General features: G+C 69.2%; 64 protein-coding genes and 1 pseudogene (2 of these 65 cut by a window edge). 10 read left to right on the top strand and 55 right to left on the bottom strand.

Features of this window, described 5'->3' with window-relative positions:
- Positions 1–498, bottom strand: the 5' portion of a protein-coding gene (gene sucC, locus Q5716_RS11930; protein ID WP_305003365.1) for an ADP-forming succinate--CoA ligase subunit beta. 666 nt of this gene lie to the left of the window's left edge; the window shows 498 of its 1164 coding nt (coding positions 1–498); the start codon lies at positions 496–498; its stop codon lies beyond the left edge, outside the window.
- A 171-nt stretch (positions 499–669) separates the two neighbouring features.
- Between sucC and Q5716_RS11925 the strand changes: the two genes are divergently transcribed.
- Positions 670–1401, top strand: a complete 732-nt coding sequence (locus Q5716_RS11925) for an oxygenase MpaB family protein (RefSeq protein WP_305003364.1) — start codon at positions 670–672, stop codon at positions 1399–1401.
- 158 nt (positions 1402–1559) lie between these two features.
- Here the strand turns inward: Q5716_RS11925 and Q5716_RS11920 are convergent, their stop codons facing one another.
- From Q5716_RS11920 to Q5716_RS11910, 3 genes are read right to left on the bottom strand one after another with little or no spacing between them, the layout of a single operon-like run.
- On the bottom strand, positions 1560–2936 hold the full coding sequence (locus Q5716_RS11920; protein WP_305003363.1) for an RNB domain-containing ribonuclease: 1377 nt from the start codon (positions 2934–2936) through the stop codon (positions 1560–1562).
- 52 nt (positions 2937–2988) lie between these two features.
- Positions 2989–5298: an ATP-dependent helicase gene (locus tag Q5716_RS11915; RefSeq protein WP_305003362.1), complete on the bottom strand. Its 2310-nt coding sequence runs from the start codon at positions 5296–5298 to the stop codon at positions 2989–2991.
- A gap of 37 nt (positions 5299–5335) precedes the next feature.
- Entirely contained in the window at positions 5336–6319 is a 984-nt protein-coding gene (locus tag Q5716_RS11910) for a glycerophosphodiester phosphodiesterase family protein (protein WP_305003361.1), read from the bottom strand.
- Positions 6320–6337: 18 nt separating this feature from the next.
- Between Q5716_RS11910 and Q5716_RS11905 the strand changes: the two genes are divergently transcribed.
- The 3 genes from Q5716_RS11905 to Q5716_RS11895 are packed head-to-tail and all read left to right on the top strand — an operon-like array spanning position 6338 to position 8119.
- Positions 6338–6742 carry a DUF4190 domain-containing protein gene (locus Q5716_RS11905; protein WP_305003360.1) on the top strand — a complete coding sequence of 135 codons (405 nt, stop codon included), beginning with the start codon at positions 6338–6340 and terminating at the stop codon, positions 6740–6742.
- On the top strand, positions 6735–7280 hold the full coding sequence (locus Q5716_RS11900; protein ID WP_305003359.1) for a hypothetical protein: 546 nt from the start codon (positions 6735–6737) through the stop codon (positions 7278–7280). Before Q5716_RS11905 ends, Q5716_RS11900 begins: the two co-directional genes overlap by 8 nt.
- A gap of 35 nt (positions 7281–7315) precedes the next feature.
- Positions 7316–8119 (top strand): Bax inhibitor-1/YccA family protein, encoded by an 804-nt coding sequence (locus Q5716_RS11895; protein ID WP_305003358.1) that lies wholly within the window; start codon positions 7316–7318, stop codon positions 8117–8119.
- A 369-nt stretch (positions 8120–8488) separates the two neighbouring features.
- On the opposite strand, the gene guaA is transcribed toward Q5716_RS11895, so the two are convergent.
- From guaA to guaB, 9 genes are all read right to left on the bottom strand, one after another.
- Positions 8489–10063, bottom strand: coding sequence for a glutamine-hydrolyzing GMP synthase (guaA, locus tag Q5716_RS11890; RefSeq protein WP_305003357.1), 1575 nt, complete (start codon positions 10061–10063; stop codon positions 8489–8491).
- Positions 10060–10503, bottom strand: coding sequence for a DUF3817 domain-containing protein (locus tag Q5716_RS11885; protein ID WP_305003356.1), 444 nt, complete (start codon positions 10501–10503; stop codon positions 10060–10062). The genes guaA and Q5716_RS11885 overlap by 4 nt, the downstream gene beginning before the upstream one ends.
- Before the next feature lie 4 nt (positions 10504–10507).
- Complete coding sequence (locus Q5716_RS11880; protein ID WP_305003355.1) at positions 10508–11299, bottom strand: SURF1 family protein; 792 nt, start codon at positions 11297–11299, stop codon at positions 10508–10510.
- On the bottom strand, positions 11296–12717 hold the full coding sequence (locus tag Q5716_RS11875) for a cation:proton antiporter (protein WP_305003354.1): 1422 nt from the start codon (positions 12715–12717) through the stop codon (positions 11296–11298). The genes Q5716_RS11880 and Q5716_RS11875 overlap by 4 nt, the downstream gene beginning before the upstream one ends.
- Positions 12718–13248 (bottom strand): cation:proton antiporter regulatory subunit, encoded by a 531-nt coding sequence (locus tag Q5716_RS11870; protein ID WP_305003353.1) that lies wholly within the window; start codon positions 13246–13248, stop codon positions 12718–12720. It lies immediately after the preceding gene.
- Positions 13249–13358: 110 nt separating this feature from the next.
- Entirely contained in the window at positions 13359–15077 is a 1719-nt protein-coding gene (locus tag Q5716_RS11865; protein ID WP_305003352.1) for a glycerol-3-phosphate dehydrogenase/oxidase, read from the bottom strand.
- 3 nt (positions 15078–15080) lie between these two features.
- Positions 15081–16202, bottom strand: coding sequence for a GuaB3 family IMP dehydrogenase-related protein (locus Q5716_RS11860; protein ID WP_305003351.1), 1122 nt, complete (start codon positions 16200–16202; stop codon positions 15081–15083).
- Positions 16203–16312: 110 nt separating this feature from the next.
- Positions 16313–18001, bottom strand: a complete 1689-nt coding sequence (locus tag Q5716_RS11855) for an ABC-F family ATP-binding cassette domain-containing protein (protein ID WP_305003350.1) — start codon at positions 17999–18001, stop codon at positions 16313–16315.
- A 64-nt stretch (positions 18002–18065) separates the two neighbouring features.
- Positions 18066–19568: an IMP dehydrogenase gene (gene guaB / locus Q5716_RS11850; protein ID WP_305003349.1), complete on the bottom strand. Its 1503-nt coding sequence runs from the start codon at positions 19566–19568 to the stop codon at positions 18066–18068.
- 297 nt (positions 19569–19865) lie between these two features.
- On the opposite strand from guaB, the gene Q5716_RS11845 reads away from it, so the two are divergent.
- From Q5716_RS11845 to Q5716_RS11830, 4 genes are read left to right on the top strand one after another with little or no spacing between them, the layout of a single operon-like run.
- Positions 19866–21104 carry a branched-chain amino acid ABC transporter permease gene (locus tag Q5716_RS11845; protein ID WP_305003375.1) on the top strand — a complete coding sequence of 413 codons (1239 nt, stop codon included), beginning with the start codon at positions 19866–19868 and terminating at the stop codon, positions 21102–21104.
- Positions 21105–21106: 2 nt separating this feature from the next.
- Positions 21107–22129 (top strand): branched-chain amino acid ABC transporter permease, encoded by a 1023-nt coding sequence (locus Q5716_RS11840; protein WP_305003348.1) that lies wholly within the window; start codon positions 21107–21109, stop codon positions 22127–22129.
- Positions 22119–23036: an ABC transporter ATP-binding protein gene (locus Q5716_RS11835; protein ID WP_305003347.1), complete on the top strand. Its 918-nt coding sequence runs from the start codon at positions 22119–22121 to the stop codon at positions 23034–23036. Before Q5716_RS11840 ends, Q5716_RS11835 begins: the two co-directional genes overlap by 11 nt.
- Positions 23023–23790, top strand: a complete 768-nt coding sequence (locus Q5716_RS11830; RefSeq protein WP_305003346.1) for an ABC transporter ATP-binding protein — start codon at positions 23023–23025, stop codon at positions 23788–23790. The genes Q5716_RS11835 and Q5716_RS11830 overlap by 14 nt, the downstream gene beginning before the upstream one ends.
- A 198-nt stretch (positions 23791–23988) precedes the next feature.
- On the opposite strand, the gene Q5716_RS11825 is transcribed toward Q5716_RS11830, so the two are convergent.
- From Q5716_RS11825 to groES, 3 genes are all read right to left on the bottom strand, one after another.
- Positions 23989–25251 (bottom strand): ABC transporter substrate-binding protein, encoded by a 1263-nt coding sequence (locus Q5716_RS11825; protein WP_305003345.1) that lies wholly within the window; start codon positions 25249–25251, stop codon positions 23989–23991.
- 120 nt (positions 25252–25371) lie between these two features.
- Positions 25372–26304 carry an EamA family transporter RarD gene (gene rarD / locus Q5716_RS11820; protein ID WP_305003344.1) on the bottom strand — a complete coding sequence of 311 codons (933 nt, stop codon included), beginning with the start codon at positions 26302–26304 and terminating at the stop codon, positions 25372–25374.
- 83 nt (positions 26305–26387) lie between these two features.
- A complete protein-coding gene (gene groES / locus Q5716_RS11815; protein ID WP_305003343.1) occupies positions 26388–26684 on the bottom strand; it encodes a co-chaperone GroES in 297 nt (98 codons plus the stop codon).
- Positions 26685–26821: 137 nt separating this feature from the next.
- Between groES and Q5716_RS11810 the strand changes: the two genes are divergently transcribed.
- Positions 26822–28006: a class I SAM-dependent methyltransferase gene (locus tag Q5716_RS11810; protein WP_305003342.1), complete on the top strand. Its 1185-nt coding sequence runs from the start codon at positions 26822–26824 to the stop codon at positions 28004–28006.
- Here Q5716_RS11810 and Q5716_RS11805 read toward each other — a convergent pair.
- The 9 genes from Q5716_RS11805 to glmS form a co-directional block, all read right to left on the bottom strand.
- Entirely contained in the window at positions 28003–28512 is a 510-nt protein-coding gene (locus Q5716_RS11805) for a DUF4190 domain-containing protein (protein ID WP_305003341.1), read from the bottom strand. The genes Q5716_RS11810 and Q5716_RS11805 overlap by 4 nt on opposite strands.
- A 65-nt stretch (positions 28513–28577) precedes the next feature.
- A complete protein-coding gene (locus Q5716_RS11800) occupies positions 28578–28859 on the bottom strand; it encodes a DUF4190 domain-containing protein (protein ID WP_305003340.1) in 282 nt (93 codons plus the stop codon).
- A gap of 100 nt (positions 28860–28959) precedes the next feature.
- Positions 28960–30027, bottom strand: coding sequence for a tRNA (adenosine(37)-N6)-threonylcarbamoyltransferase complex transferase subunit TsaD (gene tsaD / locus Q5716_RS11795; protein ID WP_305003339.1), 1068 nt, complete (start codon positions 30025–30027; stop codon positions 28960–28962).
- Positions 30024–30506 (bottom strand): ribosomal protein S18-alanine N-acetyltransferase, encoded by a 483-nt coding sequence (gene rimI, locus Q5716_RS11790; RefSeq protein ID WP_305003338.1) that lies wholly within the window; start codon positions 30504–30506, stop codon positions 30024–30026. Before rimI ends, tsaD begins: the two co-directional genes overlap by 4 nt.
- A complete protein-coding gene (tsaB, locus tag Q5716_RS11785; protein WP_305003337.1) occupies positions 30503–31123 on the bottom strand; it encodes a tRNA (adenosine(37)-N6)-threonylcarbamoyltransferase complex dimerization subunit type 1 TsaB in 621 nt (206 codons plus the stop codon). Before tsaB ends, rimI begins: the two co-directional genes overlap by 4 nt.
- Positions 31107–31574, bottom strand: a complete 468-nt coding sequence (gene tsaE / locus Q5716_RS11780) for a tRNA (adenosine(37)-N6)-threonylcarbamoyltransferase complex ATPase subunit type 1 TsaE (RefSeq protein WP_305003336.1) — start codon at positions 31572–31574, stop codon at positions 31107–31109. The genes tsaB and tsaE overlap by 17 nt, the downstream gene beginning before the upstream one ends.
- A complete protein-coding gene (gene alr, locus Q5716_RS11775; RefSeq protein WP_305003335.1) occupies positions 31571–32665 on the bottom strand; it encodes an alanine racemase in 1095 nt (364 codons plus the stop codon). Before alr ends, tsaE begins: the two co-directional genes overlap by 4 nt.
- Positions 32662–33036: a holo-ACP synthase gene (locus tag Q5716_RS11770; RefSeq protein ID WP_305003334.1), complete on the bottom strand. Its 375-nt coding sequence runs from the start codon at positions 33034–33036 to the stop codon at positions 32662–32664. Before Q5716_RS11770 ends, alr begins: the two co-directional genes overlap by 4 nt.
- 41 nt (positions 33037–33077) lie before the next feature.
- Positions 33078–34931 (bottom strand): glutamine--fructose-6-phosphate transaminase (isomerizing), encoded by a 1854-nt coding sequence (gene glmS, locus Q5716_RS11765; RefSeq protein ID WP_305003333.1) that lies wholly within the window; start codon positions 34929–34931, stop codon positions 33078–33080.
- A 55-nt stretch (positions 34932–34986) separates the two neighbouring features.
- On the opposite strand from glmS, the gene coaA reads away from it, so the two are divergent.
- Positions 34987–35934 (top strand): type I pantothenate kinase, encoded by a 948-nt coding sequence (coaA, locus tag Q5716_RS11760; RefSeq protein ID WP_305003332.1) that lies wholly within the window; start codon positions 34987–34989, stop codon positions 35932–35934.
- An 11-nt stretch (positions 35935–35945) separates the two neighbouring features.
- On the opposite strand, the gene Q5716_RS11755 is transcribed toward coaA, so the two are convergent.
- The 30 genes and pseudogenes from Q5716_RS11755 to rplB form a co-directional block, all read right to left on the bottom strand.
- Positions 35946–37046 carry a hypothetical protein gene (locus Q5716_RS11755; RefSeq protein WP_305003331.1) on the bottom strand — a complete coding sequence of 367 codons (1101 nt, stop codon included), beginning with the start codon at positions 37044–37046 and terminating at the stop codon, positions 35946–35948.
- Positions 37047–37187: 141 nt separating this feature from the next.
- Positions 37188–38549 (bottom strand): phosphoglucosamine mutase, encoded by a 1362-nt coding sequence (gene glmM, locus Q5716_RS11750; protein ID WP_305003330.1) that lies wholly within the window; start codon positions 38547–38549, stop codon positions 37188–37190.
- 19 nt (positions 38550–38568) lie between these two features.
- Complete coding sequence (gene rpsI, locus Q5716_RS11745; protein ID WP_305003329.1) at positions 38569–39057, bottom strand: 30S ribosomal protein S9; 489 nt, start codon at positions 39055–39057, stop codon at positions 38569–38571.
- A 30-nt stretch (positions 39058–39087) separates the two neighbouring features.
- Positions 39088–39534 (bottom strand): 50S ribosomal protein L13, encoded by a 447-nt coding sequence (gene rplM, locus Q5716_RS11740; protein ID WP_305003328.1) that lies wholly within the window; start codon positions 39532–39534, stop codon positions 39088–39090.
- Positions 39535–39704: 170 nt separating this feature from the next.
- Positions 39705–40574, bottom strand: coding sequence for a tRNA pseudouridine synthase A (locus tag Q5716_RS11735; RefSeq protein WP_305003327.1), 870 nt, complete (start codon positions 40572–40574; stop codon positions 39705–39707).
- A 24-nt stretch (positions 40575–40598) separates the two neighbouring features.
- Entirely contained in the window at positions 40599–41615 is a 1017-nt protein-coding gene (locus tag Q5716_RS11730) for a GNAT family N-acetyltransferase (RefSeq protein WP_305003326.1), read from the bottom strand.
- Positions 41616–41674: 59 nt separating this feature from the next.
- A complete protein-coding gene (gene rplQ / locus Q5716_RS11725; protein ID WP_305003325.1) occupies positions 41675–42289 on the bottom strand; it encodes a 50S ribosomal protein L17 in 615 nt (204 codons plus the stop codon).
- Positions 42290–42328: 39 nt separating this feature from the next.
- Positions 42329–43324: a DNA-directed RNA polymerase subunit alpha gene (locus tag Q5716_RS11720; RefSeq protein ID WP_305003324.1), complete on the bottom strand. Its 996-nt coding sequence runs from the start codon at positions 43322–43324 to the stop codon at positions 42329–42331.
- A 176-nt stretch (positions 43325–43500) separates the two neighbouring features.
- A complete protein-coding gene (gene rpsK / locus Q5716_RS11715) occupies positions 43501–43899 on the bottom strand; it encodes a 30S ribosomal protein S11 (RefSeq protein ID WP_305003323.1) in 399 nt (132 codons plus the stop codon).
- 31 nt (positions 43900–43930) lie between these two features.
- Positions 43931–44311, bottom strand: a complete 381-nt coding sequence (rpsM, locus tag Q5716_RS11710; RefSeq protein ID WP_305003322.1) for a 30S ribosomal protein S13 — start codon at positions 44309–44311, stop codon at positions 43931–43933.
- Positions 44312–44501: 190 nt separating this feature from the next.
- Complete coding sequence (rpmJ, locus tag Q5716_RS11705; protein WP_129072182.1) at positions 44502–44618, bottom strand: 50S ribosomal protein L36; 117 nt, start codon at positions 44616–44618, stop codon at positions 44502–44504.
- A gap of 61 nt (positions 44619–44679) precedes the next feature.
- Entirely contained in the window at positions 44680–44901 is a 222-nt protein-coding gene (gene infA, locus Q5716_RS11700) for a translation initiation factor IF-1 (RefSeq protein WP_305003321.1), read from the bottom strand.
- Positions 44902–45070: 169 nt separating this feature from the next.
- Positions 45071–45670, bottom strand: coding sequence for an adenylate kinase (locus tag Q5716_RS11695; RefSeq protein WP_305003320.1), 600 nt, complete (start codon positions 45668–45670; stop codon positions 45071–45073).
- Complete coding sequence (gene secY, locus Q5716_RS11690; RefSeq protein WP_305003319.1) at positions 45671–46996, bottom strand: preprotein translocase subunit SecY; 1326 nt, start codon at positions 46994–46996, stop codon at positions 45671–45673. It lies immediately after the preceding gene.
- Positions 46997–47073: 77 nt separating this feature from the next.
- Complete coding sequence (gene rplO, locus Q5716_RS11685) at positions 47074–47802, bottom strand: 50S ribosomal protein L15 (RefSeq protein ID WP_305003318.1); 729 nt, start codon at positions 47800–47802, stop codon at positions 47074–47076.
- Complete coding sequence (gene rpmD, locus Q5716_RS11680; protein ID WP_305003317.1) at positions 47802–47987, bottom strand: 50S ribosomal protein L30; 186 nt, start codon at positions 47985–47987, stop codon at positions 47802–47804. The genes rplO and rpmD overlap by 1 nt, the downstream gene beginning before the upstream one ends.
- A complete protein-coding gene (gene rpsE / locus Q5716_RS11675) occupies positions 47987–48688 on the bottom strand; it encodes a 30S ribosomal protein S5 (RefSeq protein ID WP_305003316.1) in 702 nt (233 codons plus the stop codon). Before rpsE ends, rpmD begins: the two co-directional genes overlap by 1 nt.
- The gene (rplR, locus tag Q5716_RS11670) at positions 48685–49056 is read right to left on the bottom strand and encodes a 50S ribosomal protein L18 (RefSeq protein ID WP_305003315.1); all 372 of its coding nucleotides are present in this window, start codon (positions 49054–49056) and stop codon (positions 48685–48687) included. The genes rpsE and rplR overlap by 4 nt, the downstream gene beginning before the upstream one ends.
- A 2-nt stretch (positions 49057–49058) precedes the next feature.
- Entirely contained in the window at positions 49059–49595 is a 537-nt protein-coding gene (rplF, locus tag Q5716_RS11665) for a 50S ribosomal protein L6 (RefSeq protein ID WP_305003314.1), read from the bottom strand.
- 6 nt (positions 49596–49601) lie between these two features.
- Entirely contained in the window at positions 49602–50000 is a 399-nt protein-coding gene (gene rpsH / locus Q5716_RS11660; RefSeq protein WP_305003313.1) for a 30S ribosomal protein S8, read from the bottom strand.
- Positions 50001–50069: 69 nt separating this feature from the next.
- Complete coding sequence (rplE, locus tag Q5716_RS11655; RefSeq protein ID WP_305003312.1) at positions 50070–50666, bottom strand: 50S ribosomal protein L5; 597 nt, start codon at positions 50664–50666, stop codon at positions 50070–50072.
- Between the two features lie 80 nt (positions 50667–50746).
- Positions 50747–51082: pseudogene (gene rplX / locus Q5716_RS11650) on the bottom strand (50S ribosomal protein L24); the annotation flags it as partial.
- A 3-nt stretch (positions 51083–51085) separates the two neighbouring features.
- Positions 51086–51454: a 50S ribosomal protein L14 gene (gene rplN, locus Q5716_RS11645; protein WP_305003311.1), complete on the bottom strand. Its 369-nt coding sequence runs from the start codon at positions 51452–51454 to the stop codon at positions 51086–51088.
- Between the two features lie 3 nt (positions 51455–51457).
- Positions 51458–51751, bottom strand: a complete 294-nt coding sequence (rpsQ, locus tag Q5716_RS11640) for a 30S ribosomal protein S17 (protein WP_305003310.1) — start codon at positions 51749–51751, stop codon at positions 51458–51460.
- A gap of 2 nt (positions 51752–51753) precedes the next feature.
- Positions 51754–52077: a 50S ribosomal protein L29 gene (gene rpmC, locus Q5716_RS11635; RefSeq protein ID WP_305003309.1), complete on the bottom strand. Its 324-nt coding sequence runs from the start codon at positions 52075–52077 to the stop codon at positions 51754–51756.
- The gene (gene rplP / locus Q5716_RS11630; RefSeq protein WP_305003308.1) at positions 52077–52496 is read right to left on the bottom strand and encodes a 50S ribosomal protein L16; all 420 of its coding nucleotides are present in this window, start codon (positions 52494–52496) and stop codon (positions 52077–52079) included. Before rplP ends, rpmC begins: the two co-directional genes overlap by 1 nt.
- A gap of 2 nt (positions 52497–52498) precedes the next feature.
- Entirely contained in the window at positions 52499–53263 is a 765-nt protein-coding gene (gene rpsC / locus Q5716_RS11625) for a 30S ribosomal protein S3 (RefSeq protein WP_305003307.1), read from the bottom strand.
- The gene (rplV, locus tag Q5716_RS11620; protein ID WP_305003306.1) at positions 53263–53664 is read right to left on the bottom strand and encodes a 50S ribosomal protein L22; all 402 of its coding nucleotides are present in this window, start codon (positions 53662–53664) and stop codon (positions 53263–53265) included. The genes rpsC and rplV overlap by 1 nt, the downstream gene beginning before the upstream one ends.
- Positions 53664–53945 (bottom strand): 30S ribosomal protein S19, encoded by a 282-nt coding sequence (gene rpsS / locus Q5716_RS11615; RefSeq protein ID WP_305003305.1) that lies wholly within the window; start codon positions 53943–53945, stop codon positions 53664–53666. Before rpsS ends, rplV begins: the two co-directional genes overlap by 1 nt.
- A 15-nt stretch (positions 53946–53960) precedes the next feature.
- On the bottom strand, positions 53961–54740 hold the 3' portion of the coding sequence (gene rplB / locus Q5716_RS11610; protein ID WP_305003304.1) for a 50S ribosomal protein L2. 60 nt of this gene lie beyond the right edge of the window; 780 of the gene's 840 nt are visible here — the last part of the coding sequence; the start codon falls outside the window, past its right edge; its stop codon occupies positions 53961–53963.

The raw sequence follows: 54740 nt of genomic DNA, 5'->3' as shown, positions 1-54740 counted from the left end.
CACGAGCTCCGCCGGGAACTTCGCGGCGACCGCGATCTCCTTCGCCTTCTCGAGGGTGAGGCCGGTACCCGGATCGACCTCGACGCGAGCGAGGGCATCCGGCCGCTCCTCCGCGAGCTGCTCGATCTCCATGCCGCCCTCGTAGCTCGAGAGCGAGAGGTACGAGCGGTTGGCCCGGTCGAGGAGCACGGAGAAGTAGTACTCCTGCTTGATGTCGGCGCCCTCCGCGACCATGACCTTCTTCACGACGTGGCCCTTGATGTCGAGGCCGAGGATGTCGCGAGCCGCCGCCTCCGCGTCGTCCGGGGTCTTGGCGACCTTGACGCCGCCCGCCTTGCCGCGCCCGCCGGTCTTGACCTGCGCCTTGACGACAGTGACGCCGCCCAGCTGCTCGGCCGCCGCACGAACGCCCTCGGGGGTGTCGGCTACGATGCCCTGAAGTACGGGGACCCCGTACTTCTCGAAAATGTCCCGAGCCTGGTACTCGAAAAGATCCACGCTGCTAATTCCAATCGCGCGTCGGTGTGGGGAATCGGCCGCGGTCCCGGCGAAAAATAACTCGACGTCAAGACAATTCGGCCACGAAGAACTCTACTCGCTCCGCCTGGGAGCCGCGTCCGCGCGCGGCTCCCCGGGCCCGAAAGTTCGCGCGATCTTTAGGCTGGGGTCGTGGCACTGTCGATCAGGGATGTCTCGGGCGAGGGCATCCTGCTCGCGGGCGGCGCGGCCGCGATCCTGCTGCAGGTCGCCGACCCGCGGATCGCTCGCAGCGTGGCCGCGCACAGCGACTTCGCCGAACGCCCGCTCGACCGGCTGCACGGCACACTCGCCTACCTGTATGTCACCGTGTACGGCTCCCCCGAGGAAGCCCGCGCGATCGCCCGGCGCGTCGGCGGAGCACACGCCGGGGTGCCGGGCGCGACGGATGCCGGGCTCCAGCTCTGGGTCGCCGCGACGATCTACGCGACGGCGATGCGCATCCGCGAGATCCTCGACGGACCGGACTCCCCCGCCGACGCTGAGGCCCTGCTCGCCGACTACGCGGTCGTCGGCACGGCGCTCGGCGTTCCCCGCGCCCAGTGGCCGGCGAGCCGAGCGGCCTTCGCGGCGTACTGGGACGCCTACCCCATCGAGGTCGGAGACGACGCCCGCGGTGTCGCGCACGAGCTGCTGCACCCTGCCCGACTGCCCTGGTGGATGCGCGCCCTCCTGCCCGCCGTCCGCGTCGTCACGACGGGCCTCCTGCCCGCGCCGCTGCGCGACGACTACGGCCTCGAGCACGACGAGCGCCGCTTCGCGCGCTACGTGCGACTCGCGCGGCGGGTGTACCCGCGGCTGCCGCGCCGAGTGCGGGAGTGGCCGAAGGACCACTACCTGCGGCGGTTCCGCGCGGGGCGCTGAGCGGCTGACCGCAGCGGCACCCCTCCCGACATTTTCCGAAACGACGGAGATCGGCGACAGACGAGCGGCTCGTCCGCGGGGTACCGCGAAAGGGAGCCCCGATTTCCGTCGTTTCGGAAGGGATGGCGGGCGGTGGCGGGGCCAATCGGAGGCGCCGACTAGACGAGCACGAACTCGACGACGCCCGTCGGGATGTCCGCTGCCGCGAGCCGCACGCGCACCGTGTCCCCCGCACCCAGGTCGCCCTCGACGGCCGCCGTGACGACAGGATCGGCGAGCTGGATCGTGCCGCCGCCCTCGCGCGCCGAGATCACGACGGCGTCGAAGACCTCGCCCACCCGCGGCTCGAGCAGCGCCGCCTCGATCGCCTCGACCGACGCGCGCTCGAGCCGGGAGGCGAGCCCGTTCGAGCGCCCCATGAGCTTCGGCAGCGTCGGGAGCGCCTCGCGCACCCACGCTGGCACGTCCCGACCGCCGACGAGCGACTCGCACGTGAGCAGCACGAACCGGTCGACGAGCCGCCGCAAGGGCGCGGTCGTGTGCGCGTAGGGCGCGGCGACCGCCGCCTGAACCGGGTTCTCGGGCGGCTCCCCGTCGAACGCGGTGTACCCGGCGCCGCGGAACAGGGACGCCGCGGCATGCACCGCGGCGAGCCCCGAGGGAGTGGAGTGGTCGAGCCCGCGGAGGAACTCGCCGTAGGGCATCCCCTCCGGCCACGGGCAGCCGAGCGCGGCGACCTGGCGACGGAACATCGCGATCGTGTCCGGTAGCGGCTCCGGCATCGTGCGCAGGATGCCCACGCCCCCGTCGATCATGATGCGCGCCGCCGCCATGCCGGTGAGCAGCGAGATCTGCGCGTTCCACGTCTCGACCGGCAGCGGCGCACGGCGCACGAGCCAGTAGCGACCGCCCTCGAACTCGATCTCCTCGTCCGGCCGGTTGAGGCTCGCGCCGCCGCGCTCGCGCTCGAGGTCGAGGCGGAGCATCCCCACCTCGCGCAGCAGCTGCAGCGACTCTCCGGCCTCGCCGTCGTCGATCGCCGATTGCACTTCGGCGTACGAGAACTGGCGGCGGCTGCGGATGCGCGCCCGCTCGAGCCCCACCGAGGTGGTCTCGCCCCGGGCATCCAGCGCGAACGTCCACACGAAGGCACCGCGCTCCGCGCCCGGCAGGAGGGATGCGGCATCCTCGCTGATCACCGTGGGGTGCAGCGGGATGCGGCCGTCCGGCGCGTACAGAGTCTGTCCCCGCTCGCGCGCCTCGGTGTCGACCGCACCGAGCGGCGGGACGAAGGCGGGCACATCGGCGATCGCGTAATGCACGGTGTACCCGTCACCCGCGCGCTCGAGGTGCAACGCCTGATCCAGGTCGGTGGCGCCGGGCGGATCGATCGTGACGAACGGGATGCCCGTGCGGTCCGCGCCGGGGAGCTCATGGGCCGCCACGCTCTCGCGCGCCTCCGCCTGGACTTCCGCGGGGAACGACTCCGGCAGCCCCAGCTCATCGCGGATCTGCCGCAGGGTCGCGGCGAGCACCCCCTCGCGCTGTCGCGCGCGGGGTACGAGGAGCTTCTCGTCCTCCGGGTGCCTAGACCTTCTCAATGGGAGCGATCTTGATCAGCAGCCGCTTGCGCCCGGCCTGCTCGAACTGCACCTCCGCGACCGCCTTCGGCCCCGCACCGGTGACCGCGGTGACCCGGCCGTCGCCGAAGTCGGTGTGCCGGATGCGGTCGCCCACAGCCAGGGTCAGGTCGCCGTTGTCGCGCACCTTGTTGGTGATGGGGGTCGTCCACTCGGTCTTCTGCTTGGGCGCCGGCGGCAGCGAGTAGGAGTCGCGCATCGGCGCGGCCCGCAGCCGGCCCTGCGCCCCGCCGCGGAACCCGCCGCCGGCGCTCTGCCGCCACTCGATGAGCTCGCCGGGGATCTCGGCCAGGTAGCGGCTCGGCATCGCGACGCTCACGTCACCGAAGGACGCGCGGGATGCCGCGAGCGAGAGGAACAGCCGCTTGCGCGCCCGGGTGATGCCGACGTAGAACAGGCGCCGCTCCTCGGCGAGGCCGCCGGCCTCGTTCACCGACATGCGGTGCGGCAGGAGGTCCTCCTCGAGCCCGGTGAGGAACACCGAGTCGTACTCGAGGCCCTTCGCGGTGTGGAGGGTCATGATCGAGACGGACCCGTCGTGGTCGTCGATCTCGTCGGCGGCGGCGAAGAGCGCCACCCCGGTGAGGAAGTCGATGAGCGTGCCCTCCGGATTCGCGGTCCGGAACTCCTTGGCCTGCGAGACGAGCTCCTCGAGGTTCTCGGCGCGAGCCTCGTCCTGCGGGTCGCCCGAGTTCTTGAGGGACTGGTGGTACCCGGTGCGCGTGAGGAGGGCGGTGAGGATGTCCGCGGGCGCCGCGGTCGCGACCGTCGCGCCGATCTCGTCGAGGAGCTCGCCGAGCTCGACGATCGCGGTGGTCACCTTCGGCCCGAGCCCGAGCTGCGGCGCGTCGCGGAGCACCTCGCGCAGGGGCATCCCGAGCCGCTCCGCGTGCGCCTGCATCGCCGCCTCGGTCGCGGGCCCGATGCCGCGCTTGGGCACGTTCATGATGCGGCGCAGCGCGAGGTCGTCGTCGGGGTTGGCGACCTGGATGAGGTAGGCCATCGCATCCTTGACCTCGGCGCGCTCGTAGAACTTCGTGCCACCGGGGATGCGGTACGGGATCGCCGATCGGATGAAGATCTCTTCCAGCGGTCGGGTCTGCGAGTTAGTGCGCACGAAGACGGCGACGTCGTTGTAGCTCGCCCCCGCGTCGCGCAGCTTCTCGATCTCGTCCGCCACGAACTGCGCCTCGTCGTGACCCGAGTAGCCCGTGTAGCCGACGATCTTCTCGCCGGAGCCGACGACGGTGAAGAGGTTCTTCGCCTTGCGGTCGAAGTTGTTCGAGATCACCGCGTTCGCGGCGTCGAGGATGTTCTGCGTCGAGCGGTAGTTCTGCTCGAGGAGGATGACCTTCGAGTGGGGGAAGTCCCGCTCGAACTCGACGATGTTGCGGATGTCGGCCCCGCGGAACGCGTAGATCGACTGGTCGCTGTCGCCCACGACCGTCAAGGACGCCCCGGGCAGCGGCCGCTCGCCGCTGCCCTCCGCGAACCTCGGCGGCTGCACGAGCTCGCGCACGAGGGCGTACTGGGCGTGGTTGGTGTCCTGGTACTCGTCCACGAGCACGTGCCGGAAGCGCTTCTGGTAGAGCGCCGCCACTTCCGGGAAGGCCCGGAAGAGGAACACCGTCTCGGAGATGATGTCGTCGAAGTCGAGCGCGTTGGCGCGGCGCAGCGCGGCCGTGTACTGCCGGAAGATCTCCAGCAGCACGGCCTCCTTCGGGTCCGAGATGTTCGCGGTGCGCGCGAACGCCTCGACGTCGGTGAGCTCGTTCTTCAGCCGCGAGATGCGCGACAGGGCGCCGCCGACGGTGAAGCCGAGGGTGTCGGCATCCAGCTCCTTGATGATGCGCTTCATGAGCGCCCGCGAGTCGGCGGTGTCGTAGATGGTGAAGCTCTGCTTCATCCCCATCGCCTCGGCCTGACGGCGCAGGATGCGCACGCACGCCGAGTGGAACGTCGAGATCCACATGCCGTCCGCCGCCTCGCCGATGAGTCCGCGCACGCGCTCGCGCATCTCGGCGGCGGCCTTGTTCGTGAACGTGATCGCGAGGATCTGACTCGGCCACGCCTCGCGCGACTGCAGGAGCCCCGCAATGCGACGGGTGAGCACGCTCGTCTTGCCGGAGCCCGCCCCCGCGACGATGAGCAGCGACTGGCCGCGGTAGAGCACCGCCTCGCGCTGCTGGGGGTTGAGCCCCTCGAGGAGGGCGTCGCTCACCCCGGTGGTCGGCGGAAGGAGGAGGGGGTCTGACATCGCCTAGCGATTCTACGTGCGGCCTGCGACGCTGGCCCTACCGATCGAGCAGCTCCCGCACCAGGTCGGGCTGGTCGGCGAACACCCCGTCGATCCCGGAGTCCAGGATGATGCGGAACTCCCGCCGCCAGTCGCCGAAGTCGCGCGCCGCCGAGCCGCGCTGCATGCCCTTGCCGAGGAAGCGGTTCTCCGCGCGCAGGGTCCACGTGTACACCTCGAGCCCGGCGGCGTGAGCGCGCTTGACGAGATCGGTCGAGCCGACGACGGCGCCCGAGGCATCCGTGCGCAGCAGCAGCTTCTTGTCGACGCTGATGCCGTCCACCTCGCCGGCGAGCCGAGCGAGCCCCGCATTCGTCAGTTGCGCCGAGTACGGCAGGGCCTTGCGGCCGAAACGCGCGCGCAGGTCGGGCGCCGAGCCGGCCGCCTCGAGCAGGTAGACGAACCGACCCGGGATGCCCCGCTCGCGGATCTGCCCGAGAACCGACTGCTCGAAGCTCTCCACGATGAGGTTCTCGCTCGTGGCCCAGTCGCGGATCTCGCTCGCGAACAACTCCTCGAGCGGCAGCCCGATCGAGGCGAAGTACGTCGCGTGCTTGATCTCGGCGACCATGAGGGCATCGGCGGGCATGAGGTCGACGAGGTCGCGCAAGCGCAGGATGCCCGCGGTGCCGTCGAAGCTCGCCGCGGACTGGCGCAACTGGGGCAGTCGCTCCCGCGCCCGGAGGGTCGCGAGCTCGTCCCACGTGAAGTCCTCGGTGAACCAGCCGGTGACGCGAGCGCCGTCGATCGTCTTCGTGGTGCGCCGCCCGGCGAACTCGGGGCGGTCGGCGACATCCGTCGTTCCGGAGATCTCGTTCTCGTGACGCAGCACGAGCACGCCGTCCTTCGAGGCGACGATGTCCGGTTCGACCGCGTCGGCGCCGAGGCGGAACGCCAGGCGGTACGCGGCGGCGGTGTGCTCCGGCCGGTACCCGCTCGCCCCGCGGTGGCCGATCACGAGGGGCCGTGCTGCGCTCGTCACCCCACTAGCATTCCACTTATGTCGACGTGTCCTTCGTGCGGGGCAGAGCTCTCCCAGGAATGGAAGTTCTGCCTGCAGTGCGGAGCCCGGCTCGAGCGCGCGGGCGACCCGGCCGTCGAACCCGCCGCAGCGGCGCCCCTCGAACGGACTGCGCAGGTGCCTACGGAGGTGCCCGCCGCCATCCGCCCCGACGGTGTCGCGCCCCCGCGCGCGCCGCTCAACCCGCTCGCCCTCGTCGCCCTCGTCCTCGGCGTCATCGGCGGTCCTGTCGCCGCGCTCTTCGGGCACGTCGCGATGCGCCAGATCGCCCGCAGCGGCGAGCGAGGGATGCTCCTCGCCCGCATTGCGACGGTGCTCGGCTACGTCTGGCTCGCCATCTGGGCCGCCGTCATCGCGTGGGTCGTGGTGGTCGGGGTTGGCTGAGGCCGCTTCGGGCATCCCGCCGCAGCCGCGCTGGATCGAGCCGACGCGCTCCCTGCCGCTCACCTGGGGGCGCTACGAGGACCGCTACCTGTGGGGGCTCGTGCTCATCCTCGCGGGGGGCATCGGGCTGCAGGCATCCAACACCTACACGAACTTCTTCCTCCTGCAGGGCGCGACGGTGTTCGTGGTGGGCTGGTCGATCATGCCGTCGCGGGGCTGGCGTCGCATCCTCGTGATCGCCCCGGCGACGGGTCAGCTCTGGATCCTGCTGACGGGCCCGCTCTCGGTCTGGACGCTCGTCGTGCCCTACCTCGGCTGGCTCCTCGTGCGGCATCGGCCCCTGCGCAGCTACCTCACGGTGCTCTTCCCGATCGCGAACGGCATCGTGCTGCCGAACTTCTTCGTCGAGTACTCGGGGATGCTCCCCGCCCTCGTCATCTCCCTCGCCGTGCTCGCCGGCTCCGCCTGGGTAGCACGACTGCTGGCATCCACCGCCCCGCCCCGCCGTACCCTGCCGTCTTCCAGCCAGGACGGGTAAATTAGAACAACTCACTCCCCACTGAAAGAGGAGACATGGCAGGCAACAACCCCGCATTCCGCAACCCGGCGTTCAGCGCCCAGGGTGGCGTCGCCGCGGCGCAGGACATCTCCGCGCAGCAGCTCGACGAGATCTACAACCGCCCGTCGGCCGAGCCCCAGGGCGAGGTCATGACGGTCGAGGACACCATCGCCAAGACGGTGGGCGCGTTCGCTGTGCTGCTCGTCGGCGCGGCGATCGGCTGGCTCACGATCGGAGTCGCCCCGTTCCTGTTCGTGCTCGGCGGCATCGTGGCCTTCGTGCTGGCCCTCGTCAACATCTTCAAGAAGGAGCCGTCGCCCGCGCTCATCCTCGCCTACGCGGCGGCGGAGGGCGTGTTCATCGGCGGCATCTCCGCGTTCTTCGAGATCGCGTGGCCCGGCGTCGTCCTGCAGGCGGTCATCGCCACGTTCGTCGTCGTCGGCGTGACCCTCGCGCTCTTCGCGAGCGGCAAGATCCGTGCTTCGAAGAAGGCCACGAAGGTGTTCCTCATCGCGATGATCGGCTACGCGATCTTCTCGCTCGTGAACCTCGGCATCATGATCTTCGCCCCGGAGGTTGGCGCGTTCGGCCTGCGCAGCCAGGAGATCATCCCGGGCGTCCCGCTCGGCGTCATCCTCGGCGTGTTCGTCGTGATCCTCGCGGCGTACTCGCTCGTGCTCGACTTCGACTTCATCCAGAAGGGCGTGCAGAACAAGGCGCCGCGCAAGTACGGGTGGACGGGTGCCTTCGGCATCATGGTCACCGTCGTGTGGCTCTACCTAGAGCTGCTGCGCATGTTCGCGATCGCTCGCGACTGACGCACGGATGCATCGGCGGGCCGTCCCTTAGGGGGCGGCCCGCTCGCGTTAACGCCCCACCTCGGACCGCGAGTGTTCCGATAGTGCCGCCTCGGAGCGCCCCGACACGGCACTTTCGGAACACTCGCGGAAGCTGACAGGCCCACCCACTAGCCGGGCTCGCGGTCGGGGCGATCGTGAGGCGGCTCGGGTGTGGCGGGCGCGCTGGAGCTAGGAGCGACGCATCGCGTCGCCGCGACGCCAGCGCCGACGAGGCTGCGCCTCGGCGGTTGCGGGGTACGACGACGAGGGAGCCGCGCCTACGGCCTCGCGCGGGACGCGCTCGGAGTGAGGCTGAAAGAGCCCAGAAATGGGCTCCTTCTTAACGCCTCACTCCCACTCAATCGTCCCCGGCGGCTTCGACGTGACGTCGAGCACGACGCGGTTCACTCCCGCGACCTCGTTGGTGATGCGGTTGGAGATGCGCGCGAGCACGTCGTACGGAAGGCGCGTCCAGTCGGCGGTCATCGCATCCTCCGACGACACGGGTCGCAGCACGATGGGGTGACCGTAGGTGCGCCCGTCGCCCTGGACGCCGACGGAGCGCACGTCGGCGAGGAGCACGACGGGGCACTGCCAGATCTCGGAGTCGAGGCCGGCGGCGGTCAGTTCGGCGCGGGCGATCGCGTCCGCCTTGCGGAGCAGATCCAGGCGATCACGGGTGACCTCGCCCACGATGCGGATGCCGAGGCCGGGCCCCGGAAAGGGCTGGCGCGACACGATGACCTCGGGCAGCCCGAGTTCGCGGCCGATCGCGCGCACCTCGTCCTTGAAGAGGGTGCGCAGCGGCTCGACGAGCTCGAACTGCAGGTCCTCCGGGAGCCCGCCGACGTTGTGGTGGCTCTTGATGTTGGCGGTGCCGGTGCCGCCGCCCGACTCCACCACGTCGGGGTAGAGGGTGCCCTGCACGAGGAACTTGATGGGCTCCCCGTCGGAGGCGGCCTCGGCAACGAGGGCGGAGGCCGCGTCCTCGAAGGAGCGGATGAACTCCCGGCCGATGATCTTGCGCTTGGTCTCGGGGTCGGTGACCCCCGCGAGCGCGTCGAGGAACTGGTCGGCGGCATCCACCGTCACGAGGCGCACGCCCGTGGAGGCGACGTAGTCCTCCTCGACCTGGCGTCGCTCGTCCTGCCGGAGCAGACCGTGGTCGACGAAGATGGCGGTGAGCTGGTCGCCCACGGCCTTGTGCACGATCGCCGCGGCGACCGCGGAGTCGACCCCGCCGGACAGCCCGACGATCACCCGACCCGTCCCGACCTGCTCGCGGATGCGCTCGACCTGCTCGGCGATGACGTTGCCGCTGTTCCAGTCCGAGGGGATGCCCGCCGCCCGGTGCAGGAAGTTCTCCAGCACGCGCTGCCCGAACTCCGAGTGCTTGACCTCGGGGTGCCACTGCACGCCGTACATCTTGCGCTCGTCCGACGCGAACGCGGCGACCGGGGTGGATGCACTCGACGCGAGCACCTCGAAGCCCTCGGGCGCCTTCGCCACCGAGTCCCCGTGGCTCATCCACACCGTCTGCGCCTCGGGCTGCCCGGACAGGAGCGACCCGCCGTCGCCGGTCACGGTCATGTCGGTCGCGCCGTACTCGCGCAGCCCCGTGTTGGCGACCTCGCCGCCGAGCTGCTGCGCCATCACCTGGAAGCCGTAGCAGATGCCGAGCACGGGCACGCCGAGTTCGAGGATGCCCGGATCGAGCGACGGCGAGCCCGGCTCGTAGACGCTCGACGGGCCGCCGGAGAGCACGATGCCCGCGGGCTCCTTCGCGGCCACCTCCGCCGCGGTGATCGTGTGCGGCACGATCTCGCTGTACACGTTGGCCTCGCGCACGCGCCGGGCGATGAGCTGGGCGTACTGGGCGCCGAAGTCGACGACGAGGACGGGCTTCGCGGACGTGTCGCTCATGCGGCGGCTCCCGAGGGCTCGGTGGTGGGCGCGGGCTGCACCGCGGCGATGGCGGCCTCGACGTCGCGCGGCACGCGGCGCTCGAGGAAGAAGGACAGCAGCGGGATGATGCCGCCGAGGGCGATGAAGACGAACTTCCCGAAGGACCAGCGGATGTAGCGCCACAGCAGGAGGTCGCACGCGAGGTAGAGCACGTACAGCCAGCCGTGGACGATGAGGATGACCGTCGAGAGGTTGATGCCGGAGATGAGCTCTTTGGGCGTGAGCGCAAGGAACCCGTACGGGCCGAGCAACTCGATGTCGACGCCGAACCCGTAGCGCGTCACCATCATGAGCACGAGCAGCAGCAGGAAGGTGCCGGTGATGATCGACGACACCTTGTAGACGGAGACCGTGCGGCGCACTCGGGGGATGTCAGCGGGGCGGGGGCCGAGGGGCATGGCCCTAGTCTACTTTCGCCGTGGAGGCGTCTTCGGCCTCCTCCGCCTCCTCCGCCTCCTCCGCCTCGACGGCGTCGCGCACGAGGCGGTACCAGAGGTAGAACGCGAACCCGGCGAAGATCACCCACTCGATCGCGTAGAAGACGTTGAGCAGGTTCAGGGAGACCTCCGTCTCAGGCGGCGGGGAATCGATCGCCTCGAGTCCGGCGGGAGCATCCGCGAGCACGAGGTATCCGCCGTAGACCCCATCAGGGGTCCGCGACCACTCGTTGACGAGCGCGGGCACGGCGACGAGCGTCTGCTCCCCCGACTCGACGTCCTGCTGGTCGGGTGACTCGGTGGCGAGGTAGCGCCCTTCGACGCGGCCGGTGGGCGCGGATGCCTCGAGCTCGGCGAGCGCGGCATCCGCTTGCTCCTCGGTCGCCGCCCAGCCGAGCGCGACCGCGAGGGAGGCACCGGTCGGCGCGACGATCGCGTGGCCGATGACCCAGTAGCCCGGGTCGGCGTGGTTGATGCGCTCCGAGAGCACGGCGAAGTCCTCGGGCACGAACTCGACCTCGACGGTCACGCGCTGGCCGATCGTCGCGGACGGCATCGGCTGCTGCGGCTCGGCGATCGACGTGAGCGGCACGCTCGACTCGGTCTGCTCCTCGGTGACCTCGCCGCCCTCGAAGCTGCGCTCGAGCTGCCACTGGCCGAGCGCGGCGAAGGCGGCCGCGACGCCGAGGCACAGCGCGAGCGCGGCGATCCAGCGCGGGCGTCGGGCCATCGCCCAGAATCGGGTTGCTGTGCTCAATACTCCGGGTCCCTCTGGCGTTCGAATACGGCGTCGGACTGCTCGGCCGCTTGGGCGGCGATCGGGTCGAGCGGCTCGGCGGGCTCGTCGAGGGCGGCGTCCGCGTCATCCTCGACGACCGCGGGCCGCGCGCGGGGCAGGTCGGCGCCCGCTCCGGGGTCCCCCGGTTCCTGGTCGGCGGTCACCGCATCGAGGAGGGCGATGCTCTCCTCGCGCATGCGGTCGCGCTCGACGGTGGATGCCCGTGCCTTGCGCTTCGTCCCGAGCACGAGCGCCCCGATCCGTTCGGAGTTGACCGCGAGCACCGGCCCGACGATCGACATGGTGAGCACGTAGAGTCCCGCGAACGGCACGATGCGCGGGTCGAGCCCCGCCGACAGTGAGAGGGTCGCGAGGATGAGCGCGAACTCGCCGCGGTTCTGCAGGATGACCGTCGTGTTGATCCCGGCCTGCGGACCGAGCTTGTTGAGCCACGCCACGAACTGCCCGGCGAGGATGTTGAGCACGATCGTCATGACGACGGCGATGCCGACCGGCACGAGAACTTGCCCGAACGTCGACACGTCGAGGGCGAGACCGAAGTTGAGGAAGAAGAAGGCGCCGAACACGTCGCGCAGGGGCAGCGCGAACTGCTCGATCCTTGCCCGGAACTTGGTGGCGCCGAGCACGAGGCCGATGAGGAAGGCGCCGATCGCATCGGTGACGCCGAGGAGCTCTCCGATGCCGCCGAAGAGCACCGCGAGACCGAAGAAGAGGATGGTGAAGAGCTCGTCGTCTTTGGTCCGGAAGAGCTTCGAGACGACCCGGCCGCCCCACCGGGCGATCGTGAACATGACGACGAGGAAGAGGAACGCGACGCCGAGCTGCAGCACGACCGGCCACACCTCGGTCTGCCCGCTCAGCACGACGCCGACGATCGCGAGGTAGATCGCGATGAAGATGTCCTCGACGACGGTCACCCCGAGGATCATGGGGGTCTCGCGGTTGGCGAGTCGGCCGAGCTCGATGAGGAGCTTCGTCACGATGGCGCTCGACGACGTCGCCGTCATCCCGGCGATGATGAGCGCCTCGCGCGTGCCCCACCCGACGAGGAAGCCGAACGCGAAGCCGACGCCCATGTTGACGAGGATGTATGTGCCGCCTGAGACGAGGAGCTTGCCGGCGTTGCCGAAGAACTCGTCCTGGTCGAATTCGAGGCCGAGGTTGAACAGCAGAAGGATGAGCCCGAAGATCGCGACGAGCTCGACGTTCTCGGAGGCGAAGTCGAGCGGGAACCAGCCGGTCGCGGGGCTGGCGAGCAGCCCGACGAGCATGTAGATCGGGATGGCCGGCAGGCCGATGATCTTGCCCAGCCGGCCGAGGACGTAGGCGATGAGGAAGAGGATCCCGACGACCAGGAGCTCCTCGCCGTGGTGCACCTAGTCTCCCGGCGGAGCGTCGGCGGCGACCTTGGGCTTCATCTCTCCCGTGCGGTAGTAGGCGAACGCCTTGGCGACCTTCTCGGGGGTGCCGGCGACGACGAGGGTGTCGCCCGGGAACACGGTGAAGTCGTCGGAGGGGGCGGGGTTGGCGGACTCTCCGCGCACGACGGCGACGACGGTGAGGCCGACGACGCCGCGACCGGCGAGGCTTCCGAGCTTCTGGCCCGCGATGTGGTCGTCGTAGTCGACCGTGAACCAGTCGATCGACAGACCGGGGATCGTCTCGAGCGCGGAGAGCGACTCGGTGATGCGGGTTCCGCCGAGGAGCTCGGCGAGCGTGTGGGCCTCGTCCTCGTCGAGCCGCAGGGAGACCTTGCTCACGTCGGCGCCGTCCTCGGCGTCGGAGAAGGTGATGAGGTCGCTGTGCCCGGAGCGGTGGGTGATGACGCCGACCTTGCCGCCGTCATCGGTCACGAAGGTGTGGAGGACTCCGACCCCGGGGAGTTTGACCCGCCGAACGTCAACCATGGGAATCCTCCTGTCGCCCCTGCTCTCTACCCATTGTAGAAGAGCGAGACGGGGCCACTCCCGGCGGAGCGGCCCCGTTCGCTGGAGGCGTGGGGATGCCCGGCCGGGGCTTACTCCGACACGACCTCTCGCGCGGCCAGCCGCACTCGGTCCGCCGACTCGTCGTCGGGCTCGAGCTGGCTCGCGCGCTCGGCGGCGACGCGCTCGAGGTACAGCGCGACCTCCCGATCGGTGCGCTCGGCATCCCAGCCCAGCTCGCCCGCCATGAGCGCGGCGGCGACCGGCGCGGCGGAGATGCCGCGGTCCCACGCCTCGATCGAGATGCGCGTCCGACGCGCGAGCACGTCCTCGAGGTGCAGTGCCCCCTCGTGGGTGGCCGCGTAGACCACTTCAGCGCCGATGTAGTCGTCGGCGCCCGGCAGCGGCTCCTGGAGCTCGGGCCGCTCACGGATGAGGTCGAGCAGCTCGTCGGTGAGCACGCCGTAGCGGTTGAGCAGGTGCTCGATGCGCACCTTGTGCACGCCGAAGGCCCGCGCGATCTTGCCGCGCTTGTTCCAGGCGGCGTGGTAGCCCTCCGCGCCGAGCAGCGCGATGTCCTGCGTGATCGACTCGGACACCTTGCCGTCGAGCGCGGCGACCGCCTCGTCGATGGCGTCCTTGGCCATCACCCGGTAGGTCGTCCACTTGCCGCCGGCGACGACCACGAGGCCGGGAACCGAGTGCGCCACGATGTGCTCGCGGCTGAGCTTCGACGTCTGGTCGGACTCGCCGGCGAGCAGCGGCCGCAGTCCCGCGAACACGCCCTCGACGTCGTCCCGGGTGAGGGGCACCGCGAGCACCTTGTTGACGTGCTCGAGCAGGTAGTCGATGTCGGCGGCGGTCGCGGCCGGATGCGCCTTGTCCAGGTTCCAGTCGGTATCGGTCGTCCCGATCAGCCAGTGCCGGCCCCACGGGATGACGAACAGCACGCTCTTCTCGGTGCGCAGCAGCAGGCCGAGCTTCGACTGGAAGCGGTCGCGCGGGACGACGAGGTGCACCCCCTTCGAGGCGCGCACCTTGAACTGGCCCCGCTCCCCGACCATGGACTGCGTGTCATCCGTCCACACGCCCGTCGCGTTGACGACCTGGCGCGCCCGGATCTCGAACTTCTCCCCCGACTCGAGGTCGTGCGCCGTCACGCCCACCACGCGCTCGCCGACCTTGAGGAAGCCCTCGACGCGGACCCTGCTCGCGACGTGGGCCCCGTAGAAGCTCGCCGTGCGGGCGAGGTTGGCGACATAGCGCGCGTCGTCGACCTGCGCGTCGTAGTACGTGAGCCCGCCGCGGAACGCGTCGCCCGCGAGGCTCGGAGCGGCGCGCAGCAGCTGTCGCTTCGTGAGGTGGCGATGGTGCGGCACGCCGGGCGGTCGGCCGCCGGTGTAGCTGAAGAGGTCGTACAGGAGCATGCCCGCGCCGATGTAGACGCGCTCGAACACGGGCTTGGTGAGCGGGTAGAGGAAGCGCACGGGCTTCACCAGGTGCGGGGCGATGCGCTGCAGCAGGAGCCCGCGCTCGATGAGGGCCTCGCGCACGAGCCGGAAGTCGAGCTGCTCCAGGTAGCGGATGCCGCCGTGCACGAGCTTCGACGAGCGGCTCGAGGTGCCGGATGCCCAGTCGCGCGCCTCGACGAGGCCGACGCGCAGGCCGCGGGTCGCGGCATCCAGGGCAGAACCGGTGCCGACGATGCCGCCGCCGATGACGAGGATGTCGAGCTCCTTCGTCCGGAGCGTCTCGACGGCGGCGGCCCGCTCCTCGGGGCCGAGCTTGGCGGATCGGGTCACCGTTCTCATCGTCTACCTTGCGCTGTAGGGCGCGACGACGACCTCGACGCGCTGGAATTCCTTGAGGTCGGAGTAGCCCGTCGTCGCCATCGAGCGCCGCAGGGCCCCCATGAGGTTGACGCGGCCGTCGGCGTTGCTCGACGGGCCGAACAGCACCTCCCGGAGCGGGGCGAGGCTGCCGACCTCGACGCGGTTGCCGCGCGGCAGCTCCGAGTGGTGCGCCTCGGCGCCCCAGTGCCACCCGGCGCCGGGGGCGTCGGTCGCGCGCGCGAGGGTCGAGCCGAGCATCACCGCGTCGGCGCCGACAGCGATCGCCTTGACGATGTCGCCGCTCGTGCCGAGACCGCCGTCCGCGATGACGTGCACGTAGCGGCCGCCGGACTCGTCCATGTAATCGCGGCGGGCGCCCGCGACGTCCGCGACGGCGGTCGCCATCGGGGCGTGGATGCCGAGGCTCGCCCGAGTCGTCGATGCGGCACCCCCGCCGAAGCCGACGAGCACCCCCGCCGCGCCCGTGCGCATGAGGTGCAGAGCCGCCGTGTAGGTGGCCGCGCCGCCGACGATGACGGGCACGTCGAGCTCGTAGATGAACTTCTTCAGGTTGAGCGGCTCGACCGACTTCGAGACGTGCTCGGCGCTCACGGTCGTGCCGCGGATGACGAAGAGGTCCACGCCGGCGTCGAGAACGGTCTTGTAGTGCTCCTGGGTGCGCTGCGGGCTGAGCGCGCCCGCGACGGGAACGCCGGATGCCCGGATCTCCGCGATCCGCGCCGTGATGAGCTCGGGCTTGATGGGCTCGGAGTAGAGCTCCTGCATCCGCTTCGTCGCGGTCGCGGCATCCAGACCGCGGATCTCCGCGAGCACCGACTCCGGGTTCTCGTAGCGCGTCCAGACGCCCTCGAGGTCGAGCACACCGAGGCCGCCGAGCTGTCCGATGGCGATGGCGGTCGCGGGGCTCACGACGGAGTCCATGGGTGCGGCCAGCACCGGGATGTCGAAGGTGTAGGCGTCGATCGTCCACGAGATCGAGACATCCTGCGGGTCGCGCGTGCGCCGCGAGGGCACGACGGCGATGTCGTCGAAGGCGTAAACGCGGCGGGCGCGCTTGGCGCGGCCGATCTCGATGTCACTCACGCGTCGAGCCTACCCGGCGCCGCCGAGCGAACGCCGGTGGTTGCACTGCCGCCACCGCGAGCGCCGACGGGTGCAGCCCGCGCAACCGACGTGCGGCAGGTGCACCAGCGCTACCGGGCGCGGACGACGCGAGCCTCGGTCCACACCGGCTCGGGCGACTCGTACACCGTGCCGTCGGAGCCGAAGACGAGGAAGCGGTCGAACGAGCGCGCGAACCACCGGTCGTGCGTGACCGAGAGCACGGTGCCCTCGAAGCGCTCGAGAGCGAGCTCGAGCGCCTCCGCGGAGACGAGGTCGAGGTTGTCGGTGGGCTCGTCGAGCAGCAGCAGCGTGACGCCGCTGAGCTCGAGCAGCAGGATCTGCAGCCTCGCCTGCTGCCCGCCGCTCAGCGACTCGAACACCTGCTCCGCTGCCCCGGCGAGCCCGTACCGGTCGAGGGCGCGGCTCGCCGGCTCCCGGGGGAGGCCGTCCCGGTTGTCGTCTCCGCGGTGCAGGATGTCGAGGAGCGTGCGGCCGAGGAGCTCCGGGTGCTCGTGAGCCTGCGCGAACCATCCGGGTACGACTCGCGCGCCGAGCTTGGCCCGCCCCGAGTGAGCGACCGGATCGAGGGATGCCGCGACGCTCGTCACGTGCCCCGCGAGCGGATCGGGGTCGCTGCCGCCGAGCGCGAGCAGCCGCAGGAAGTGCGACTTCCCCGACCCGTTCGACCCGAGAACCGCGACGCGCTCGCCGAACCAGACCTCGAGGTCGAAGGGCGCCATGAGCCCGGTGAGCTCGAGCTGCTCGCACACGACGGCACGGTTCCCGGTGCGGGCGCCGCGCAATCGCATCGCGAGGTTCTGGTCGAGGGGCCGCTCCTGCGGTGGGCCGACCTCCTCGAACTTCCTCAGCCGCGTGAGCGCCGCCTGGTAGCGCGACGCGAAGCCGTCCATGGCCGTCGCCTTCGCCTTGAGGTTCGCCACGAGAGTTGTGAGCTTCGCGTGCTGCTCGTCCCAGCGCCGGCGGAGCTCGTCGAGTCGCGTCAGCCGGTCGTCGCGCGCCTCGTGGTAGGTCGCGAAGCCGCCGCCGTGCGTCCACGCGGAGTTGCCCGCCGCGCCGACCTCGATCGTGATGATGCGGTCGACGGCGCGCGCGAGCAGCTCGCGGTCGTGGCTCACGAGCAGCACCGTCTTCGGAGTCGCGCGGAGCGACTCCTCGAGCCACCGCTTGCCGGGCACGTCGAGGTAGTTGTCGGGCTCGTCCAGCAGGAGCACCTCGTCAGGCCCCCTCAGGAGCGCCTCGAGCACGAGCCGCTTCTGCTCACCGCCGCTGAGGGTGGTGACCGCGCGGTACTTCGCGCGCTCGAAGGGGATGCCGAGCGCGGCGATCGTGCACGTGTCCCACACGGTCTCCTGCTCGTAGCCGCCGGCATCCGCGTAGTCGGCGATCGCGGTCGCGTAGGCCATCTGGTTCGCCGTCGTGTCGTCCTCGATGAGGGCGAGTTCGGCGGCGTCGAGCGCGAGCGCGGCGGCCCGCACCGCGGCGGGCGCGACGGAGACGAGGAGGTCGCGCACGGTCGAGTCATCCCGCACGTGCCCGACGAACTGGTCCATGACGCCGAGCCCGCCGTTGATGGTGATCGCCCCCGAGTCCGGTGCGATCTCGCCGCGGATGAGGCGCAGCAGCGTCGACTTGCCCGCCCCGTTGGCGCCGATGAGCGCGCTCGTGCGCCCCTCGATCACGCGGAACGACACCTCGTCGAGCAGCACGCGGCCGTCGGCGAGCGAGTAGGTGACGCCGTTGACGTCGATGAAACCCATGAGAACCAGTCCTGACGCCGCCGGGAGGGCAGCCGACCAGATTACACGGGCTCGGCGTTCGGCCCTACCGGCGGTAGTTCGGCGCCTCGACGACCATCTGGATGTCGTGCGGGTGCGACTCCTTGAGCCCCGCCGCGGTGATGCGCACGAACTTGCCCTTCATGCGCAGCTCGTCGATCGTGCGAGCACCCGTGTAGAACATCGACTGCCGCAGTCCCCCGAGGAGCTGGTAGACCACCGACGATACCGGGCCACGGTAGGGCACCTGGCCCTCGATGCCCTCGGCGATGAGCTGCTCGTCGCTCGGCACATCCGCCTGGAAATAGCGGTCGCGCGAGTAGGAGGTCTTCTTGCCGCGGGTCTGCAGCGCGCCGAGCGAGCCCATGCCGCGATAGCTCTTGAACTGCTTGCCGTTGACGAAGATCAGGTCGCCGGGGCTCTCGTCCGTGCCCGCCAGGAGCGAGCCGAGCATGACGGTCTCGGCACCGGCGACGAGCGCCTTCGCGATGTCTCCCGAGTACTGCAGTCCGCCGTCCGCGATGACCGGGATGCCGTGCTCCCGAGCCGCGAGGGAGGCCTCGTACACCGCGGTGACCTGCGGCACGCCGACCCCCGCCACCACGCGAGTGGTGCAGATCGAGCCGGGACCGACGCCCACCTTGACCGCGTCGGCGCCCGCGTCGACGAGTGCCTGGGCGCCGGAGCGGGTCGCGACGTTGCCGCCGATGACGTCGATGTCGGCGAAGGCGCTGTCGGACTTGATGCGGCGGATGATGTCGAGCACCCCCGCGGAGTCGCCGTTGGCGGTGTCGACGACGATGACGTCGACACCGGCGTCGCGCAGCGCTCCCGCGCGGTCCCACGCGTCGCCGAAGAACCCGATCGCGGCACCGACGCGCAGGCGTCCCTCGGAGTCCTTGGTGGCGTTCGGGTACTTCTCCGACTTGTCGAAGTCCTTCACCGTGATGAGACCGGTGAGTCGGCCGGTCTCATCGACGAGGGGCAGCTTCTCGATCTTGTGCTGGTGGAAGATCGCGATCGCGGAATCCGGGTCGATTCCCTCGCGCGCGGTGATGAGGGGCATCGTCGTCATGACGTCGCGGACGAGCGTCGTGTCGCGCTCGAACGGCGAGACGAACTTCATGTCGCGGTTGGTGATGATGCCGACGAGCTTGCCGTCGCCCTCGACCACGGGCAGCCCCGAGACCCGGAACTGGCCGCACAGCGCGTCGACCTCGGCCACGGTCGCCTCGGGCGTCGTGGTGACGGGGTTGGTGATCATCCCGGACTCACTGCGCTTGACCTTGTCGACGTACGCGGCCTGGTCCTCGATGGAGAGGTTGCGGTGCAGCACGCCGAGGCCGCCGTTGCGGGCCATGGCGATGGCCATGCGGGACTCGGTCACGGTGTCCATCGCCGACGAGATGAGCGGCGAGGCGACCCGGATGCGGCGCGTCAGTCGCGAGCTCGTGTCCGCCTCGCTGGGGATGACGTCGGTGTGTCCCGGCAGGAGCATGACGTCGTCATACGTGAGTCCGATGAAACCAAAAGGATCAGGCTGGTCCATGAGTTCCCTTGAGTGAGATGAATCAAATGACCGGGTTGCTCCGTCGGACACCGGTAAGCAATCTTAACCGGTTAGGCGTGCGGCTATTCCCCGCGCATAATGGCCTGATCGAATCGTGTCCAACTCGAAACACGGGGGACACAAACGGAAAGTATCGTCAACGACGACGATGCGCCAGGACCCGCGGATACACAAGGTTCCAGCTGGGCTTGTCAGGGAGGTTTCGTGGAAGTCACTGGTCTCAGGCGGAGGCGGTTGCCTGCCCTCGCCCTCACCTTCATCGCCCTGCTGTTGGCGATGCTCACCATTGGGAGCGCTCCCGCAACCGCTGACGAGGTCGGACTCGACGAGTACGACTTCAAGGTGAGCGGTCTCGTCGAGCTCAACGACAAGCCGCTCGCGGGAGTGGAGCTCGTGATCGAGGGCAGCGGGTTCAAGGTCGAGGTCGAGTCGGGCGACGACGGCCGCTGGGCCGTGGGCGTCCCGGAGAAGGGCGACTACACCGTCACCCTCAACGAGGAGACGCTCCCCGAGGGAATCGCGGTGATCGACCCCGAGGACGAGACCCCGAACGTGCGCGAGATCACCGTCGGCCAGTCCGGCAGCGCCGTGGCGAACTTCTTCATCGGCAAGGGCGAGCGCAACACGGTCAGCTGGGGCCAGCAGCTCCTCGACCGGGTCATCAACGGCCTCAACTTCGGTCTGCTTCTCGCACTCGCCGCGATCGGCCTCTCCCTGATCTTCGGCACGACGGGCCTCAACAACTTCGCGCACGCGGAGATGGTGTCGTTCGGAGCGCTCATGGCCCTGACCTTCGCGGTTCAACTGGCCCTGCCGCTGTGGCTCGCGATCATCATCGCCATCGTCTTGAGCGCCGGATTCGGGTTCACCCTGGATGCGGCGATCTGGAAGCCCCTGCGCCGCAAGGGAGTCGGGCTCATCCCGATGATGATCGTGAGCATCGGCCTCTCGCTCGCCCTGCGCTACACGTTCCAGCTCTTCTACGGCGGCGAGATCAGGCAGCTGCCCTTCGCGGGCATGGCCGACCTCAAGCTCGGGCCGATCTCGCTCTCGCCGATCGACCTCGCGAGCATGGCCATCAGCCTCGTGGTCCTCGCGGGAGTGGCGTTCTTCCTCCTGCGCACCCGCATCGGCAAGGCCACCCGTGCGGTGAGCGACAACCCGAGCCTCGCGTCCGCGAGCGGCATCGACGTCGACCGCGTCATCCGCATCGTCTGGATCGTCGGCGGCGCGCTCGCCGGGCTCAGCGGCATCCTGTGGGCCTACTTCCGCCCCGGCGTGAGCTGGGACATGGGCTTCCAGATCCTGCTGCTCATCTTCGCCGCGGTCACCCTCGGCGGTCTCGGAACCGCGTTCGGCGCCCTCGTCGGATCGCTCATCGTCGGCCTCTTCGTCGAGATCTCGACGCTGTGGCTGCCCTCCGACATGAAGTACGCGGGGGCGCTTGTCATCCTCATCCTGGTGCTGCTCTTCCGGCCCCAGGGTGTGCTCGGACGGAAAGAGAGGATCGGCTGATCATGGGTGTCGACTTCTGGCAGATCCTGATGAACGGGGCGGTGGAGCTCATCTCCCCGACCACGGCGGCGTACGCGCTCGCCGCCCTCGGACTCGCGATCCACTTCGGCTACACGGGCCTGCTGAACTTCGGGCAGGCGGGATTCATGGCGATCGGGGCCTACGGCTTCGCGATCTCCACCCTCACGTTCCAGTTCCCGGTGTGGGCAGCGGTGCTCGTGGGCGTCGGCGCCTCCGTGGTGTTCGCGCTCATCCTCGGCGTCCCGACACTGCGCCTGCGCGCGGACTACCTCTCGATCGTGACGATCGCGGCCGCCGAAATCCTCCGGCTCATCTTCACTACCAACACGTTCGACCCGGTGACCGGCTCGGCCAACGGCCTCTCGGGCTACAAGGGCTCCTACGGCGACCCGGTGACCCGCGAGGGCGCGTGGGGCTTCGCGGGCCTCAACCCGTTCCCGAAGGGCAGCTACGGCTTCGGGCCCTGGGTGATGGACGAGTACAACTTCTTCCTCACCATCGTCGCGTGGGTGATCGTCATCCTCGCCGCCCTTCTGACCTGGCAGCTCATGCGCAGCCCGTGGGGCCGCGTCATCAAGGGCATCCGCGAGGACGAGGATGCGGTGCGCGCGCTCGGCAAGAACGTCTACTTCTACAAGATGCAGTCGCTCATCCTGGGCGGTGTGTTCGGGACCCTCGCGGGCATGATCTTCATCCTGCCTCGAGCGGTGGTGCCGTCGAACTACGCGACGACCCTCACGTTCTTCATCTACACGATCCTCCTGCTGGGCGGCGCCGCGACGATCCTCGGTCCGGTCGTCGGCTCGATCATCTTCTGGGTGCTCCTGTCGATCGTGTCCGGATTCATCGCCCGTGCGCAGGGCGCCGGCTGGCTGCCGTTCCTCTCGAGCGTGCAGGCCGGACAGCTGCGGTTCATCATCGTCGGAGTCGTGCTGATGCTCCTGGTCATATTCAGACCCCAGGGCATCTTCGGGAACAAGAAGGAGCTGGCCTTTGTCAAGTAACGCCACCCCCAGCAAGGGCGCTCCCGTCAAGAGCACCGGGCTTCACGTCGGAGAACCGGCGCCCGGTGTCGCGAAGGTCGACCCGATCATCGTCGCGGACAACGTCACCCGCACGTTCGGCGGACTCAAGGCCGTCGACGTCGCGCACCTCGAGATCCCGAGGAACGCCATCACGGCGCTCATCGGCCCGAACGGTGCCGGAAAGACGACCCTCTTCAACCTGCTGACGGGCTTCGACAAGCCCGACACGGGAACGTGGACCTTCGCCGGCACCTCGCTCGCGGGCGTGCCCTCCTTCAAGGTCGCCCGGCTCGGCCAGGTCCGCACCTTCCAGCTGACGAAGGCGCTCGGCCTGCTCACCGTGCTCGACAACATGAAGCTCGGGGCGAAGAACCAGAAGGGCGAGAACCTCTTCCGCGCCCTGCTGCCGTTCCTCTGGCGCAAGCAGGAGGAGGAGATCGAGGCCAAGGCTCTCGACATCCTCCAGCGCTTCAAGCTCGACGCGAAGGTGGAGGACTACGCTGCGAGCCTCTCCGGAGGTCAGCGCAAGCTGCTCGAGATGGCCCGCGCCCTCATGAGCGACCCGACGCTCGTCATGCTCGACGAGCCGATGGCCGGCGTGAACCCGGCGCTCACCCAGTCGCTGCTGGACCACATCCTCGACCTCAAGACCCAGGGGATGACCGTGCTCTTCGTCGAGCACGACATGCACATGGTCCGCCACATCGCGGACTGGGTCGTCGTGATGGCCGAGGGCCGCGTCGTCGCGGAGGGTCCGCCCCACGACGTCATGAAGCAGCAGGCCGTGATCGACGCCTACCTCGGCAGCCACCACGACCAGGATCTCGGCGCGACCGAGAGCGAGAACGTCGAGGCGATGAAGGAGCTTCTCCATGACGAAGACTGAGTCCACTCCGGCCGGCGGCGCGACCGCCGTCGCCGAGCCCGTCGTCGCCGTCTCCGGCGTCGTCGCGGGCTACCTCCCGGGAGTGAACATCCTGAACGGATGCTCGCTCACCGCCAACGAGGGCGAGCTCATCGGCATCATCGGACCGAACGGCGCCGGCAAGTCGACGCTGCTCAAGTCGATCTTCGGCCTCGTGAAGGTGCGCGAGGGCTCGATCACCCTGCGCGGCGAGGAGATCACGAACCTCAAGGCGAACAAGCTCGTCGCCAAGGGCGTCGGCTTCGTGCCGCAGACGAACAACGTGTTCCCGTCGCTGACCATCCAGGAGAACCTCGAGATGGGCCTCTTCCAGCGCCCTCGCGAGCTCGCGGAGCGCCTCGAGTTCGTCATCGAGATCTTCCCCGACCTCGGCAAGCGGCTTGCGCAGCGCGCCGGCTCGCTGTCCGGCGGCGAGCGCCAGATGGTCGCGATGAGCCGCGCGCTCATGATGGGGCCGCACGTGCTCCTGCTCGACGAGCCGTCGGCGGGACTCTCGCCGGTCCGGCAGGACGAGGCGTTCCTGCGCGTGAAGGAGATCAACAAGGCGGGCGTCACGACCATCATGGTCGAGCAGAACGCCAAGCGCTGCCTGCAGATCTGCGATCGCGGCTACGTACTCGACCAGGGCAAGGACGCGTACACCGGCACGGGCCGTGAGCTCCTCAACGACCCCAAGGTCATCGGACTGTACCTCGGAACGCTCGGGGACGAGTAACCGCCGCAGAACGACGCACAGGGCCCCGCGGATGCTTCGGCACCGCGGGGCCCTGTCACGTTGCCGTGGGTACTTCCGACGCCCGAGACGGGCGTCGGCGCTGGCGTCGCGGCAGAGAATGCTCTCCAGCTCCAGCGCGCGCTCGGGGACAAAGAAAGGGCCCCGGCGTAGCGCCGGGGCCCTTCCCACTAACGAGAGTTAGTTGATGCGGGTGTACTTGTTGTCCGCACCGTACTCGTAGATACCGATGGTGGCCTCGGTCGGGTCGCCGTTCTCGTCGAACGTGATCGGACCGCTGTAGCCGTCGTAGTCGACGACGCCACCGTCGAGGATGATCTGCGCGGCCGACGCGAAGTCGGTCGCCTTCTCACCGTCGCCGGAACCACCCGAGACCTCCTGGAGCTTCGAGGCGATGTCCGCGCCGTCCGTCGAGTTCGCGGCGAGGGCCGCGAGCGCGATGAGGACGACGGCGTCGTAGGACTCGGCCGCGTAGCTGTAGTCGGTCAGGTCGGGGTCGATCTCGAGCAGGCGGTCGGTGAAGTCACCGAGCTTGCCGGTGTCGAGACCGGGCAGCGTGCCCTTGGCGCCCTCGATGAGGCCAGCAGCGAAGTCCGCGGAGTAGTCGGCGAGGTTGCCGTCCACGAAGTAGAGCTGGTCACCGGGGTAGCCCGCACCCACGAGAGCGGGGACGATGCTCTTGGCCTGGTCGAAGGTGATGACCGCGATCGCGTCGGGGTTGGCCGCCGTGACCTCGGAGATCTGAGCCGCGAAGTTCGACTCGCCCTCGTTGAACAGCGTCTCGGCGACGACCTCACCACCGGCCGCCTCGAACGTGTCCTTGACCGCGCCGGCGAGGCCGGTGCCGTAGGCGTCGTTCAGGACGATGAGGCCGAGCGTGGCCGCGCCGTCCTCGGCGATCAGGTTGCCGAGCACCTCACCCTGGAGGATGTCCGAGGGGGCGGTGCGCCAGTAGAGGTTGTCGTCCGCGTAGGTGGTGAAGTCGGGCGAGGTGTTCGCCGGCGAGAACTGGACGACGCCAGCGCCGACGATCTGGTCGATGACCGTCTTCGACACACCGGACGACGCGGCGCCGATGATGGCGGAGACGTCGAGCGACAGCAGGTCGGTCACGGACACGGTGGCCGTGTCGGTCGTGGTGTCACCCGAGTCGCGGTACTCGACCTCGACGGTGATGCCGAGGTCGGCGTCGTTGATGTCCTGCGCAGCAAGCGCAACACCGGCCTCCTCGGGCGGGCCGAGGAAGGCGAGGGAACCGGACTGCGGAAGGATCGTTCCGATCTTCAGCGTGAGGTCCTCACGGGGGCCCGACGGCTCCTCGGTCTCGGCAGCCGGTGCGCAGCCCGCGAGGACGAGGGCGCTCGTACCCAGGACGGCGATGCCGCCCAGGATCGACTTGAGAGACTTCGAGCGCGAGGACGATGCCTTCACGAATACGCTCATGTTGCTCCTTGCTTGAATGTGATTAGTGGCACGGCGAAGCTGTGCCGTCCTGACAAGTTATTCGGCCAGGGCGTCTTGCACAATACAGACGTGTTACAGCCCTGTAACGCAGCGAAATCGTTACGATCCGCGACGTGCAAGCGCTCCCACCGACGGTTTCCGCAGAAACATGTCGATCGTGAGCAGGATGAGGGCGATCCAGACGAGGCCGAAGCCCAACCAGCGCTCGGCCGGCATCGCCTCCCGCAGCAGCCACACCCCGATGATGAATTGAAGTACCGGTGCCACGTACTGGATGAGCCCCATGTAGACGAGCGGCAGCCGGCGAGCGGCAGCCGCGAACAGGATGAGGGGCGTCGCGGTGAGCGCCCCGAGGCTCAGCATGATCGCGGTGTGCCACGGCGCCTGGGTGCCGATCACGAGGCCGGAAGTGAGCTGCACGACCACGAGAGCTGCCACGGCGAAGGGGCTGAGCACGGCGGTCTCGACGGTCATCCCGCTGATCGCGTCGGCGCGCGGACCGACCGCCCTCTTCACGAATCCGTACATTCCGAAGCTGAGCGCGAGCGTGAGCGCGATCCACGGGAACGAGCCGTAGCCGACCACGAGGACGATGACGGCGACGACGCTCACGCCCACGGCGATCCACTGCAGTGGCCGCAGACGCTCGCGCAGCACGACGACGCCGAGGATGACGGTGAAAATCGGATTGATGAAGTACCCGAGCGCGCCCTCGACGACGTGCCCGGCGAGCGTCGCGTAGATGAACACGCCCCAGTTGACGAGGATGAGGACGGCCGCGAGCGAGAGCAGGCCGAAGGCGCGGGCATCCCGGGCGAGGCTCATGAATCGCGACCAGCCGCGTGTGACCGTGAGCAGGATCGCGCAGAACACGACGCCGAAGACGATGCGCCACGAGACGACCTCGACCGCTCCGGCGGGGGCGAGGAAGACGAACGCGAGCGGCAGGAAGCCCCAGACGCCGTAGGCGGCGAGGGCGAAGCCGAGCCCCGCCGGGGAGACCCGATCGGCGGGAGGCGGGGCGGAGGTCACCGACCCAGCCTAGGACGGCCCGAGCGTGCAGAAGGGCCCGGGGAGCGCATCCCCGGGCCCTTCTGGCAGAAAGTCGTCGAAAGTCAGCGGACCACGACGGCGAGCACGTCGCGCGCCGACAGGACGAGGAAGTCCTCGCCGCCGTACTTGACCTCGGTGCCGCCGTACTTCGAGTAGATGACCTTGTCGCCCACCGCGATGTCGAGCGGGACGCGGTTGCCGTTGTCGTCGACGCGACCGGGGCCGACCGCCACGACCTCGCCCTCCTGGGGCTTCTCCTTGGCGGTGTCGGGGATGACGAGACCCGACGCCGTGGTCTGCTCGGCCTCGACCTGCTTGATGACAATGCGATCTTCGAGCGGCTTGATGGACACCGACACGGTTGACCTCTTTCTCAAAACTCTTGTTGGCACACTCCCTGTGAGAGTGCCAGAACCACTATAGAGGGTCATTGGCACTCGTTCAATGTGAGTGCCAACGGCGCCGTCGCGCCCGGGAGCCCGAGTACGGTTGCGGTATGGACGCAGCCGAACTCCGCGACCTGCTCTCGCTCGAGGGACTGCGCCTGCTCGACGAGCTTCCCGCGTGGGAGTCGAGCGCCGATGTCGTGCGCACCGTGGCGGGGCTGCGCAAGGCGGGCCACTCCCCCGGCGTCGTCGCGGCTGTGCTCAGCCAGTCCCGCTTGCGCGCCCGCGCTGTGGCGAAGTTCGGACCGTTCGCCGAGCGGATGCTGTTCACCGAGGCGGGCCTCGAGCAGGCCACCCGCTTGAGCGTCGCAGCCCTGCACGCAGGTCGGTTCCAGCGGGCCGGCGTCTCCTGGGTCGCGGACCTCGGGTGCGGGATCGGAGCGGATGCCCTCGCCCTCGCCGCGCTCGACATCGAGGTCACCGCGGTGGAGCGCGACGAGGTGACCGCCGCCATCGCCTCCTACAACCTCGCCCCGTGGTCCAACGTCCGCGTCGAGCACGGCTCCGCCGAGGACGCCGACCTCGCGGGAATCGGCGGTGTCTACCTCGACCCCGCCCGCCGCGACGGAGCCAAGCGGCTGCGCGACCCCGCGGACTGGTCGCCGTCGCTCGACTTCGCCTTCGGGCTCGGTGAGCGCCTCCCGACGGGGGTCAAGCTCGGTCCGGGAATCGATCGGGAGCTGATCCCGGTCGACGCCGAGGCGCAGTGGGTGTCCGTCGACGGCGACGTCGTGGAGCTCGGCGTGTGGTTCGGGGATGTCGCACGGCCGGGCATCCGGCGCTCCGCCCTCGTCGTCGGAACGCACGGTTCCGCCGAGCTCTCCGCCGCCGACGACAGCCCCGACGCGGACACGGGCGCGCTCGGCGAATACCTCTTCGAACCGGACGGCGCGGTCATCCGGGCCCGGCTCATCGGCGACCTCGCCCGCTCGCTGGAGGGCCGGATGCTCGACCCCAGCATCGCGTACATCACGGGCGACTCGCCCGCCACGACCCCCTTCGCCACCGCTTTCCGCGTGCTCGAGGACTTCCCGCTCGATCAGCGCTCGCTCAAGCGCGAACTCGCGGCGCGGGGCATCGGCACCCTCGAGATCAAGAAGCGCGGAGTGGACATCGACCCGGCCGCGTTCCGCACGGCGCTGGCTCCGAAAGGCGAGAAGAGCGCGACCCTCGTGCTCACCCGAGTGGGTGCGAGGCGCCGCGCTCTTCTCGTGGAGCGGGTGCAACCGGCCTAGTAGTAGGTGCCGCCGGTGCTGAACGCGAAGGCGAAGATCGCGATCCACACGATGAACCAGATCACCGAGATCGCGATGCCGATGTAGCCGGTGATGATGCCGGTGAGCCAGAACGGCCGGGCGTAGGGCTGGCGGCGCTGCGCAAGGTGGCCCGTGATGACGGCGCCCAGGACGATGAGGAAGCCCCAGCCGAAGAGGGAGAACAGCAGTCCGACGAGTCCCAGCACCATCGAGGTGACCGAGAGGCCCTGGCTGGGACCGGCCGGAGCGGCGGCGTAGGCCGGCTGGCCGTAGGCCGTCGGTGAGCCGTACGCGGGCGGCGGCGGGGGCGTCGAGCCGGGGGCGCCATACGCGGGGGCGGGAGCCGGGGCATCCGCCGCAGGAGCCGCCGGGGCGGCGGGCGTCGACGGGACGACAGGGGCGGCCTCGACGGGCGGCACGGCGGGCGTGACCTTCGCGTCGTCGGGAGGCAGCGGGACCGGAGGGATGTCGTTGTTCTCAGCCATGATCCGACCCTATAACGCGAGCGGGGCCGCGCCGAGAGGCGCGACCCCGCTTGACGAACCGGGTACTAGTAGGTCTGCACCGACGTCGCGGCGGCGAAGATGCCGATCCACGCGATGATGAGGATGAGGCCCGCGATGAGGCCGAGGTAGCCGAGCACGAGGCCGATGATGGCGAGCACGTTGCCCTGCTCGCCCGTCTTCTTGATCTGGCTGAGCGAGATGTGGCCGGTGATGATGCCGACGATGCTGAGACCCACGATCGAGGTGACGAGCGAGACGATCGACAGGACGTTCCACTTGGCGACGGGCGCGGCGGGCGCCGGCGCGGGCACGACGGGTTCGGTCATGGAGTAGCTCCTTAGCTGATGGTTGCTGGAATAGCGGTGCCCATAGTGGCAGCGCGCCAGACAGGTGTCAACCGGTGTCGCGGCGTGTTACGGGCGGCCCTCAGGCCTGGATACTCGTCACCGGAAGCGTCGAATCGGCGCCGAATCCGAGGCCGGAGGGAGAGCGCCCGGCCATGACGAGCTGCGCCCCGAGCGCCGCGATCATGGCGCCGTTGTCGGTGCACAGAGACAGCGGCGGGATGCGAAGCCGGATGCCCGCCGCGGCGCACCGCTCGGCGGCGAGCTCCCGCACTCGAGCATTCGCGACGACACCGCCGCCGAGCAGGAGCCGCGGCACTCCGAGGTCGGTGCACGCCGCGACGGCCTTGGTGAGGAGCACATCGGCGACCGCTTCGCGGAAGCTCGCGGCGACGTCCGCCAGGGGGATCTCGCGACCCTCGTCGCGCTCGCGCTCCACCCAGCGGGCGACGGCGGTCTTGAGTCCGGAGAATGAAAAATCGTACCGGTGCTTGATCATGTCTTTCGGCAGACTGAGTCCGCGCGGGAACCGGATGGCCGTCGGATCCCCGCCGACCGCAGCCCGGTCGATCTCCGGCCCGCCGGGGTAGGGCAGCCCCAGGAGCCGGGCGACCTTGTCGAAGGCCTCCCCCGCGGCGTCGTCGATCGTCTCGCCGAGCAGCTCGACGTCATCGACGAGGTCGCGGACGAGGAGCAGAGACGTGTGGCCGCCCGAGACGAGGAGCGCGACGGTCGGGTACTCGATCGCGGCATCCGCCCCGCTCGTCCCGTCGGTCAGGATGTCGGCGCCGACGTGCCCCACGAGGTGGTTGACCGCGTACAGAGGGGTGTCGAGGGAGACGGCGAGCGCCTTCGCCGCGCCGACTCCGACCATGAGCGCCCCCGCGAGCCCCGGGCCGCTCGTGACCGCTATCGCGTCGAGGTCGTCGAGTGTGACACCGGCCTCGTCGAGCGCTCGCCGCAGCGTGGGGGCGAGCGCCTCGAGGTGCGCTCGCGCGGCGACCTCCGGGACCACGCCGCCGTAGCGCGCGTGCTCCTCCATGGACGAGGCGATGACGTTCGACAGCAGGGTCGTGCCGCGGACGACGCCGACGCCGGTCTCGTCGCAGCTCGTCTCGATTCCGAGGACCAGGGGTTCGCGGATGCTCATGCGACGGTCACCTCCGGGCGCGGGATCTCCAACCGCATGACGATCGCGTCGACGCCGTCGGGCTGGTAGTACTGGGGGCGGACGGCGATCGGCTCGAAGCCGAGCATCCCGTACAGCGACTGGGCGCCGGGGTTGTCGGCGCGCACCTCGAGGAAGAGCTCCGCGGCACCCCGGTCGCGCGCCTCCGCGATGAGCGACTGGAGCAGAACCCGGCCGAGTCCCTGGCGGCGCGCGTGCTCGGCGACTGCGATGGTCTGGATGTCGGCCTGCGGCTCGCCGCGCGGCGAGCGCAGCCCCGCGTAGCCCACGAGATCGCTCGGGTGGTCGACGCGCACGGCGACGAGGTAGTGCCCGTGCCGGTCGCCGAGTTCGGCCGCCATGATGTCGCGCGACCACGCGTCGTTCTCGAAGACGCGCTCCTCGATCGCCATGATCGCGTCAAGGTCGGCGGGCGTCGCGCGGCGCAGCTGCCAGGTCACGAGGTCACCCGCTTCGGGCCGGCGGAGAGGGTGACGTCCGGCGAGCGCAGGTACAGCGGCTCGTCGGGGGCGAACGCGCGGCCGTTCGCGTACAGGGTCTCGGCGAGCATGCCGAGCGCCCCCGCGGACACCTCGGTGGCCTCGATCAGTCGGTGGCCGGCGGGGAGCTCGAGCTCGGCGGCCTTGGCGAGCGCGGGCCCGAGGGTGCGCACGGGCAGGCCCGCGTCATCCGTTCCGCGGTAGACGGAATAGAACAGTTCGCGCCGCCGGGCATCGGTCGCGATGACGACCGGGTCGTCCGCGCCGAGACCGAGACCGAAGGCGATGGCGTCGTGGCTGGCGATGGGCACGACGGGCTTGCCGGCACCGACGGCGAACGCTCGAGCGGCGGCGATGCCGACGCGCAGCCCCGTGAACGGGCCCGGGCCCATCCCCGCAGCGACACCGGACAAGTCAGTTACGGCGATACCGGCGTCATCGAGGCTCGCGCGAATGAGGGTGCCGATGACTTCGGCGTGCGACCGCGTATCGGCTGTCGAGTGCTCGGCGAGGATGCCCCGCTCCCGGTCCACGACGGCGACCGTCGTGCCGGCCGAGGTGTCAATGGCGAGGAGCATCCCAGTCCACCCCCTCCCAGCGCGGACCGACGCCCGCGATCGTCACGGTGCGCGGCTCGGCCTCCGAGTCGGCCTCGCCGCCGTGCGGCCGATCGATGTCGATGCGCAGCCAGGAGTCGCTCACGCCGTCGAGGAGACCGTCGCCCCACTCGACGACGACGATCGAGCCCTCAAAATCGATGTCGAGGTCGTCGAGCTCGATGGCGCTCCCGAGCCGGTACGCGTCGACGTGCACGAGCGGCGCCCCCTCGGCACGCGGGTGCGTGCGGGCGAGCACGAACGTGGGGCTCGTCACCGCGCCCCGCACGCCGAGCGCCTCGCCCAGGCCGCGCGTGAACGTCGTCTTGCCGGCGCCGAGCTCGCCGTTCAGCAGCACGAGATCGCCCGCGCGGAGTTCGGCCGCGACGCGCGCTCCGAGGGCCTCCATGTCGTCCGGGGTCGCGATGATCATGGGACGTACTCCCGGCGCACGCGCGATCCGATGCGCGTGACGATCTCGTAGTTGATCGTTCCGGCGGCGAGCGCCCAGTCATCCGCCGACGGCACCCCTGTGGCGGGGTCGCCGAACAGCACGGCGCGATCGCCCTCTGCGACGGTCGCGTCGCCCACGTCGAGCACCACCTGGTCCATCGCGACCCGACCGGCGACGCGGTGCGTCACGCCGTTGATGGACACCGGACCTCGACCGGACGCGCTGCGCGGGATGCCGTCCGCGTAGCCGAGCGGCACGAGGACGAGCGAGGTCTCGCCCGTCGTGCGGTGGTCGTAGCCGTACGAGACGCCGTGACCGGCGGGAACGCGCTTGACCGAGGCGACGGTCGCCGAGAGGGTCATGGCCGGAACCAGCCCGAGGTCGGCCGAGCTCGTCGAGTCGAGCGGGGAGAGTCCGTAGATGCCGACACCGAGCCGCACCATCCCGAACCTCGCCTCGGGCACGGCGAGGGCGCCGGCGGTGGCCGAGAGGTGCACGAGCTCCGGATCGAGGCCCGCGTCGGTCGCGGCCTCGAGCGCCTGCGTGAAGCGCGCGACCTGCTCGAGATCCTCGGCGCGGCCCGCGTTGGCGAGGTGGCTCCAGACGCCGCGCACGCGCACGCGGCCCGCGGACTGGAGCGCAGCCGCCGCCGTGACGAGCTCCGGCCACTCGGCGTCGGTGGCACCGTTGCGGCCGAGCCCGGTGTCGGCCTTCAGCTGAACGGATGCTCCGGCCCCGACCGCCGCGACCGCCTCGAGTTCCGCGAGCGAGCTGACCCCGAGATCGAGGTCGGCCTCGACCGCCGAGGCGAAGTCCGCGTCCGTCTCGTGCAGCCACGCGAGGACGGGAGCGTCGACTCCGGATGCCCGCAGCTCGAGCCCCTCGTCGATCGTGGCCACCCCGAGCCATCCTGCTCCGCCCTCGAGCGCCGCCCGCGCTGCGGGCACCGCTCCGTGCCCGTAACCGTTCGCTTTGACGATCGCCATCGCCGGCGCTCCCCCGGCCGCAGCCCGGAGAGTCTCGACGTTGCGCGCGATCGCCCCGAGGCTCACCGTCGCGACCCGGCTCACGGCCGTTCCGCCTCGGCGACGACGTACGCGATGGCGATGCCCGCGTCGTGACTCATCGACAGGTGGATCGCGGTGATGCCGCGGGACTCGGCGATCGCGCGAGTGGAATCCTGAAGCTCGAAAGCGGGATTGCCGAGCGGGTCGTTCACGACGAGCATGTCGTGCCAGCGCACCCCGGTGGAATCGCCGAGAGCCTTGATGAGGGCCTCTTTCGCGGCGAATCGGCCCGCGAGCGACCGCAGCGGCATCGGCTTGCCGTCCTTGACCTGTTCGCTGGGGGCGAACAACCGGTCGGTGAGGGTGGGCGTGCGCACGAGCGCCCGCTCGAATCGAGCGAGGTCGACGACGTCTACTCCGATCCCCACGATCACGGTGACCTCTTCTCCCCCCTACCGACGGGACTGGCGGGACGTTACTCCACGGTCACGGACTTGGCGAGGTTGCGCGGCTGGTCCACGTCGAGCCCCTTCGCGGCTGCCAGCTCCATGCCGAAGATGTGCAGCGGCACCACCGCGAGCAGCGGTTCGAAGAGGGAGCCCGCGAGCGGGATCGGGATGACCTCGTCCGCGAACGGGAGGACGGCGGCATCCCCCTTCTCGGCGATCGCGATGACGCGAGCGCCCCGGGCGCGGATCTCCTGGATGTTGGAGACGACCTTGGGGTGCAGCGACGACGGGTCGCGCGGGCTCGGCACGATCACGAACACGACCTGGCCCGGCTCGATGAGCGCGATCGGGCCGTGCTTGAGCTCGCCCGCGGCGAAGCCCTCGGCGTGGATGTAGGCGAGCTCCTTGAGCTTGAGAGCCCCCTCGAGCGCGACCGGGAAGCCCACGTGCCGGCCGAGGAACAGCACCGACTGCGTCTCCGTCATCCAGCGCGCCAGCTGGCCGATCTCCGCCTGCGAGACCTCGAGCACCTCGGAGATCTTCGCGGGCACCGATGCGAGCTCGTCGACGGCGGAGCGGTGAGCCGCCTCGTCGAGGGTGCCGCGCACGGCGGCGAGGTGAAGTCCGATGAGGTAGAGCGCCGTGACCTGGGCGACGAACGCCTTCGTCGACGCGACCGCGACCTCGGGCCCCGCGTGGGTGTAGACGACGGCGTGGGACTCGCGCGGGATCGTCGCCCCCTGGGTGTTGCAGACCGAGAGCACGTGAGCGCCGGAAGCCATCGCGTACTTGACCGCCATGAGCGTGTCCATGGTCTCGCCCGACTGGCTGATCGAGATCACCAGGGTGCGGTCGGAGAGGATCGGGTCGCGGTAGCGGAACTCGTGCGAGAGCTCGACGTCGACCGGGATGCGCGCCCACTGCTCGATGGCGTACTTGCCGAGCATCCCGGCATAAGCGGCGGTGCCGCACGCGATGATGACGATGCGGTCGACGTCCTTGAGCGCTGCATCGCCGATCGGCGCGAGCTCCTCGAGGTGCACGAGTCCGTCGTGGGTGCGCCCGAGGATCGTGTTGCCGACCGCCTCCGGCTCCTCGCTGATCTCCTTCGCCATGAAGCTCGACCAGCCGCCCTTCTCGGAGGCGGAGGCATCCCACGCGATCTCGAACTCGTCGGCCTCGACCGGGTTGCCGTCGAAGTCGATGACGTCGACCGAGTCGGTGCGGATCGTCACGATCTGGTCCTGGCCGATCGCCACGGCGCGTCGCGTGTACTCGACGAACGCCGCCACGTCGGAGCCGAGGAAGTTCTCGCCGTCGCCGAGCCCGATCACGAGAGGGGAGTTGCGGCGGGCGCCGACGACGACGCCCGGCTGGTCCTCGTGCATCACGAGGAGGGTGAACGCGCCGTGGAGGCGCTGGACGACCGCGCGCAGGGCCTCGGTGAGATCGCCCGACTCGGCGTAGGCCTTGCCGACGAGGAGGGCTGCGACCTCGGTGTCCGTCTCGCTCGTGAACTCGGCGCCCTCGGCGAGCAGTTCCGCCTTGAGCTCCGCGAAGTTCTCGATGATGCCGTTGTGGATGAGCGCGAGCTTGCCGTCGGCGGAGAGGTGCGGGTGGGCATTGCGGTCGGTCGGGCCGCCGTGCGTCGCCCAGCGCGTGTGGCCGATGCCGGTCGATCCGTTGCCGAGCGGCCGGTCGGCGAGGTCGTCGACGAGCACCTGGAGCTTGCCCGCGCGCTTACGCGTGCCGAGGCTTCCCGACTCGTCGAGCACCGCGACGCCCGCGGAGTCGTAGCCGCGGTACTCGAGCCGCTTCAAGCCGCCGAGGAGCACCTCCAGGCTCTTGTTGTCGCCGACGTAGCCCACGATTCCACACATGGGGTCGATTGTAGTTGGCCGAACTGTGCTCACCCTCGCCGCTAGGCTGGTCGGGATGCCTGAGCCCTCCTCCTCGACCGGCCACGTGTCGCCGTTCATCGAGTTGGACCGGGGCGACTGGGCGGCCCTCGCGCCACGCATGGAGGCGCCCCTCACCCAGACCGAGGTCGTCGAACTGCGCGGACTCGGGGATGCCCTCGACCTCCGTGAAGTCGAAGAGGTCTACCTCCCCCTGTCCCGGCTGCTCAGCCTCTACGCGGAGGGCGCGCAGCACCTGCACGATGTCACGAGCACCTTCCTCGGGACGACCTCGCAGCCGACGCCCTTCGTGATCGGGGTCGCCGGCTCGGTGGCCGTCGGCAAGTCGACCGTCGCCCGACTGCTCCGCGAACTCCTCACCCGGTGGGAGGGCACGCCGCGCGTCGAGCTCGTCACGACCGACGGGTTCCTCTACCCGAACGCCGAGCTCGAGCGCCGCGGGCTCATGGAACGCAAGGGCTTTCCGGAGTCCTACGACCGGCGTGCGCTGCTGCGCTTCGTGAGCCGGGTCAAGGCGGGCGAGCCCGAGGTCCGCGCCCCCTTCTACTCTCACCTCGCGTACGACATCGTGCCGGATGCCGAGATCACCGTGCACTCCCCCGATGTGCTCATCGTCGAAGGCCTCAACGTGCTCCAGCCGGCCCCCTCCGGCCGCAGTCTCGCGGTGAGCGACCTCTTCGACTTCACGATCTACGTGGATGCCCGCACGACCGACATCGCGCGCTGGTACGAGGAGCGCTTCCTTTCGCTGCAGCGCGGGGCGTTCTCGAACCCGCTGTCGTACTTCCACCGGTTCGCGTCGCTCACCGAGGAGGAGGCCCGGGCACGGGCATCCTCGATCTGGAAGTCGATCAACGAGCCCAACCTCGTGCAGAACATCCTGCCGACGCGGGCGCGCGCCAACCTCGTGCTGCGCAAGGGCGCGAGCCACGCCGTGCACAGCGTGCTGCTGCGCAAGAACTAGCCGGCGAGCTGCTAGCTGCTGCGCACGAGGCGCAGGTCGAAGTCGAACACGTACGACTTGCTGCCGTAATCGCCAGAGACGTAGATACTGATGATCGGCCCGTCCACCTCGGCTGCGGGGTCGCGCGCGACCGACGCGTAGACGTCGGCGTTGTCGAGTGCGGCATCCTCGAGGGCGAGCTCGGCGGCCGCGGCGACCTGTCCGAAGTCGAGCCCGGAGCCGTCGAAGAGCTCGGCCTCAAGATCGGTCGGCTGGATGAACTCGGGACCCTCGCGCCAGGCTCGGCCGTAGCGGTACATGTAGGTGTCGGTCGTCGTCGCCCCGGGTGTGGTCGGCGCGTCCACCACGAGATAGGTGTCGTAGAAACCGATGTTCGTGAACTCGTAGCCGCCGACGACCTCGGCCACGGCATCCACCGCGTCCTGCTGGAATCGTCCCGTGATGAGGTTCGTGCCGTCCCAGTCCGCGGCGGCGGCGCTCTCGGCGGCCCGCGCGATGGACCCCCAGGCAGGGATCGTCGTGGCGACCGCCGTCACGAGGATGATCGAGAGCGAGATCGCGAGCTGCCCGCCGCGAGGAATGAGTCGCGTGCCCGGCCGGAGCGTGCCCGGCGTCGTCGTGGTCGCCGTCTCCCACGCGGGTACGGATGACGCGGGCGGGATGATCGACTGATCGGTACGCGCCTGCTGCGCTCGCGCCGTCACCGCTTCGGGCCCGACGGGCGTGATCGTGACATCCGGGCGCTGCGGACCGAGCCTTCCGACGATCACGATCGTCCCGGGAGTGAAGGTGCGCAGCTCGTCCGTGCGAACGTGCGTCAGCGTGGTGGTCTGGTAGGCGCTCTCGCCCTCTGGGGCGACCGTCAGGCGGACCGCCAGCTCCTGAGCGCCGTCCTGCTCCCGTCCCGTTCGCGTGACGGTCTCCACGCGGGCCACCGCGAACGGGTCAGCACCGCGACCCCGCCGCACGCCGCCGAACACCGCGAGGAGGATGAACGCGGACATCGCGAACGCCCACACGAGGATGTAGATCCAGTCCCCCGTGACGAGAGCCCCCACCACACCACCGAGGAAGGCGCCGGCGAAGATCTTGGTGAGGATCGACTGGATCATGCGGTCAGGCTAGCGGGTCGTGAACTCAGCTCGCCACGCGTCGGTCGCGACGCCGAGTTGCGACTTTCGCACCCTCGTGCGGCTGGCACGGGTCTGCGAAGGTGCGGAACTCGCAACTCGGAGCGCCCGCGCTGCGGGGGGCTACAGGGCGAGGCGCTCGCGCACGATCGCGGCGAGGGACTCCGCCACCTCGTCGGCGACCGACTGGTCGGCCGCCTCGACCATCACGCGCACCATCGGCTCGGTACCGGAGGGTCGCAACAGCACTCGACCGGAGTCACCGAGGCGCTCCTCCGCACTGCGCACGGCCTGGGCGATGACCTCGTCCGCCGCGAGGCCGTGGTGGTCGACGCCGCGAACGTTCACGAGCACCTGCGGGTAGACCGTCATGACGGAGGCGAGTTCCGCGAGCGACTTGCCGGTGCGAGCCATCTCCGCCGCGACGTGCAGACCGGTGAGGATGCCGTCCCCCGTCGTCGCGAACTTGGTCATGATCACGTGGCCCGACTGCTCACCGCCGAGGGAGAGGCCGTGCTCGCCGAGCGCCTCGAGCACGTAGCGGTCGCCGACCGCGGTCTCGAGCATCCGGATACCGTGGTCGGCCATCGCGCGGCGCAGCCCCAGGTTGCTCATCACGGTCGCGACGAGCGTGTTGTCGTGGAGCACCCCGCGCTCGTGCATCGACAGGGCGAGGATCGCCATGATCTGGTCGCCGTCGACGACGTTGCCCTGCGCGTCGACGGCGAGGCAGCGGTCCGCGTCGCCGTCGTGGGCGATGCCGAGGTCGGCTCCGTGAGCGACCACGGCGGCCCGGAGCGGCCCGAGGTGCGTCGATCCGACGCCCTCGTTGATGTTGAGTCCGTCGGGGTCGGCGCCGATCACGGTGACCTGGGCGCCGGCATCCGTGAACACCTGCGGCGACACGCCCGCGGCCGCACCGTGCGCGCAGTCGAGCACGACGTGCAGCCCGTCGAGCCGGTGCGGGAGGGTCGAGAGCAGGTGGACGATGTAGCGGTCCTCGGCGTCGGAGAAGCGACGGATGCGACCCACGTCGCCGCCCGTGGGGCTGAGCTTCGGGGCATCCAGGGCGGCTTCGATGCGATCCTCGACCTCGTCGGGCAGCTTCGTCCCGCCGGTCGCGAAGAACTTGATGCCGTTGTCCGGCGCGGGGTTGTGCGACGCCGAGATCATCACGCCGAGGTCGGCCTTGAAGTCGGCGACGAGGAACGCCGCCGCCGGAGTCGGGATGACCCCCGCGTCGTACACGTCGACGCCCGAGCTCGCGAGTCCCGACGCGACCGCTGCCGCAAGGAACTCCCCGGAGATCCGCGGATCGCGCGCGATGACCGCGACCGGACGGCGCCCTGAGGCGCGCCGGCCGTCGGCCACGCGGCCTTTGCCGAGCACGACGGCGGCGGCCTGGGCGAGCCCGAGGGCCATCTCGACCGTCAGGTCGCTGTTCGCCAGGCCGCGGACGCCGTCCGTGCCGAAGAGACGAGGCATTGTCGCCCGAGAAGCGGGTTTAGCGCTTCGAGAACTGCGACGCCTTGCGGGCCTTCTTGAGACCGGCCTTCTTGCGCTCGATGACGCGCGCGTCACGAGTCAGGAAGCCCGCCTTCTTGAGGGTGGGTCGGTTGTTCTCGCGGTCGATCTCGTTGAGCGCACGAGCGATCGCCAGGCGCAGCGCCCCGGCCTGGCCCGAGGGGCCACCACCGGTGATGCGGGCGGTCACGTCGTAGGAGCCGAGGAGGTCGAGCACCTTGAACGGGTCGTTGATGAGCTGCTGGTGCAGCTTGTTGGGGAAGTACTCGGCGAGGTCGCGGCCGTTGACGGTCGCGGTACCGGCGCCGGGGACGAGACGCACGCGGGCGATGGCCTCCTTGCGGCGGCCGACCGCGGCACCCGACACGTTCAGAACGGGGCGGGGAGCCTTCGGCGCCTCGGCGGCGGGGGTCTCAGTCGTGAAGCTCTCGACGACGGTCTCGTCGATGGAATCCTGGATGCTGGCCACAGTAATAAGTCCTTAGTTCTTCGCTGCCGCTTACTGGGCGACCTGGGTGAGGGTGTACGGCTTCGGCTGCTGCGCGGCGTGCGGGTGCTCGGCACCGGCGTAGACCTTCAGCTTCGAGAGCTGGGCGCGGCCGAGCGAGTTCTTCGGGAGCATGCCGCGCACGGCCTTCTCGACGGCGCGCGTCGGGTGCTTCTCGAGGAGCTCGGTGTAGCTCGTGGCGCGGAGGCCGCCCGGGTAGCCCGAGTGGCGGTACGCCTTCTTCTGCGCGAGCTTGGAGCCGGTGAGGGCGACCTTGTCGGCGTTGACGATGATGACGAAGTCGCCGGTGTCGACGTGGTTGGCGAAGATCGCCTTGTGCTTGCCGCGCAGGAGCGAGGCAGCGTGGCTGGCGAGGCGGCCGAGGACGATGTCGGTGGCGTCGATGATGACCCACTCGCGAGTGATGTCGTCCGCCTTGGGCGTAAAGGTGCGCGTCACAGTAGTGCTGCTTTCCGTTGATCGATGAAGAGGCTCGTGAATCCCGCTCCGGCGGGGCATTCCTCGGCCGATGGCCGGGGAATCCACCCTGTGGAGGGCTCATGATCGGGCGAGACGCGCGCAGGACGCGAAACACCAAGGGTCAAGCTTAGGCGACAGGATGCCCCGGGTCAAACGTCACGGCGAGCGCGGGTCTGCTCGGCTCGCGCCGCGAGCAGTTCGTCGGCCGGATACCCCACCTCGAGGAGCGTGAGGCCGGCGGCCGGCATCACCTTGAACTCGCTCGTGCGCTGGGCCTCCTCGCGGATCCCGAGCAGCCGCTCCCCCGGCAGCTTGCCCTCCCCCACGGAGACGCCCGCGCCCACAAGCGCGCGCACCATGCTGTGGCAGAACGCGTCGGCCTTGAGGTAGGCCACCACGACCCCGTCGGCCTCGCGAACCCACTCGAACTCCTGCAGCTCGCGGATCGTCGTCGACCCCTCGCGCGGCCGGCAGTACGCGGCCCAGTCCGCGAGACCGAGCAGTTGCCGGGCTGCGGAGTTCATCGCCTCGACGTCGAGCTCGGCCGGGTACCAGACGGTGTAACCGCGGTGCAGCGGGTTGCGCTCGGCCGCAGCATCCGCGATCCGGTAGCCGTACCGCCGCCAGACCGGCGAGAACCGCGCATCGAAGCCGGCAGGGGCGACGGATGCTGCGCGCACGACCACATCGCTGCGCAGCCCCGCGATGCCGTTGAGCCGTCGAGCCAGCGCCTCCGCGGGATCGGGGGACGGGCGGGAGCCGTGCGGCTTGGCGAGTCGCGCAAGCTGCCGCGGTGTGAGGTCGAGGTGCGCCACCTGGCCCGTCGCGTGCACCCCGGCGTCGGTGCGGCCGGCGACCGTGAGCCGCGGCGGGTCGGGGGCGCGCGAGAAGACGGTGGCGAGGGCATCCTCGAGCACGCCCTGCACGGTCCGCAGCCCGGGTTGGGCCGCCCACCCCGAGAAGGCGGCGCCGTCGTAGGCGAGGTCGAGCCGCAGGCGGGTAGTCGGCTCGTCGGTCACGGTTGCCAAGCGTAGCCGCCCGGGTCAGTACTCGCGGGTGTAGGCGATGCTGCGGTGCGACTCGACGAAGCCGACCTTCTGGTACAGGCCGAGGGCGCCCGTGGGGCTGTCGGAGTCGACGTCGAGAACGGCCTTCTCGAGCCCCTCGGCCGCCATCGCCCGCATGCTGTGCGCGAGGAGGGCCGGCGCGATGCCGCGTCCCCGGAACGCCCGCGGGACGCCGACGAGATCGATGTACGCGGAGCTGAAACCCTGGCCCTCCCAGTCCTCATCGTTGACGGAGGCGAGCACGAAGCCCGCTACCTCGCCGTCGACGATCGCCACCGCGCTCAGGTCCGGTCGGGCGATGGAGCGCGCGGTGAACGTCTCCCACTGCTCGTCGCTCATCGGCTGGCTTGCCCAGTGGTCCTGGAAGGCGTCCACGACGGCCGCGTGGACTGCGCCCGAGCGCTCGGGCGTGAATGGTTCGATCGTGAGCCCGCCGCCGAGTTCGGGGATGGGCTGGGAGAGGTCGCGCCGCAGCTCGAGGAAATAGCGGGCGATCGACAGCCCCGCCCGCTCGAAGAGGGCTCGGGCATCCGCGACGTTCTCTTGGACATAGGCGAGCACCCACCCGGGCAGGGTCTTCTCGGAGGTCGCGAGCAGCTGCTCCGCTCGTGCGACCTGCCAGCCGAGGATGCGGCGGCCGAGCCCGCGCCCGCGCGCGGACGGTCGCACCGCCCCGGCGAGAATCGTGCGCACGAGCGTCCGCTGCCCGGGCGACAGGATCACCAGGCCCCAGCCCTGGATGGTGCCATCCGGTTCGACGGCGACCACCGTGTCGGTCGCGATGTCGATGAACGAGGCCGCGAAGTCGTCCTCGAACTCCTCGAGCGGGGTCGTGTAGTGCGGGTGATCGGCCGCGCTCACCTCGCGCTCCAGTTCGTAGAGAGCCGGGATGTCATCGGTGGTCGCGCTGCGCCAGGTCATCGCATCCGGGCCCTCGGGCAGGTCCAGGCGGGCCGGGGCGCTGACGCGTTCGCTCAGGGGTCGCTCGGTCATGCCTTAAACAGTAGAACCCCGCCCGGTCAGGGCGGGGTTCACACTGGGATTGCGAGAGACTACTTGGCCTCGTCCTCGGCGGCGACCTCGGCGTCGGCGTCCGCGGCCTCCTCGGCGACGTCAGCGGACTCGGTCGACGCGGTGTCCTCGGCGGCGGCCTCCTCGACCTCGGCGACCGTCTCGGTCTCCTCGGTGCTGTCGGCTGCGCTGCTGTCCTCGGCGGGAGCCTCCTCGGTCTCCTCGACCGGAGCGGCCTCAGCCTTGGCGGGCTTCTCAGCGGCGGCGGACTTCTTCGCCGACTTCGGCTTCGGGTTGACCGGCTCGAGCACGAGCTCGATCTGGACCATCGGCGCGTTGTCGCCCTTGCGGAAGCCGAGCTTGGTGATGCGCGTGTAGCCGCCCTCACGGTTCTCGACGAGCGGCGCGATCTCGGTGAAGAGCTCGTGCACGACGCTCTTGTCGCCGATCACGGCGAGCACGCGACGACGCGCGTGCAGATCGCCGCGCTTCGCGAACGTGATGAGGCGCTCGGCGACGGGACGCAGGCGCTTGGCCTTCGTCTCGGTCGTCTTGATGCTCTTGTGGGTGAAGAGCGCCGCGGCGAGGTTCGCGAGCAGCAGTCGCTCGTGCGCCGGGCCGCCTCCGAGGCGGGGTCCCTTGGTGGGTGTAGGCATTGTTCCAGTTCTCCAGTACTCAGTCGCTGCGGCGCGGGCCTAGGCGTTGGTCTCGTCGTCGTCGTAGCCGCCGTAGAAGTGCGCGCCGTCGAAGCCGGGCACGCTGTCCTTGAGCGAGAGGCCCATCTCGACGAGCTTGTCCTTCACCTCGTCGACGGACTTCTGGCCGAAGTTGCGGATGTTCATGAGCTGCGTCTCCGAGAGGGCGACGAGCTCGCTGACCGTGTTGATGCCCTCGCGCTTGAGGCAGTTGTAGCTGCGCACGGAGAGGTCGAGGTCCTCGATCGGCATGCTCAGCTCGCTCGAGAGCACGGCGTCGACCGGCGCCGGGCCGATCTCGATGCCCTCGGCCGCGTTGTTGAGCTCGCGGGCGAGACCGAACAGCTCGGTGAGCGTGCGACCGGCCGAGGCGACCGCGTCGCGCGGGCTGATCGCCGACTTGGTCTCGACGTCGACCACGAGGCGGTCGAAGTCGGTGCGCTCGCCGGCGCGGGTGGCCTCGACGCGGTAGGTGACCTTGAGGACGGGCGAGTAGATCGAGTCGATCGGGATCTGGCCCGCCTCGCTGAACTCGCTGCGGTTCTGCGTCGCCGAGACGTAGCCGCGGCCGCGCTCGATCGTGAGCTCGAGCTCGAACTTGGCCTTGTCGTTCAGGGTGGCGATGACGAGGTCCGGGTTGTGGATCTCGACGCCCGCCGGAGCCGAGATGTCCGCGGCCGTGACCTCGCCCGCGCCCTGCTTGCGCAGGTAGGCGGTGATCGGCTCGTCATGCTCGCTCGAGACGACCAGGTTCTTGATGTTCAGGATGATCTCGGTGACATCCTCCTTGACACCGGGGACCGTGCTGAACTCGTGCAGGACACCGTCGATGCGGATGCTGGTGACGGCAGCACCGGGGATCGACGAGAGAAGGGTGCGGCGGAGGGAGTTGCCGAGCGTGTAGCCGAAGCCGGGCTCAAGCGGCTCGATGACGAACCGCGAGCGGAACTCGGAGATGTTCTCCTCAGCAAGGGTGGGGCGCTGTGCGATGAGCACTGGTGATTCCTTTCGGCGAGGTGTCCGCTATTTGACACCTGGATACGACGAGTGGCTGGCCCGTCGGTCTGTTGAGTTATTAACGCGCTGGTGATGGTGGTACTACGCAACCGCGACCGAGACGGTCGCGGCGTTTAGCCGGGTGGAGGCCAGAAATGGCCTCCACCCCAACCGAGCTAAACGCGACGACGCTTCGGCGGGCGGCACCCGTTGTGCGCCTGCGGCGTGACGTCGTTGATCGAACCGACCTCGAGGCCCGCGGCCTGAAGCGAGCGGATCGCCGTCTCGCGACCCGAGCCCGGGCCCTTGACGAAGACGTCGACCTTCTTCATGCCGTGCTCCTGCGCCTGGCGGGCGGCCGACTCGGCGGCCAGCTGCGCGGCGAACGGGGTCGACTTGCGCGAGCCCTTGAAGCCGACGGCGCCGGACGAGGCCCAGCTGATGACGGCCCCCGTGGGGTCGGTGATGGACACGATGGTGTTGTTGAACGTCGACTTGATGTGCGCCTGGCCCAGCGCGACGTTCTTCTTCTCCTTGCGGCGCGGCTTGCGCGCGGCGGCCTTGGGTGCAGCCATTCCTCAGTTTCTCCTTGATCCTGGCTGCCGCTTACTTGCGGCCGGCCTTCTTCTTGCCGGCAACAGTGCGCTTCGGACCCTTGCGGGTGCGAGCGTTGGTCTTCGTGCGCTGACCGTGGACGGGCAGGCCGCGACGGTGGCGGATGCCCTGGTAGCTGCCGATCTCGACCTTGCGACGGATGTCGGCGGCCACCTCGCGGCGGAGGTCACCCTCGACCTTGAAGTTGCCCTCGATGTAGTCGCGAAGGGCGATGAGCTGGTCATCCGTGAGGTCCTTGACCCGGATGTCTCCGTTGATTCCGGTGTCCGCGAGGGTCTTGAGCGACCGAGTGCGGCCGACACCGTAGATGTACGTCAGTGCGACTTCCACGCGCTTGTCGCGCGGAATGTCGACGCCGGCGAGACGTGCCATTGTGGCTCTCCTGTTAGTGAGTGGAGGTGTGGACAGCACCGGTGCCAAGGCCTCCAACCCTGGGTGTCCCCGGCCGGAGCCGGTTCGTGGTGCTGTTCTGTTCTGTGTTCAGTTGTTGGTATTTAGCCCTGGTCCGGGGCCGAGACGGCCCCGGCAAAGCCAGGGGCAAGGGCCAGAAATGGCCCTTGCTCTAACCCTGCCTTTGCTTGTGACGCGGGTTGGACTTGCAGATGACCATCACGCGGCCGTTGCGGCGGATGACGCGGCAGTGGTCGCAGATGGGCTTGACGCTGGGGTTGACCTTCATGATGTTCCTTTTCGCTGTCTTCGTACCCCGCGAGGGCGGGGCCGTTACTTCTCAGCGAGCCTTACTTGTAGCGGTAGGTGATACGGCCGCGGGTCAGGTCGTACGGGCTGAGCTCGACGACCACGCGGTCCTCGGGGAGGATCCGGATGTAGTTCTGTCGCATCTTGCCCGAGATGTGAGCGAGGACCTTGTGACCGTTGGTCAGCTCAACGCGGAACATCGCGTTGGGGAGAGCCTCGATCACGGATCCTTCGATCTCGATGACACCGTCTTTTTTGGCCATAGCCTCTTCGTCGCTAAAAGTGTGGTTCGCTGGTCTGCGGGGATTCGGTGCCGACGCTCCGGAGAGCATCGCGGGCACGCCGAAAGCGGCCCAAAACACCAAGGATCCAGCTTACGTCATTCCCGGGCGTTTCGCCACTTGTGTGGTATCGCCAGGAGCGGACGGCGGCTCAGGCCGTCGCAGCGTCCGGGAGGCCGATGCCGCGGCCGGACAGAGCATCCGTGATCCGGGCGGTGACCTCGTCGATCGCGCCGAGCGCGTCGATCTTCACGAGGAGCCCGCGCTCGTCGTAGATGTCGATGAGCGGCTCCGTCTGCTCGCGGTAGACCTCGAGCCGGTGGCGGACGACCGACTCGTCGTCATCGCTGCGGCCCTGCTCGAGGGCGCGCTTGCGCAGCCGCTCGACGACGACGTCCGGATCCGCCACGAGCTCGACGACGACGTCCAGCGCCTCGCCGTGACTCGCCAGGTACTCGTCGAGCTCACGAACCTGGTCGGCCGTGCGCGGGTAGCCGTCGAGGAGGAAGCCGCCCTGGGCATCCGCCTCGGCGAGCCGGTCGCGGATGAGCGCGTTCGTGAGCGAGTCGGGCACGTTGTCTCCGGCGTCCATGAACGCCTTCGCCTGCTTGCCGAGCTCGGTCTCGTTCTTGACGTTGCTGCGGAAGATATCGCCCGTCGAGATGGCCGGCACGCCGTACGCCTCGGCGAGGCGAACCGCCTGAGTCCCCTTGCCCGCCCCCGGCGGGCCGATGAGAAGAAGTCGAGTCATCTACCTGAGCAGCCCCTCGTAGTGGCGCTGCTGGAGCTGGGAGTCGATCTGCTTCACCGTCTCGAGCCCGACGCCGACGATGATGAGGATGCTCGCGCCACCGAACGGGAAGTTCTGGTTGGCGCCGACCCACACGAAGGCGATGAGCGGGATGAGGGCGATCAGACCGAGGTACAGCGAGCCAGGCAATGTCACTCGGGTGAGCACGTAGTCGAGGTACTCCGCCGTCGGACGACCGGCCCGGATGCCCGGGATGAAGCCGCCGTACTTCTTCATGTTGTCGGCGACTTCCTCCGGGTTGAAGGTGATCGCGACGTAGAAGTACGTGAATCCGACGATGAGCAGGAAGTACAGGAGCATGTAGAGCGGGTGGTCGCCCTTGGTCAGGTAGTTCTGGATCCAGGTGACCCACGCGGCGGGTGACTCGCCCGACTGGGGCTGGTTGAACTGCGCGATGAGCGCGGGCAGGTACAGCAGCGACGACGCGAAGATGACCGGCACGACGCCCGCCATGTTGACCTTGATCGGGATGTACGTGTTGTTGCCGCCGTACGTGCGCCGGCCGACCATGCGCTTCGCGTACTGGACCGGGATGCGCCGCTGCGACTGCTCGACGAACACGACGCCCGTCATGACGACGATGCCGATCGCGATCACGATGAGGAAGATCTCCCAGCCGCGGTTCTGCTGGATGCCCCACAGAGCGCTCGGGAAGGTCGCGGAGATCGACGTGAAGATGAGCAGCGACATCCCGTTGCCGATGCCGCGCTCGGTGATGAGCTCGCCCATCCACATGATGAGGCCGGTGCCGGCGGTCATCGTGATGACCATGAGCATGATCGCGTACCACGCGTCGTTGGTGATGAGCTGGCTGCACTCCGCGACTCCCGTGTTCGACGGGAAGAGCGAGCCGCTGCGGGCGACGGTGATGAGGGTCGTCGACTGGAGGACGCCGAGCGCGATCGTCAGGTACCGGGTGTACTGCGTGAGCTTGGACTGGCCCGCCTGGCCCTCCTTGTAGAGGGTCTCGAAGTGGGGGATGACCACGCGCAGCAGCTGCACGATGATCGACGCGGTGATGTACGGCATGATGCCGAGCGCGAAGATCGACAGCTGAAGCAGCGCCCCGCCGCTGAAGAGGTTGACGAGGTCGTAGAGGCCGGAGGTGCCCGCGTTGCTCGCGAGACAGACCTGGACGTTGCCGAAGTCGACGAACGGGGCCGGGATGAACGACCCGAGGCGGAACAGCGCGACGATGCCGAGCGTGAACCCGATCTTCCTGCGAAGGTCGGGCGTGCGGAAGATCCGCGCGACAGCTCTAAACACAAGGCCTCCGATACTTGGGGTAAGCAGTCGGGTGGGGCTCCGTCAGGAACCCCACCCGAGTAAACCGCGAGGGTTGGTTACTTGACCGAACCGCCAGCCGCGACGATCTTCTGCTCGGCAGAGCCGGAGACCTTGTCGACTGCAACGTTCAGCTTAACCGTAATGTCACCCGTACCGAGAACCTTGACCTTCTCGTTCTTGCGGACGGCGCCCTTGGCGACGAGGTCGGCGATCGTGACATCCCCGCCCTTCGGGTAGAGCTCGGCGAGCTTCTCGAGGTTCACGACCTGGTACTCGACGCGGAACGGGTTCTTGAAGCCGCGAAGCTTCGGCGCCCGCATGACGAAGTTCAGGTTGCCGCCCTCGAAGCCCGGGCGCACCTGGTAGCGCGCCTTCGTTCCCTTGGTACCGCGACCGGCCGTCTTACCCTTCGAGCCCTCACCGCGACCCACGCGGGTCTTGTCCTTCTTCGCACCGGCAGCGGGGCGGAGGTGGTGCGCCTTGAGGATCTGCGGGCGCGACGCGACGTCGGCCGCGGGGGCCTTCTTCGCGGGAGCCTTCGCGGCGGTCGACTTCGCCGGAGCCTTGGCGGCAGCGGTGTCGTCGGCCTTCGCGGCGGCAGCCGTGGGGGCAGCGGCCTTGGCCGGAGCCTTGGCTGCGGGGGCCTTCTCGGCGGCAGCCTTCGCGGGCGCCTTCTTCTCGGCGGCCGGCTTGTCGGCCGCAGCCTTGGCCGGAGCCTTCGCAGCCGCGGCCTTGGGCGCAGCGGCCTTGGCAGGGGCCTTCTTCTCAGTGGCTTCGTCAGCCATTAGTCAATCTCCTCAACCTTCACGAGGTGAGCAACAGTCCGCACGTAGCCGCGGTTCTGCTTGTTGTCCTCGCGGACGACGACGTCACCGATGCGGTGCAGCCCGAGGCTGCGCAGCGTGTGGCGCTGGTTCTGCTTCTCACTGATCGTGGACTTGATCTGGGTCACCTTCAGGCGCGCGGCCATCAGACACCTGCCTTCGCTGCAGCCGAGGACTCGGCTTCGGCGCGCAGGAGGCGCGCCGGGACGACGTGCTCGACCTCGAGGCCGCGACGCGCGGCGACCGCGCGAGGCTCCTCGAGCTGCTGGAGGGCAGCAACGGTCGCGTGCACGATGTTGATCGTGTTCGACGAGCCGAGCGACTTGCTCAGGACGTCGTGGATGCCCGCGCACTCGAGCACGGCGCGGACCGGGCCACCGGCGATAACACCGGTACCGGCGGAGGCCGGACGCAGGAGCACGACACCGGCGGCGGCCTCACCCTGCACGGGGTGCGGGATGGTCGCTCCGGCACGCGGGACGCGGAAGAAGTTCTTCTTCGCCTCCTCGACGCCCTTCGAGATCGCGGTGGGGACCTCGCGCGCCTTGCCGTAGCCGACGCCGACGAGGCCGTTGCCGTCGCCGACGACCACGAGAGCGGTGAAGCTGAAGCGACGACCACCCTTCACGACCTTGGACACGCGGTTGATGGTCACCACGCGCTCGAGGAACTGGCTCTTCTCGGCGTCACGGCCGCTGTTGCGGTCGCGGTTGGGGTTGCGCTCACGGCCGCCGCGACGCGCCTCGCGGGGCTCGTTCGCGGTCTCCGTCGCGGGTGCATCCACGACGACGGCCTCAGTTGCCTCAGCGGCCACGTCCTGCTCCTTGTTCGTAGTTTCGTCGCTCACAGCGCCAGCCCGCCTTCCCGGGCGCCGTCGGCGATCGCCGCGACCCGTCCTGCGTAGCGGTTGCCGCCGCGGTCGAAGACGACCGCCTCGATGCCGGCCTTCTTGGCGCGCTCGGCGACGAGTTCGCCGACCTTGCGGGCCTTCGCGGTCTTGTCGCCGTCGAAGGTGCGCAGGTCCGCCTCGAGGGTGGACGCCGACGCCACGGTGTGACCCTTGGAGTCGTCGACGACCTGGACGAAGACGTGACGGGCCGAGCGGGTGACGACGAGGCGAGGACGCTCCGCCGTGCCGACGACCTTCTTGCGAAGGCGGGCGTGGCGGCGGTCCTTGGCCGCCGACTTGCTCTTACCTCTGGTTCCGAGACCCATGACTACTTACCACTCTTTCCGGCCTTGCGACGGACGACCTCGCCCGCGTAGCGCACGCCCTTGCCCTTGTACGGCTCGGGCTTGCGCAGCTTGCGAATGTTCGCCGCGACCTCGCCGACGGCCTGCTTGTCGATGCCGCTGACGGTCAGCTTGTTGTTGCCCTCGACGGTGAACGTGATGCCCGCGGGCGGGTCCACCGTGATCGGGTGCGAGTAGCCGAGCGCGAACTCGACCGAGTTGCCCTTCGCCTGCACGCGGTAACCGGTACCGACGACCTCGAGGCCCTTGGAGTACCCGTCGGTCACGCCGACGATCTGGTTCGCGATGAGGGTGCGGGTGAGCCCGTGCAGCGAGCGCGAGTTGCGCTCGTCATCGGGGCGGGTGACCAGGACCTGGCCATCCTCGATGGCGACGGCGATGGGGCTCGCGACGGTGAGCTTGAGCTCGCCCTTCGGGCCCTTGACCGCGACATCCTGGCCGTCGATCTTGATGTCGACACCAGCCGGGATGGCGATGGGGAGACGTCCGATTCGTGACATGACTGGCTACCACACGTAGGCGAGGACTTCCCCACCCACGCCCTTCTGAGTCGCCTCTTTGTCCGTGAGGAGTCCGGAGGAGGTGGACAGGATGGCCACGCCGAGGCCGCCGAGGACCTTGGGGATCTCGGTCGACTTGGCGTACACGCGCAGGCCGGGCTTCGAAACGCGCTTGATGCCCACGAAGGAGCGCTCGCGGTTGGGGCCGTACTTGAGGTCGATCGTGAGCGTCTGTCCGACGCGCGCGTCCTCGACCTTCCATGCGGAGATGTAGCCCTCGTTCTTGAGGATCTCCGCGATGTGCGCCTTGAGCTTGCTGTTCGGCAGCGACACCTGGTCGTGGTACGCCGAGTTGGCGTTACGCAGTCTGGTCAGCAGGTCTGCGACCGGATCTGTCATCGTCATGTGATGGGTTCTTTCTGTTAGCTGGTTTCGACGAGCGGTACACCGCTGCCGACCTTCTCTAGTGGAGTGTTACTGCTCGTTGGACCGGAACGGGAAGCCGAGCGCCTTGAGCAGCGCGCGACCCTCCTCGTCGTTCTTGGCCGTGGTGACGACGGTGATGTCGAAACCACGGACTCGGTCGATCCGGTCCTGGTCGATCTCGTGGAACATGGACTGCTCCGTGAGGCCGAAGGTGTAGTTGCCGTGGCCGTCGAACTGGCGGTCCGACAGTCCGCGGAAGTCACGGATACGCGGAAGCGCGAGCGTGATCAGTCGGTCGAGGAACTCCCACGCCCGGTCGCCGCGCAGCGTGACGTGCGCACCGATCGGCTGGCCCTCGCGGAGCTTGAACTGCGCGATGGACTTGCGGGCGTTCGTGACCTGCGGCTTCTGACCCGTGATCGCGGTGAGGTCCTTGACGGCCCCCTCGATGATCTTGGAGTCGCGAGCGGCCTCGCCGACGCCCGTGTTGACGACGACCTTCACGATGCCGGGCACCTGGTGCACGTTCGTGAAGCCGAAGTCGCTCTTGAGCTGAGCGGCGATCTCGTTGCGGTACTTCTGCTTGAGGCGCGGCTGGTAGGTGCCCGTGGCGCCAGCCTTCGCGGCAGTAGCGGTGTCAGTCATTACTCGGCGTCCTCTGCAGCTGCCTTGTCCGCAGCCTTCTTGGTCGAAGCCTTGGCCGGCTTCTTGTTCTCAGCACGACGCGACTTCTTGAAGTAGCGCACGCGCACGGTCTTGCCCCGGTCGTCGGTCTCCTCGCGGAAGCCGACGCGCGCCGGAAGCTTGGTGTCGGGGTCGACGAGCGCCACGTTGGAGACGTGGATCGGAGCCTCGTGGGTCTCGATGCCGCCGGTCTTGGTGCCGCGCTGGGTCTGGCCGACGCGCACGTGCTTCGTGACGAAGTTCACGCCCTCGACGATGACGCGGTCCTTCTCGGTCAGGACCTCGATGACACGACCCTGCTTGCCGCGGTCTCCGCCGCGGGCCTGGGACGGGCCACTGATGACCTGCACGAGGTCGCCCTTGCGAATGTTAGCCATGGGTTACAGCACCTCCGGTGCCAGCGAGATGATCTTCATGAACTTCTTGTCGCGAAGCTCACGGCCGACCGGCCCGAAGATGCGGGTACCGCGGGGGTCCCCGTCGTTCTTCAGGATGACGGCGGCGTTCTCATCGAACTTGATGTAGGAGCCGTCGGGACGACGGGTCTGCTTGACGACGCGCACGATGACCGCCTTGACGACATCGCCCTTCTTGACGTTTCCGCCGGGGATGGCATCCTTCACGGTCGCCACGATCACGTCGCCGAGGCCGGCGTAGCGACGGCCGGAGCCGCCGAGCACGCGGATGGTGAGGAGCTCCTTGGCGCCGGTGTTGTCGGCGACCTTGAGCCGGGATTCCTGCTGGATCATCGCTTACTTCGCCTTCTCGAGGATCTCCACCAGGCGCCAGCGCTTCGTGGCGCTGAGCGGGCGGGTCTCGCTGATGATGACGAGGTCACCGATGCCGGCGGTGCCCGCCTCATCGTGCGCCTTCACCTTGGAGGTGCGGCGGATGACCTTGCCGTACAGGGGGTGCTTCACGCGGTCCTCGACCTCGACGACGATGGTCTTGTCCATCTTGTCGCTGGTCACGTAACCACGGCGCGTCTTGCGGTAACCGCGAGCGAGCTCGGCGGTCTCGGCAGCCTTCACTTCGGCCTTCGCCATGACTACGCCTCCTTCGTCTCTTCGGTGGCCTCGGCGGTCTCAGCCGCCTCCGCCTTCTTGGTGGTCTTCTTCGCGGCCTTGACGGGAGCCTCGAGCGGCGCCGGGGTGGCCCGGATGCCGAGCTCGCGCTCGCGGATGACCGTGTAGATGCGCGCGATGTCGCGCTTGACCGCACGGATGCGGCCGTGGCTCTCGAGCTGGCCCGTCGCCGACTGGAAGCGCAGGTTGAACAGCTCCTCCTTGGCCTTCTTCAGCTCGTCGACGAGTCGCTCGTCTTCGAAGGTGTCGAGCTCGACGGGGCGGAGCTCCTTGGATCCGATCGCCATTACGCGTCGCCCTCCTCGCGCTTGATGATGCGTGCCTTGAGGGGCAGCTTGTGGATGGCACGGGTCATGGCCTCGCGAGCGAGCTGCTCGTTGACGCCGGCGACCTCGAAGAGGACGCGACCCGGCTTGATGTTGGCGACCCACCACTCCGGCGAACCCTTACCGGAACCCATGCGGGTCTCGGCGGGCTTCTTGGTCAGCGGACGGTCGGGGTAGATGTTGATCCACACCTTTCCACCACGCTTGATGTGACGGGTCATCGCGATACGCGCCGCCTCGATCTGGCGGTTGGTCACGTACGCGGGAGAGAGGGCCTGGATGCCGAACTCACCGAAGTTCACCGTCGTGCCGCCGGTGGCCTGGCCACTGCGACCCGGGTGGTGCTGCTTGCGGTGCTTGACCTTACGAGGGATCAACATGGTTACGCCTCAACTCCTGCTGCGACCGGCGCCTCCGCCCGGGGGGCGGAGTTGCGGCGCGGACGGTCCCCGTCACGACGCTCGGGACGGGAAGACTTCTGGTTCGCCTGCTCGCGGGCGAGCTCCTTGTTGGTGATGTCGCCCTTGTAGATCCACACCTTCACGCCGATCCGGCCGAACGTCGTCTTGGCCTCGTAGAAGCCGTAGTCGATGTTGGCGCGGAGCGTGTGGAGCGGGACGCGACCCTCACGGTAGAACTCCGAGCGGCTCATCTCCGCGCCGCCGAGGCGGCCGGAGACCTGGATGCGAACGCCCTTGGCGCCGGCGCGCTGGGCGCCCTGCAGTCCCTTGCGCATCGCGCGGCGGAACGCCACTCGAGCGGAGAGCTGCTCGGCGATGCCCTGCGCGACGAGCTGGGCCTCGGCCTCGGGGTTCTTGACCTCGAGGATGTTCAGCTGGATCTGCTTGCCCGTGAGCTTCTCGAGGTCGGTACGGATGCGCTCGGCCTCGGCACCACGGCGACCGATCACGATGCCCGGGCGGGCGGTGTGGATGTCGACGCGGATGCGGTCACGGGTGCGCTCGATCTCGATGCGCGCCACACCGGCACGGTCGAGGGAGGTCTTGAGCAGGTTGCGGATCTTGACGTCCTCGGCGACGTAGTCGCTGTAGCGCTGACCCGCCTTGGTGCTGTCGGAGAACCAGCGCGACACGTGGTCGGTGGTGATTCCCAGACGGAAACCGTAGGGGTTTACCTTCTGTCCCATTACTTCTTCCCTGCCTTCGCGGCCTTCGGGGCCTTGGCCTCGGCGATGTGGTCCGGCGTCGCGAGCACCACGGTGATGTGGCTCGTGCGCTTGAGGATCTGGAAGGCCCGGCCCTGGGCGCGCGGCTGGAACCGCTTCAGGGTCGTGCCCTCGTCGACGAACGCCGCCGAGACGAACAGGTCCTGCTCGTCGAGGTAGCTGTTCGTGGCATCCGCCTTGACGCGAGCGTTCGCGATCGCGGAGGCGACGAGCTTGTACACGGGCTCGCTCGCACCCTGGGGCGCGAACTTCAGGATGGCCAGGGCCTCCTGGGCCTGCTTGCCGCGGATCAGGTTGACGACGCGACGGGCCTTGGTGGGCGTCACGCGAATGTGCTTGACGCGGGCGATTGACTCGACCATTAGCGGCGGCGTCCCTTCTTGTCGTCCTTCTCGTGGCCGCGGAAGGTGCGGGTCGGCGAGAACTCGCCGAGCTTGTGGCCGACCATGGTCTCCGTCACGAACACGGGGATGTGCTTGCGACCGTCGTGCACGGCGATCGTGTGCCCGAGCATGGCCGGGATGATCATCGAGCGGCGCGACCAGGTCTTGATCACGTTCTTGGAACCGGACTCGTTCGCCTTCACGACCTTCTGCAGCAGGTGGTCGTCGACGAAGGGGCCCTTCTTCAGACTGCGAGGCATCTTCTTACGCTCCTACTACTTGCGCTTCTTGCCGACATTGCGGCGACGGACGATGAGCTGGTCGCTGGGGAGGTTGCGCTTGCGCGTCCGGCCCTCCTGCTGGCCCCACGGGGTCACGGGGTGACGTCCACCGGACGTCTTGCCCTCACCACCACCGTGCGGGTGGTCGACCGGGTTCATGGCGACACCGCGGACGGTCGGGCGGACGCCCTTCCAGCGCATACGGCCGGCCTTGCCCCAGTTGATGTTCGACTGCTCGGCGTTGCCGACCTCGCCGATCGTCGCGCGGCAGCGCAGGTCGACGTTGCGGATCTCGCCCGACGGCAGTCGGAGCTGGGCGTAGGGGCCGTCCTTCGCGACGAGGCGAACGGATGCACCCGCGGAGCGGGCCATCTTCGCGCCGCCACCGGGGCGGAGCTCGATCGCGTGGATGACGGTACCCACGGGGATGTTCTTGAGCGGGAGGTTGTTGCCCGGCTTGATGTCCGCGCCGGCGCCCGACTCGACGATGTCGCCCTGGTTCAGCTTGTTGGGGGCGATGATGTAGCGCTTGGTGCCGTCGACGTAGTGCAGGAGCGCGATGCGCGCCGTGCGGTTCGGGTCGTACTCGATGTGAGCGACCTTGGCGTCGACGCCGTCCTTGTCGTTGCGCTTGAAGTCGATCACGCGGTACTGGCGCTTGTGGCCACCACCGATGTGACGGCTCGTGATGCGACCGGCGTTGTTGCGGCCACCCGTCTTGGGCAGCGGGCGCAGCAGCGACTTCTCGGGAGTCGAGCGGGTGATCTCGGCGAA

This window comes from Antiquaquibacter soli (genome assembly GCF_030580675.1).
GTDB classification, from domain to species: Bacteria; Actinomycetota; Actinomycetes; order Actinomycetales; family Microbacteriaceae; genus Rhodoglobus; species Rhodoglobus soli.
The sequence above is the reverse complement of the archived record's forward strand: the minus strand, read 5'-3'. Positions and strand labels throughout refer to the sequence as shown.

Excerpts from the sequence above, each read along its gene's own strand:
- rplO (WP_305003318.1), bottom strand. The coding sequence starts at position 47,802 with ATGGCTGACGAAGCCACTGAGAAGAAGGCCCCTGCCAAGGCCGCTGCG.
- rplF (WP_305003314.1), bottom strand. The coding sequence starts at position 49,595 with ATGTCACGAATCGGACGTCTCCCCATCGCCATCCCGGCTGGTGTCGAC.
- Q5716_RS11870 (WP_305003353.1), bottom strand. The coding sequence starts at position 13,248 with ATGGTTGACGTTCGGCGGGTCAAACTCCCCGGGGTCGGAGTCCTCCAC.
- tsaE (WP_305003336.1), bottom strand. The coding sequence starts at position 31,574 with ATGATCATCGCGACCCCGGACGACATGGAGGCCCTCGGAGCGCGCGTC.
- rpsM (WP_305003322.1), bottom strand. The coding sequence starts at position 44,311 with ATGGCACGTCTCGCCGGCGTCGACATTCCGCGCGACAAGCGCGTGGAA.
- rpmJ (WP_129072182.1), bottom strand. The coding sequence starts at position 44,618 with ATGAAGGTCAACCCCAGCGTCAAGCCCATCTGCGACCACTGCCGCGTC.
- infA (WP_305003321.1), bottom strand. The coding sequence starts at position 44,901 with ATGGCCAAAAAAGACGGTGTCATCGAGATCGAAGGATCCGTGATCGAG.
- coaA (WP_305003332.1), top strand. The coding sequence starts at position 34,987 with ATGCCTGAGCCCTCCTCCTCGACCGGCCACGTGTCGCCGTTCATCGAG.
- Q5716_RS11755 (WP_305003331.1), bottom strand. The coding sequence starts at position 37,046 with ATGATCCAGTCGATCCTCACCAAGATCTTCGCCGGCGCCTTCCTCGGT.
- rpmD (WP_305003317.1), bottom strand. The coding sequence starts at position 47,987 with ATGGCCGCGCGCCTGAAGGTGACCCAGATCAAGTCCACGATCAGTGAG.
- rpmC (WP_305003309.1), bottom strand. The coding sequence starts at position 52,077 with ATGGCGATCGGATCCAAGGAGCTCCGCCCCGTCGAGCTCGACACCTTC.
- rpsC (WP_305003307.1), bottom strand. The coding sequence starts at position 53,263 with ATGGGACAGAAGGTAAACCCCTACGGTTTCCGTCTGGGAATCACCACC.
- Q5716_RS11800 (WP_305003340.1), bottom strand. The coding sequence starts at position 28,859 with ATGACCGAACCCGTCGTGCCCGCGCCGGCGCCCGCCGCGCCCGTCGCC.
- Q5716_RS11885 (WP_305003356.1), bottom strand. The coding sequence starts at position 10,503 with ATGCCCCTCGGCCCCCGCCCCGCTGACATCCCCCGAGTGCGCCGCACG.
- rplN (WP_305003311.1), bottom strand. The coding sequence starts at position 51,454 with ATGATCCAGCAGGAATCCCGGCTCAAGGTCGCCGACAACACCGGCGCC.
- Q5716_RS11730 (WP_305003326.1), bottom strand. The coding sequence starts at position 41,615 with ATGACCGAGCGACCCCTGAGCGAACGCGTCAGCGCCCCGGCCCGCCTG.
- Q5716_RS11805 (WP_305003341.1), bottom strand. The coding sequence starts at position 28,512 with ATGGCTGAGAACAACGACATCCCTCCGGTCCCGCTGCCTCCCGACGAC.
- glmS (WP_305003333.1), bottom strand. The coding sequence starts at position 34,931 with ATGTGTGGAATCGTGGGCTACGTCGGCGACAACAAGAGCCTGGAGGTG.
- rplV (WP_305003306.1), bottom strand. The coding sequence starts at position 53,664 with ATGGTCGAGTCAATCGCCCGCGTCAAGCACATTCGCGTGACGCCCACC.
- rplR (WP_305003315.1), bottom strand. The coding sequence starts at position 49,056 with ATGGGTCTCGGAACCAGAGGTAAGAGCAAGTCGGCGGCCAAGGACCGC.
- Q5716_RS11825 (WP_305003345.1), bottom strand. The coding sequence starts at position 25,251 with ATGAGCGTATTCGTGAAGGCATCGTCCTCGCGCTCGAAGTCTCTCAAG.
- guaB (WP_305003349.1), bottom strand. The coding sequence starts at position 19,568 with ATGGACCAGCCTGATCCTTTTGGTTTCATCGGACTCACGTATGACGAC.
- Q5716_RS11895 (WP_305003358.1), top strand. The coding sequence starts at position 7,316 with ATGGCAGGCAACAACCCCGCATTCCGCAACCCGGCGTTCAGCGCCCAG.
- rpsK (WP_305003323.1), bottom strand. The coding sequence starts at position 43,899 with ATGGCTGCACCCAAGGCCGCCGCGCGCAAGCCGCGCCGCAAGGAGAAG.
- glmM (WP_305003330.1), bottom strand. The coding sequence starts at position 38,549 with ATGCCTCGTCTCTTCGGCACGGACGGCGTCCGCGGCCTGGCGAACAGC.
- Q5716_RS11695 (WP_305003320.1), bottom strand. The coding sequence starts at position 45,670 with ATGACTCGACTTCTTCTCATCGGCCCGCCGGGGGCGGGCAAGGGGACT.
- rplE (WP_305003312.1), bottom strand. The coding sequence starts at position 50,666 with ATGACTGACACCGCTACTGCCGCGAAGGCTGGCGCCACGGGCACCTAC.
- Q5716_RS11855 (WP_305003350.1), bottom strand. The coding sequence starts at position 18,001 with ATGGGTTTCATCGACGTCAACGGCGTCACCTACTCGCTCGCCGACGGC.
- rpsQ (WP_305003310.1), bottom strand. The coding sequence starts at position 51,751 with ATGGCGAAGGCCGAAGTGAAGGCTGCCGAGACCGCCGAGCTCGCTCGC.
- rpsS (WP_305003305.1), bottom strand. The coding sequence starts at position 53,945 with ATGCCTCGCAGTCTGAAGAAGGGCCCCTTCGTCGACGACCACCTGCTG.
- rplP (WP_305003308.1), bottom strand. The coding sequence starts at position 52,496 with ATGTTGATCCCTCGTAAGGTCAAGCACCGCAAGCAGCACCACCCGGGT.
- guaA (WP_305003357.1), bottom strand. The coding sequence starts at position 10,063 with ATGAGCGACACGTCCGCGAAGCCCGTCCTCGTCGTCGACTTCGGCGCC.
- Q5716_RS11915 (WP_305003362.1), bottom strand. The coding sequence starts at position 5,298 with ATGTCAGACCCCCTCCTCCTTCCGCCGACCACCGGGGTGAGCGACGCC.
- Q5716_RS11830 (WP_305003346.1), top strand. The coding sequence starts at position 23,023 with ATGACGAAGACTGAGTCCACTCCGGCCGGCGGCGCGACCGCCGTCGCC.
- tsaB (WP_305003337.1), bottom strand. The coding sequence starts at position 31,123 with ATGCTCCTCGCCATTGACACCTCGGCCGGCACGACGGTCGCCGTCGTG.
- Q5716_RS11865 (WP_305003352.1), bottom strand. The coding sequence starts at position 15,077 with ATGAGAACGGTGACCCGATCCGCCAAGCTCGGCCCCGAGGAGCGGGCC.
- Q5716_RS11905 (WP_305003360.1), top strand. The coding sequence starts at position 6,338 with ATGTCGACGTGTCCTTCGTGCGGGGCAGAGCTCTCCCAGGAATGGAAG.
- rpsH (WP_305003313.1), bottom strand. The coding sequence starts at position 50,000 with ATGACGATGACAGATCCGGTCGCAGACCTGCTGACCAGACTGCGTAAC.
- Q5716_RS11810 (WP_305003342.1), top strand. The coding sequence starts at position 26,822 with ATGGACGCAGCCGAACTCCGCGACCTGCTCTCGCTCGAGGGACTGCGC.
- rplQ (WP_305003325.1), bottom strand. The coding sequence starts at position 42,289 with ATGCCTACACCCACCAAGGGACCCCGCCTCGGAGGCGGCCCGGCGCAC.
- Q5716_RS11845 (WP_305003375.1), top strand. The coding sequence starts at position 19,866 with ATGCTCACCATTGGGAGCGCTCCCGCAACCGCTGACGAGGTCGGACTC.
- tsaD (WP_305003339.1), bottom strand. The coding sequence starts at position 30,027 with ATGAGCATCCGCGAACCCCTGGTCCTCGGAATCGAGACGAGCTGCGAC.
- Q5716_RS11840 (WP_305003348.1), top strand. The coding sequence starts at position 21,107 with ATGGGTGTCGACTTCTGGCAGATCCTGATGAACGGGGCGGTGGAGCTC.